Raw genomic sequence first — 57,671 nt, 5'->3', positions numbered from 1 at the left:
CAGCAAGCCAACAATTTTATTTTCCGTTTGACACACGATAATGCGTGTTGCGGCTGTCGCTTCAACCGCCCCGAGCTGCAACCTGCTCCGCAAATCGTAGACCGGGACAATCTTGCCACGCAGAGAAATCAGGCCAAGAACGAACGACGGAGCATTGGGGACTTCTGTTACTTCGCGTGGCTTGCATATTTCGTCGATCGTCTCAATGTTTAATGCATACTCTTCATCAGCCAACGAGAAGGTCAACCACTGCCGAACATTCTCGTCGACACTGTGCACATCGGTCAAGGCACGAAGATAGCTGTCTTCGGTTGCCAGCTGAATATCAGGGGTTTGACGAAACAATTCGTCGAGCGGATTGACCCTCGACAACGGCAACGCTTTACCGCCCCCGGCATCATGCACTGCCCCGGTCTCCACCCCGTTTACAGTGGCAACCTGGCTTTTGGGTGACACGTCCGGCTCAACGCATAGTTGCGGCGCTTCCACCCGCAGCTCTGCTCCGTTGGGAGTCGCCTGCACTGAAGCTGATTCACGCGCACTCTTGCGTACCGGGGACGCAGGATCCTGAGCACCTGTTTTGGGCTGACTTTTTGCTTTTTTTCTGATTTTAGCCAGATCCATTCGTTGCCCCCGCTCAGTTCCAGATACCGGATAAATCGAGCTCGCGCATCACAGCTTCCATAATCTCCACATCGATCATTGTCGCCTCGCAGCCGAAGCCTTCGAGCAATGCCAGGGATGCCGCATGATTAATCTTGCGCGGCACACCCTGAGCGTAAGTATAAATGACTTCGACCGCAGGCAAGGTGAAGAAACCGGCAGATCCACCGACCACAGACAAACGAAAGTCGATATATTCAGAGGTTTCTGCCAATGTCAACGGTTTGAGATCATATTGCATGCCAATACGCTGTCTTAACGGTTCGTAAGCTCGATGCATAAGCCGTTTCCGCAATTCCGGTTGTCCCATCAGGACAACGCTCATCAGGTTTTGATCATCCAGTTGAAAATTGGTCAGCAACCTGATTTCATCAAACGTCTCCTTGTGCGGAATAAGTTGCGCTTCATCAATGATGAGTACCGGACAAATCCCTCGTTGATAAAGGCTGAACAGCTCACCACCGATCTGCTCAAGCAGATCCGTTTTGAACTGTGAGGGCTCTGCGATGTCAAGCCGGATCGCCAGCGTCCGTAAAAATTCCATCGGCGTCAGGCGTGGATTAATAAAAAGCATGACCCGGTAGCTGTCATCCAGCTCGTCCATCAATGCCCGTGACAGGGTTGTTTTGCCACAACCGATTTCTCCGGTCAACAGAATCAGGTCGCGTTCTTCGACAGCATAGAGCAACCGTGCCAGAGCCTCTTGATGTTTGCTCCCATGATAGAGAAAGCGTGGATCGGGCGTTTTGCTGAACGGCTTTTCGGTAAATCCGTAAAAATCTTCATACATGGATCGAACCATCACCACGCAATGTATCAGACAGCAAACCACCGACATCGAGGACCAGAATCGTTTTTTGATTCCCCATATCCGCGGCCCCGGCAACCCCGCGAACAAACGACAGTACGGAACCGAGTGACTTGATGACCACATCTTGCTGCCCGATCAGCTCATCGACAACGATCCCCATCCGCTTTTCTGCCAGACCGACCACAGCAATAAACAGCCGATCACTGCTGTTCTTCTTTTCTTCCAGGTTAAAAACATGCCCCAGGCGCAGCAGCGGCAAAGTAATCTTGCGTAACTCAACCACCTCTCGCCGTTCAATCGTCCGGATATCACGGCGTTCGATCATGAGTGTTTCAAGGACTGAATTAATCGGGATCGCGTAGGTGCGGCCACACACCTTGACAATCAGCGCTTTGATAATGGCCAGGGTAATCGGCAACGTTAACAACATGGTCGTACCTGCATCTACGGTACTGTCAATCTCGATCATTCCCGACATATTGCCAATATTTGTTTTCACGACATCCATGCCGACACCGCGCCCGGACAAGTCACTGACCTCATCCCGGGTGGAGAATCCGGGAGTGAACAACAAGTCAAAGATCGCATCGCGCGACATAACAGTATCTTTGCCGATCAACCCCTTCTCGATCGCCTTGCTGTGGATCAGGTCGGGATCTATGCCACGCCCGTCATCACTGATTAAAATAACAACATGATTGCCACGCTGCATCGCCTGAAGCTTGATCATCCCCTTTTCCGGTTTACCCTTGGCGACGCGCTCTTCCGGTTTTTCAATACCGTGATCGATTGAGTTGCGAATGATATGCATCAACGGGTCGGAAAGGTCCTCGACAATCATTTTGTCGAGTTCAGTATCGCCACCAAGGGTTTCCAGCACCACTTTTTTACCATGTTCGTTTGCAACCCGCCGAACGATACGCGCCATTTTTTCAAATAACTGACCGACCGGAACCATCCTGACGTCCATAACGCCGTCGCGGAGTTCATCAAGTCGGCGTTCCAGCGACCGGGTTGCCTTCTGCAACTCGCCACCAAGAGAATCATCTTGAGCGCGTAATTGATCAGCAATCGTCGCAATCGCTCCTTTGGCAAGGACCAAGTCGCCAACGATATTCATCAGGTAATCGAGCTTGTCGATATCGACGCGTACGGTACGACTGATCGAACGCGCAGAGGCGTCACTGCCCGCCTCCGCACTGTCAACGGTGCTTGGTGAAGAAGCGGGCGAAACGGCAACAGCTTGCGCAGTATCCGCGAACGCTTGTGACGGCTGTTCATCTCCCACCGGGATCACTTCAATTTCATCGTGTCCAAGGAGAGCCACCACTTCATCACGGTTGATGCGGGTGCCATAAAGAAGCTGAAATGCAATTTTATCACTGAAATCACCGGAGCTCGGCAACGTGCTGATAATTTCACCCTGCTGTTTCAGTAATTCTGAAATTTCTGATAAATCCTGATCGAAACTACTCAGATTGAACACGGCATTAACACGAAAAAGATGTCGCTTCTGCTTCAGGTTTTCGAGGAGACGATGCTCTTCATATTCGGTCAGAACATCGAGAATCTTTGCATCGACACCGCATGTCGTCAGCAGTGCCTCGTCGGGATTCGCAGGTGCCTTGCCGAGCGCCGCAATACGCGACAGCACGGTGGTCAAATCTACGGTAAATGATTCGTTTTTTCCTTTACCATGGACAATTTTTAATAAAACTTCGAGGGAGATGAACAGGGTATCAATCAGTTCAACGGTCAGCTGCACTTTGCCCAGCCGTAAACCGTCGAGTAAATTTTCCATATGATGCGACAACTCGCCGATATCATCGAAACCGACCATACCGGCCAGCCCCTTCAGCGAGTGTGCTCCACGGAAAATTTCATTCAGCAACTCGGGGCTGAAGTCAGCGCTCTCCGCGCGATCAGCCAAAGCGATAAGATCAAGATTCAGTTTCTCAATAATCTCTTCAGCTTCCGCGAGGAAATCATGAACTGCACGGGATGACTTAATTTCTGACACCGTCAGCTCCTAGCCCAGATATTTGTTGATTAATGATTGCAACTCAACCGGCGAAAACGGTTTAACCAGGTAGGCATCAGCACCGAGCGCCATCCCCTTTTCGCGATCTCGGTCGCTCCCTTCAGTACTGACAATAAAAAGCGGGGTTGTTTGATAGTTCGGGTTTTTTTTGATAAAACTGACCAGCTCAAGCCCGTTAATATCCGGCATATTGATGTCGGTAATAACCAGGTCGACTTTTTCCTGTGGCAAAATGCGCAACGCCTCGAAACCGTTGGCGGCCTCAATCGTCTCATAATTGCCCATGGCACTGATCGTCGAAACAATCAACGATCGCATTGTGGCAGAATCTTCTGCAATCAGTATTTTTTTAGCCACCAGCGACATACTCCTGTTGCAAATTAATAATCATTAGACAGCGTTTCTGTTCTGCATGCGTCGTTCCATCACAGCTTTTTCCATCGCCAGTCCCGCCTGGGAAAGAAAGACTTCCAGCGCTTCGGTGTCACCGATTTTTTTCTGCCCAGGGAGGTTATCACCGTACAACAACGCAACGACCCGCCCTTCGCTGACCAATGGTCCCAGAAACACTTCCTGCGGGTCGTCACCGCCCAGCTCATTGATCAGATACTGATCCCATCGACAGGGAGTGAGACGGGTCTTGACCGGTGTCATACTGGAAACAATCTGGTTGAAAACTGATTCCTCGCCGCGGACAATGCGCATTTTACGCACGCGAACGTCGGCACTTTCACCGTTCAACTCAATACCGAACTGCCCAAGACCGACAATCTCCTGTTCCTTGACCAAAAAAATCACTGCCCGGTTCATCAGCTCACTGGCAAAACGCAGAACGAGCAAAATAATGCCGCCACCCAGGGCCGGATTGTTTAATTCCTGCAACATTCCCTTGAGCAGGTGCAGGCCCGGCGATTCGGGTCCACGCTGCGGCAGTGACGATGGTTCGTCGTCACCAAATTCGAGCATTAATTCGGCACCGATATTGATCATCCCGGCAGGCAGTGTCGATGCCGCAGCGGTTGTTCTTAAATTAACATAAGCGGTCGCCAGGGCTGCAATCTGGCGCTGTCCCTGTATTTGTTGCAACTGGTCCTTACTGGGTTTTTCAAGAATTGCCCGGGCCCCCAGTTCACGCAAGCGGGCCGCCGCTTCAGGATTCTCGTAATCGGTCATGACCACGAGATCCAAACCATGATGACGGGCACAGACAACTTCCAGCAATTCAAGGCCACCGAGCAATCCACCACCGTCAACCCGGGGCATGATCATATCAACCAACAGCCGCGGCTTACCCCCTTTGGCGATCAGTGCATCCAGTCGTGTCTCAAATTCAGCGGCGGTCCGACAACCGATAACCTCAAAACCGTGGACCCTCAACTGTTCGGCAAGCATCTCAATCGTTAGGTCATCATCGTCGACAATCAACATGGTTTTACTGGAAGCACTTTTTGCATCGGACGAGGGTGCTGTCGAAGCGGAAAGATCTTCATCAGCCGTTGCTGGCGGCAGTTCCTGCTCCGGTGAAGAATCCACGGCTGCCGACGCGTCGTTATCACCCTCACCCAGCAATGTGCCAAGATCGATTTTTGATTCAACAACCTCATCCTCAAGAGCCCCCCCCTGATGACGTTTCTCATCAAGGATGCGGCTCCCCTCCATCGCCAGCCATTGGGGGTTCAACCCTTTGTCGAGGATAAATTGCAGCGGGTTAAACCGCGTCGCTTCCTGCTCTTGCAAATCGCCCAGTTCAAAGGAAAATGTACCTTCCATCCACCCGAAAAAACTGTAAACAATACGCTCTATCTGCTCGCGAACCGCTTCATTAATGGCATCGGCGGGCACTCCGAAACGCTCGGCCAGAATGCCACCAAGACGAACATCCGGCGTTTCTTCGTGTTGCACCTGAATGGCCTGCTTGAGCGTATCAAGATCGACAAGTTCTTTACGCAGCAGCAAATCCCCAAGATTCTCACGAATGACACTTGATGTCGCGCGCACCACTTCGCCATTGTTAAACACGACGGTGCCTTCGCGTTCACGGCTCTGTAACGCCAAAATACCCGACTTGCGACTCAGACTGACAATCTGCAGAATGTCACCCAAACCGAGGTCTTCAAGATTTCCAACCAGACTCATGCAAAACTCATTCAGGGTTGTCGATCACAGGGTCTGGCACGTGTCGCCTCGACCCAGGTTGATGCCAGTAAAATACAGGTAAATATAGCGGACGGCTTGGGGAAAGTAAAGCATTATTGCCTATTTATTGCGTTCCCGGTCACGGAAGATCAGTCGAATCGGCACGCCGTCAAAACCGAAAGCTTCGCGAAATTTATTTACCAGATAGCGTTCATATGAAAAATGGACCCCTTTCGCACGGTTAGCAAAAATGATAAACGTGGGCGGTCGAACTGCCGACTGGGTCGCATAGTAGAATTTCACGCGTTGTCCCTGGAAAAATGCCGGCGGATGAGCATCCTCGGCTTCCTTGAGAATCCGGTTCAGCTCGGGCGTGGAAATTTTCCGGTTAAACTCCTCGGCGACCGATTCAACCAGATCCATAATCTTCGCCACGCGCTGACCAGTGACGGCAGAGATAAAAAGGATCGGAACGTGAGCCAGAAACTTGAATTTAATGCGTAAATCTTCTGTATATTTCTTCATCGACGAATTGTCTTTGGCGACCAGATCCCACTTATTGACGAGCAGAATAATGGCTCGTCCCTTCTCATGGGCATACCCCGCAACGGTCACATCCTGGTCGGTAACGCCCTCACTTGCATCGATCAGAACGAGTGTGATATGAGCCCGTTCCATCCCTTTTAATGCCTGGATAACACTGAACTTTTCAAGTTTTTGACTGACCTTGCCCTTGCGCCTGATACCCGCCGTATCGATCAACACATAGCGTTTTGAATGATACTGAAAGGGGGTATCAATAGTGTCACGGGTGGTCCCGGCGATCGGGTTAGCCACCACGCGCTCATAGCCAAGCATGCGGTTGACAAGTGACGATTTACCGACATTCGGGCGACCGATGACGGCGATTCGCGTTTCACGTTCATCTTCCTCGATCACCTCCGGAGCTGGCAGCAACTTCATCAATTCATCAATCAGATCATTGATCCCGTAGCCATGCTCGGCCGAAGCGGGCAAAACTTCTGCAACACCGAGCGAGTAGAACTCACCCAGCGCGGGTTCAAGCCCACCGCCGTCGATTTTATTGGCCACGTAGAGCACCGGTTTTTTGACTTGACGCAAGATGGCCACGACATCTGTATCGGAGGCATTCAATCCCTCGCGTCCATCCATCAAAAAGATGATGACGTCAGCTTCCTCGATCGCCAACTGCGATTGCTCACGCATCTGCGTCAGGAGACGATCGCGTGAGGCCGGCTCAAATCCGCCGGTATCAATCAGCATAAAAGGTTTTTCGTGTTTGGTCACTTCGGCATAATGACGATCACGGGTAACCCCAGGAAAATCTTCAACGATGGCACGGCGACTGCCACAAAGACGATTAAAAAGGGTCGATTTGCCGACATTCGGACGCCCAACAATAGCTACAACTGGCAACATGTACTTTTCTTTCTCGCCAAACACTTGGCAATATCTGTTATTTGTAGCCAAATTCCTGACGTAATCGTGCGGATTCGGTCCAGTTCTTTTGAACCTTGACGAACAATTCCAGATAGACCTTCGAACCGATAAAACGTTCGATGTCATGCCGCGCCGCTGTCCCGATGGCACGAATTTTCTCGCCACCTTTACCCAGCACAATCCCTTTGTGCGAAGCCCGCTCAACAATAATCTTAACCTTGATTTCGATCAGCGCGCGATCAGTTCGTTCAGTAAAACTCTCTACGACGATCGCAACCCCATACGGAATCTCTTCATGCGTTTGTTTCAACAACTGTTCACGAACCATCTCGGCAACGATAAAACGTTCCGGCAAATCGGTCAGAATATCCTCGGGGTAATAGCGCGGACCGTCTGGCAAGCGCGAACGAATCGCCGCGAGTAGCGTGTCGACCCCCTCACCGGTATGTGCTGAAAACGGAATAATTTCCGCAAATGAAAACTGTTCTGATAATTGCGCAATCATCGGCAGCAACTGCTGGCGTGGGATACGGTCAATCTTGTTGATTCCAAGCAATACCGCAGCCCGCCTTCCATCCAGAATCTTGAACAACTGGTCGAGACGATCCAGACCGGGGCGCTCGGCATCGATGGTCAGCAGGATCATGTCGACATCGGCACAGGCATCAACCGCTTCTTCGACCATGAAGCGGTTCAGGTCATCTCGCGCCGGATGAATGCCGGGGGTGTCAAGAAAAAGCGTCTGACTTGCTGCGTCAGTCAATATCCCCAGGATACGATTTCGGGTCGTCTGCGGCTTGTTCGATGTAATGGCAATTTTCTGCCCGAGAAGGCGATTCAGCAACGTCGATTTACCGACATTGGGACGACCGATAATCGCCACAAAACCTGATTTAAATTGATGATCTGTCATGGTTCACTCCACAGCCGTCGGGCTTTGTGTGTCGAAAAATATTTATGCGTCGCGCAATTTCTGCACAGTGAGCAACGCCTCCCGGGCAGCAACCTGCTGCGCCAATTTTTTTGAACGACCACTTCCAAAACCGGCGCGTTGACCGTCGATCAATACCTCGATACCATACCTTCGGTCATGATCGGGGCCTTCGATTTCAATCAGTCTATACTCCGGCGGTTTTTCCCCTTGCGCCTGCAAAAGCTCCTGTAACCGGCTTTTACTGTCAACACTGTCGGCTGATTGTGCAACACTATCGATAATCAACGGTAAAAACAGGCGCGCGGCAACCGTTGTCAATGCCTGCCACCCGCCATCGCGAAAGATCGCGCCGATCACCGCTTCAAGTGTATTCGCCTGAAGACTGTCTTTGTCTGGTCCGCCACTTTTGCGTTCACCACGTCCCAACAACAGGGATTCCCCCAGCTGCAACGTGCGTGAAACCCGGGCCAGACCGACTTCACTGACAAGTTCGGCGCGTACCCTGGTCATTTCGCCCTCGCTCAAAGAGGGCTCAATTTCGTAGAGGCGTTCACCGATAAACAGATCAAGAACCGCATCCCCCAGAAACTCCAGACGCTCATTGTCGTCAGGAGCCATGTCCGCTGGCTGTTCATTACGAAACGATTTGTGCGTCAGCGCCGTTTTCAGGAGCATTGAATCGTTAAAACGGTAGTCCAGTCGTTCCTGTAAAGCAGCGATTGCCGAAGTTATATCCATCCTCTATCCCACCTGTCTGTCATCGACTGCAAACGATTTGAGAGTATAACTGAATCTCTATTTATTATCAATATTTAGCGACACGCTTACAGGATTTTCCTTGATCTTTGCCACAGCGCTTTTCTATAATGTGAAGATTGATTTTTTGACAAAATCCGGTGACGCACAAATTTTCAACAGACCTCGTTTTTTCACAAAATCCAGGGTCAACTCCTGATGAAAAGTACTCTTTCACAGTCAGCCAACTATGTCTTTTTTTATTACATTTGAAGGGAGCGAAGGTTGCGGCAAGACCACACAATCGCAACGCCTCGCCGAACATCTGCGCGCCAGCGGTTATCCCGTCCTGACCACCCGTGAACCGGGGGGATGTGTTATTTCCGACGCCATTCGTTCAATCCTGCTCGATGCCGCCAATACCGCCCTGACCCAGCGTTCGGAGCTCCTCCTCTACGCCGCAGCGCGGGCCCAGCATGTCGACGAGATCATTCGTCCGGCGCTTACCACAGGTACGATTGTCATCTGTGATCGCTACATCGATGCAACAGTCGCTTATCAGGGGCACGGACGGGGGCTTGATCTGGATTTGATCGGCGACCTCAACCGCCTTGCAACCAACAGCGTTGTTCCCGATCTGACCCTGCTTCTTGATTTTCCGGTCGCAGCAGGACTCCAGCGAGCTCGCGCCCGCAACGCACAGGCCGAGGGCGACAATGAAGATCGCTTTGAACGTGAATCCCTCGCTTTTCATCATCGTGTCCGCCAGGGGTACCTCGCGCTGGCGGCGCAGCACAAACGTTTTCAGATCATTGATGCCGAAGGTTCTCCGGCACGCATCGCCGAGCATATTCGACAGGTTGTCGACAACGTCATCTCAACCCGAGGGACACCATGACATTCGCCCAGATCCTTGGCCACGAACGGCAAAAAGACCTGTTACGTCGTGCCCTGAAAAGTGATCGGCTGGCCAATGCCTACCTCTTTACCGGCCCCGACGGAATTGGCAAGCGACTGGTGGCATTAGCCTTGGCGCGTGCGGTATTCTGCCCGGCTCAAGGGTGCGGTGACTGCCCGGCCTGTCGCAAAATTGATCACGGCAATCATCCCGACCTCCATGTCCTTGAAGCTGATGGAGCCAATTTCAAGATCGAGCAAATCCGGCTTTTGCAAAAAGAGCTGGCCTATCGTGCACTAGAGGCTTCACGCAAGATCTGCCTGATTGAAGCCGCCGACAAACTGAACCGGTCATCCGGCAATGCCTTGCTCAAAACGCTCGAAGAGCCGCCCGGAAACGCCATTTTTATTCTGTTAACCGCCTACCCTCAACGGGTGCTGCAAACGATTCGTTCCCGCTGTCAGCCACTCCCATTCAATCGCCTTGCCGCTGTCCAACTGGAAGATGAGCTCCGTGTCCAGCTTGACTTGAACGACGAGGAAAGCCACATTCTTGCCGCACTTTCGGAGGGCAGCTTCAAAAAAGCACTGGGCAAGGATCGTGATCTTTATCTTAATGAGCGGCGTGAGCTGATTCAGTCGCTGGTGATGTTGTCGTCCGGCAGTATCCTGCCAATTTTCGCGTTGGCGGAACGACTGGCGGCGGACAAAGATCGCCTGCCTGAAGTTCTGGAGATTTATCAGGCATTTTATCGTGATGCGCTGTTGCGCCGACATAATGGAGCCGCACAGTTTATCAATATTGATTTACGTGCTAACATAGAGACCGTAGCGGGAAAACACAGCACTCTGGAGCTACTCAACAAACTCGTTGCAATTAAAGAAACCCGTCACCGTCTCGAACGCAATGTCAACCGCCAGCTGGCGATGGAAACCCTGCTCTTGCAGCTGGTGGCCTGACGGGACGATCAACAAAGGATTGCCATGATACGCCTGGTTACTGTCAAGTTCCGCGACGCGGGACGACAATATGATTTTAATGCGCAAAATTTTCGCTTTGGTCGCGGGGATAAAATCATCGTTGAAACTGATCGCGGTCGCGCCCTCGCCACGGTTGTTGTTCCCCCTCGCGAAATCGCCGATGAAGAAGCGCCAGAAAACTTGAAAGCCGTCCTGCGCCCCGCGACTGCGGATGATCTGACGATGGCTTCCGGAAATACGGCTCGCGAAGAAGAAGCTCAGCGCTACACCCATAAACGCATTCAGGAACGTAACCTGGACATGAAACTGGTGCGCGCCGAATATCTGTTCGATGGATCAAAAATCATCTTTTATTTCACTGCTGATGGCCGCATCGACTTTCGCGAACTGGTCAAGGATCTTGCCCACCATTTTCACACCCGCATTGAAATGCGCCAGATCGGCGTACGCGATGAAGCGAAGATGATTGGTGGACTTGGTGTATGTGGGCGAGAGTTGTGTTGCTGTTCCTTCCTGACTGAATTTACCCCGGTCTCTGTCAAGATGGCGAAAGAGCAAGGGTTGGCGCTTAATCCGGGCAAGATTTCCGGCCAGTGTGGGCGTCTTCTCTGCTGTCTCAGCTACGAGTACGAAACCTATTGTGATCTCAAAAAGGGGCTGCCAAAGAGCGGTCGCAAGTTTGTCTGGGATGGGCAGGATGCCATCGTGTGCGACACCCATATCCTGCAACGCACAATTACCCTCTTGCTCGCTGATGGTACCCGTGTCGAGGTTAGCGCAGAGCAGTTCTCTGCCGGAAATGCCCCTCCCTGTGCGGACAAACACCGCTCCGGCAAAGAGTCCGCTCACACCTGTCCACGACATCAGAAGCACACTGAATCACCAGCGGGGACAACTTCCGTCCCCCCCTCCGCAGAAAGCAATCAGACGCTCGAAGGTGATGAACCTCGCCATCAAAAGGACCCGCTTAACGGCGACACGGACGGTGATAAACCACAACGGCGCAATCGCAGCCGTAATCGTCGCAGCCGTCGCTCAAGCAGCGCCGAGGGAGGGACCAAGGAACAAGAGATAAAACGCCAGCAACCTCCCCCAAACAACACCCCGCCCGCCGCAAAAGCCGGTGAATCACAGGGGCAGACAGACAGGAAAAAACGTATTCGTCGCCGCGGGCGTCGCCGCGGGCGGAGCGACAAACCGGATTCTGGAGATAAATAATGGACAAGCATTTTTACGTCACCACCCCGATCTATTATGTGAATGACGTCCCTCACATTGGCCACGCCTATACCACTTTGGCCTGCGACGCAATTGCCCGTTACAAACGTGCTCGCGGTTACAAAGTATTTTTTCTCACCGGCACCGACGAGCATGGCCAGAAAGTCGAAAAAGCCGCCCACGCTCAGGGTGAGACGCCTCTCGAATTGGCCGACCGGGTGATGAAACGCTACCAGTCGCTGTGGGAAAAGCTCAATATCACTCACGACGACTTTATTCGCACCTCTCAGGAACGACACAAAAAAGGGGTTCATCACCTGTTTAAGCTCATTCAGGGCAAGGGCGATATTTATCTCGGCGAATACGAAGACTGGTACTGCACTCCCTGTGAAACCTTCTGGACTGAAAAACAATTGATGGATGGCAGTTGTCCTGATTGCGGTCGGCCGACGGACAAACTCAAGGAAGAGTCTTATTTCTTTCGGATGAGCAAATATCAGGACCAGTTACTCAAGCACATCGAGGAGAATCCGGATTTCATTCAACCGCGTTCCCGCCGCAACGAAATCCTTAGTTTTATCAAAGAAGGTTTACGTGACCTGTCTATCTCCCGCACCTCTTTCTCCTGGGGGATTCCGGTTCCGGGGGATGAAAAACACGTCATCTACGTCTGGTTCGATGCGCTGAGCAACTACATTACCGCTCTCGGCTATCCTGACCAGGAAGGTCATTACGGTACATTCTGGCCCGTCGACGCACATGTTATCGGCAAGGATATTCTGCGCTTCCACGCGGTTTACTGGCCGACCTTCCTGCTCGCCGCAGGGATTCCATTGCCGAAAAAAATCTTTGCTCACGGTTGGTGGACGGTCGAAGGTCAAAAGATGAGCAAGAGCCTGCGTAACGTTGTCGAGCCACATATGCTGGTCGACAAATACGGGGTCGATGCGATCCGCTACTTCCTGCTGCGTGAGGTTCCGTTCGGTCTCGACGGCGACTTCTCTCATGCGGCGCTGATACATCGCATTAATTCTGACCTGGCCAACGATCTGGGAAATCTGCTCAGCCGTACGACCGCCATGCTCAACAAATACTTTGACGGGGAATTGCCGGCGCCAGGCGAACTTGCAGAGATTGACCGCCTCTTGCAGGAAAAATTTCCGGCGGCAATTACTTTAATCGACCAGCAAATGACCGAGATGGCCTTCAACAAAACGTTGCAGACGATTTGGGAACTGGTCAGCGCAGCGAACAAATATATCGATGAATCCGCCCCCTGGACGCTGGCGAAAGATGCATCACAACGCACACGACTGGGGACAGTGATGTATAACCTTCTCGAAGGGGTACGCCTGATCGCGATGCTGATCGCACCGTTCATGCCGGGGAGTGCCGCCTCAATCCTCACCACCCTGGGGTGTGACGGAAACGATGTTACGCTTGACGGGAATGATCACTGGGGTGGGTTGCAGCCAGGCACCAGAATTGCCAAAGCTGAGCCGCTTTTTCCGCGTATTGAGCACGAGTAGCCGTCACTTCGCAGGTGACAGCAGCTTGCATGTGAACCGACCACAGGGGACGTTTCAGCGTCCCCTGTTTAACCCCGCTATGGAACGCTAACGATGAATCGACCTGTTCAATTGACAGACACCCATGCACACCTTGATGGAGCTGGCTACGACGCGGACCGCGCGGCCGTGATCACGCGCGCCACCGCTGCCGGGGTCACGCACATCCTTACCGTCGGCTGCGACTTGAAGAGTTCACAGGCTGCTGTGGAATTGGCAAGGAGCACCCCGCACATCTATGCCGCAGTTGGCATTCACCCCCACGATGCAGCAACGGCCAACGCAGAAACTCGCGCCGCATTGCAACAGTTGATCGTATCATCTGACAAGGTTGTCGCGGTCGGCGAGATAGGGCTGGATTATTATCGTGACCGCGCACCGCGCGCCATTCAGCGCAACTGTTTTCGTCACCAGATCGCGCTGGCCAAAGAGGTCAATCTTCCGCTCATTGTTCATGATCGTGACGCGCACGACGATGTGTTGACCATGTTGCGCGAAGAAGACGCGGCAGCGGTCGGCGGTGTACTGCACTGTTTCTCTGGTGACATCGCCATGGCTCACGCCTGCATTGAGATCGGGTTTTACATCTCTTTCCCCGCAACCATCACCTATCCGAATAACGACGCACTGCGCGCCGTGGCGCGGTCGATTTCCACGGATCATCTGTTGATCGAAACCGACTGCCCCTATCTGTCACCGCAAAAATTTCGCGGTAAACGCAATGAACCCGCCTACCTACGTTACACTGCGGAAAAACTGGCTGAGATCAAAGGGCTGTCGCTCGCCGACATCAGCCGCATCACCAGCCTTAACGCCTATCGCCTGTTTGGTATTGGTGACATCGATCAATCGGCGCGGATAGCTTACGCCATCCGCGATTCCCTTTATCTGAACATCACCAATCGATGCACCAACAGCTGTGCTTTTTGCGCCAAATTCAAGGATTGGACTGTTAAGGGGCATCAGCTCAAGCTGGAGCGTGAGCCGTCGGTTGCCGAGGTACGCGCCGCCATCGGCGATCCGTCCCGTTTTCGCGAAGTAGTTTTCTGCGGCTACGGTGAACCACTGTTGCGGATTGATCTGGTCAAGAAAATTGCCGCCTGGCTCAAGGAGCAAGGGTGTAAAGTGCGGGTCAACACTGACGGCCAGGCGAACCTGGTTCATCAGCGCAATATTCTGCCGGAATTGCACGGGCTGATCGACACTGTTTCGGTGTCTCTCAACGCTGCCGATGCCGCGACGTATCAGCACTGGTGCCGTTCGCGTTTCGGTGAACAGGGTTACGTCGCGGTTAGGGAGTTTCTGACTCTGGCGAAGGCGCATATCCCCGAGGTGGTTGCAACCGCGGTAGCCCTGCCCGGCCTCGATATGACGGCATGTCGTGCCGCGGCAGACGAGATAGGGGTGGAGTTTCGCGCCCGCGAGTATAACGAACTCGGATAAAAATTGCGCGCGGTCGGATCCGCAATAGTGGCCACGGTATAAGCCGCCACTGCTCTCCGCTCTCCGCTCTCCGCTCTCCGCTCCCAGCTCCCCGCTCCCCGCTCTCCGCTCTCCGCTCTCCGCTCTCCGCTCTCCGCTCTCCGCTCTCCGCTCTCCGCTCTCCGCTCTCCGCTCTCCGCTATATCACGACTCGTCTTTTTCCATTTGCAGGCGACGCCGGTATAGCCAGTGAAACCAGACGCAGGTTAAGAGCATTGCGGCACATCGTCCCGGCACGTGATCCGTTAAGCGATCCCCGTAACGATCCCAGCGTTCAAGCCAGTTCAACTGATATTGAGCAAAGGATATGTGCCGTCGAAAATTACTCCGGAGATCGGCATACAGCGCGATCTGCCACGCCTGCTGTCGCACGTACCCCCCGGTACGGTACCAGAGCGACCAGCGCCTTCGCCAGCTCATCCGGGCGGTCAGCTCACCAATCAATCCAATGACCGGAAGCAGCCGCAAGCGTTCGGTTTGATCCTGACAACGATAAATATCGGCGGCAGCAATGAAAAAATCGTTCCAGCCAATCGCTGCAAAGTTCATGATCAGGGCGTTCAGTGTCTGCCGCTCATACAGCCCTTCCGTCTCGAAACGTCGTGCCGAGGTAGAAATTTCAGCATCAAACAACATCCACTGTCCCACCCCGCGAATTTTATCCGCCAGGCGTGTATCTTCGAGCACCGGCAGCGTTTCGTCAAACGCACCCAGCTCTGTGAAAAAACTTGCTCGCAACATCAGCCCCTGATCACCGTGGGTGCACCCGCGACGATCAAGCCGCGCCTTGCAGGCATAATAGCTGTAGGGCAAGGAAGGTGCAGCGGTGCGGCGTCTGAACAGCAGCGGGAAGTGCCCGGCAATACGTTCAGTTTTGGCAGCAGCAATCGCTTCGTTGAGGGCAAGCTCCGCCCGGTACAACGCATTTTCGTCCGCAAAACGAGAGTCGACATGCAAAAACAGCAGGGTTGCTGCCTGCGCGGCACGCGCCCCGGCATTCAGTTGCCGCGCCCTGCCCCGCTCACAGGCGAGCAACCGGCAGGGGAACGGCAGCGTGGCACCGAGTTCGAGTACACGCTCCCGTCCGGCGTCGGTCGAACCACCATCACAGATCAGCAGTTCAAGGGAGCTTCCACGTTGCCCCGCCAGAGAGGCAAAGAAGCCTGGCAACTCAGCAACATCATTGAGCAGGGGGACGATGACAGAAAGGACAGGGGGTGGTACCATGGCGGCTACTCTCCGATGATCTTGACCAGCACCCGTTTGCGCCGTTGACCATCGAACTCACCGTAAAAAATCTGCTCCCACGGTCCGAAATCGAGCTTGCCGGCGGTTACCGCGACCACAACCTCGCGCCCCATAACGGTGCGTTTAAGATGAGCGTCACCATTATCCTCGCCGGTCAGATTATGTTGATAGCGCGATAATGGCTGATGCGGAGCCAGCTCTTCGAGCCAGCGTTCAAAATCAGCATGCAGACCGTTTTCGTCATCGTTAATGAAGACCGAGGCGGTAATATGCATGGCATTGACCAGACACAGCCCCTCGTGAATGCCGCTGTCGTGCAAACATTTGGCGATCTCTGTGGTAATATTAAGAAAACCGCGACGCTGCGGTATGTTGAACCAAAGTTCTTTACGAAATGATTTCATCGATAAACTCCGGCTTGCGGTCGTATCTCGATTCAGCTATTTTACGACGACTTAAAACAGGCTGAACAGCGCACGTAAAAAAGGCCCCAAAAGGACTTAAATGAGTTTAAAAACCAGTCTGCTATTTTTTGTACTGTTGTGGTCAGGGTTATTGCTGATCGCTACTCCCTGTAATTGTCGTGCCGAACTTAAAGACCACGACCAGCCATTGCCACAGATCGAATATGACAATCATCTCGAACTGGACGATTACCTGCAAGAAAAAAACTACGACTGGGATACCCTCAACCGGGGTGTACCACGTTTCATCCTGACCAACCTGCCGGACGATATGGAGAAGGTTCCACACGTTACAGACAAAAAACGTATTTTCTTTCTGTCCCTGTTACCGATGGTGCTGATGGCCAATAACGAAATTCTCGCTGATCGGAAACGCCTGATCGAACTGAAAGCACCCAACGCCTCGCGTCATAATGAAATCAAAGCGCGCGATGTCCTCTGGGTACAACAATTGGCCCGCGATTACGGAATCAAAAAAGACCCGCTAACCGACCCGCAAACGATGGAAAAATTGCTGCGCAGGGTGGATCAGGTACCGGCGTCACTGGTGCTGGCCCAGGCTGCAAACGAGTCGGGATGGGGAACCTCGCGTTTCGCCCGACTGGCCAATAATCTCTTTGGTGAGTGGACCTTCAAACCAGGGACGGGAATCACACCACACGACCGCCCGGAGGGTGAAACCTACGAAATCAAGCGCTTTAAAAATCTGCTCGCGTCAATTCGCTCATACCTGCACAACATCAATACGCACTGGGCTTATCGAGAGCTACGTAACAAACGTGCTGAGTTGAGATCGTCCGGTCAACCGTTACGGGGGCTTGATCTGGCACAACATCTGGAGTTTTATTCAACCCGGCGGCAGGCGTATGTGGAAGAACTCCGTCGACTTATCCGCAGCAACAATTTGATGCGGCTGACCGATGTTTATCTACGCCGACCGGAAGCAGCGGTGCAACCTCCCACCTATGGTCTTTTTTCCGCCGCCAAATTCAGCGGTCGCCCTCAGCAACCACCGGAAAAATCCATAACTGACTGAACCAGTGCCACCGTCCGGTGCGGCGGTTCGGTGCCGTCAGCGTAAATTTTCCGCGACGACCGGATAAAGGGGTGGCGGCTGAAATCGTTAACCAGGTGTCAGCGCCGACATCCCCTTCCCACGTCATTGCACAGCGGGGACTCCCATCGATATAACAATTCAACCTCCCCAGATCAACCTCCGGATCAGTGATCTTAAGCCGCAGTGTCGGGGGATTTTCAGGGGCAAGCGGATTTACCGGGGACGACACCTCGACCTGAAGCGCCTCCATCGCCAACTTATCGCGAAAACCACGTAATGTCGCATACTGGCCGCCCATCGGAAAACGCGGCAGAGCGTAGCGGTCCGTTGCCGCATTCACCACCCCGGACTGTTGTGCAACAGCCGCAGAGAAACCAAGCTCGGCGACCAACTGTTGCAGCTGCAAGTCGTACTCGCCATAGGGATAGGAAAATACTTTCGGTTCAATACCAAGATTTTTGCGCAGCGTCTGTTGGGCGCGACTCAAATCAGCGCGAATCCGCGTCAATCGTTGCGCCTCGTCCTCACCTGAACGTTTTTCAACCAGATAATCGTGCGTAGCCGAATGATTGCCGATTTCAATCCCGGTCGCGGCAACCTCAGCTAATTGCGCCCAGCTCATGTAACTGGCACCGCCAATCCCGTCGATGTTGACAAACAGCGTCGCCGGGAAACCGAATTGTTTCAACAGCGGCAGGCCTGCCGTGTAAAACGAGCTGAACGCGTCGTCAATCGTCAACACCGCGCATCTCTTTGGGAGGCTCTGTCCGGAACGCAGGCGATCAACAACCGCACCCAAAGTCAGCACTTGATAGTTTTCAGTACGCAGCCATTCAAGTTGTTGGGAGAATATGTCGCCAGAAATATTTGTGGAAGGATAACGGACATCATCAAAACGGTGATAAACAAAGACGTTAACGCCCGCCGACACCGGCGCGACGAACAGTAACAAGAGCAGCATGGTCAACCACAATTTAAACGGTGGATTGTTCCTCATTTTTATCGCTCTCCTTGACCCGGGTCCGCAGGTAACGCCGGATAGCGTTACGTGCTTTCGGAGTGACCGTCCATTCGAGCCATTTCGGCAGCACTACCGGCTTATCGGCGCGTTCAATCCCGACCTGATCACCATCCATCAGGCGCGATCGCAGCTGGCGGGTTTGACCATTGACCCGCGCGCGTTGTGCGTGCAGGCCAAGCGCTTCGTGAATCTGGAAAGCAAAATCGAGAACGCTGCTCCCCTCCGGCAAGGTCACGATCTGACCGATCGGCGTATAGACCTGAATCGTACTCGATGCCAGTCGCAAGCGTTCGGAATCGAAGGCCGATTCGCCGTCGGAGAGTGAATGCATCAGTTCACGGAAATTATCTTTGCGGAATTCAAAACCTGGCGCCAAAACCCCTGCCGCATTGAAACGCGCCAGCTTGCGGGTGGTGATTTCGACGCGAATTCGCGTGGTTCGCGCCTGAACCGTCGTTTTCAGGGCCTGATAACCGAACTGCGACATGACACTGAGATGATCGCGTAATTTACCGGGGATCGGATAATATATACCGTGCAGTAAACCGAGCGCCACATAGGCATCCATCGTGCGATCAACCTGAATTTCCAGCGTATACAGCGAAGTGACTCCGCGCTTTCTCTGCTTGGCAGCATCGGTCGAAAATGAGCGCCAGCGGTCACGCAAGGTTGCATTGAGCTTATGCTGCTCAAAAGAGTTCTGGATCTTGGAACGAATTTTTCGCAACTTAGGCGTAAACTCATGACGCAGCTCTTCAATCAGCGCGTGATAGGTTGCCGCGAGACGCGGATATACCACCTGCAACGACAAAGCCTCAAGCTCGGAGGCAACATACCCCATGCCGAGATGACGCGCCAGCGGAACATAGACAGTACGGGTTTCCTCCGCAATCAATGATTGTTTTTCCGGTTTAAGGACACCGATCGTTTGTAAATTATCAATTCGATCCCAGAATTTGAGACACAGGACACGGACATCATCGACCGCTGACAGCACCGTTTTGCGGTACGTCTCCGCCTTCAGGGCATCGCGACTGAGATTATCATCCGTCACCTTGGTCAGGCCGTTAACCAGAAACGCCACTTCTTTCCCGAACTCTTCGCTGACATGCGCCAGTGTTACCGGAGTATCCTCGACAACATCATGCAAAATCGCAGCAATAATCGACGGAAAATCCATCCAGTGGCGCGCCGCAAAATGGGCAACCCGCAGCGGGTGAAAAATATAAGGTTCTCCCGATTTGCGCATTTGCGTGTCGTGCGAGGCCTGCGCCAGAGCGAACGACTTCTGCAACCGTTCAATCGAACGATCCAGTTCATCTTCGCTCAACCCGGCACCGAAGTGCGTCACCAGCAGCTCCATGATCTCGTTCATCAGCCGCTGTTGCTGGCGTTTGTGTATGTCTGTGTCAGTCGACTTCATATATCCCGGGGGGCTTCAGCCCGGCGGCCAGGTCAGGTTGCGCCCGGCGAGCAGATGAAAATGGATATGCCAGACAGTTTGTCCGGCGGCCTCGTTACAATTGTTCACCACCCGAAATCCTGCTTGAGCAAAGCCAAGCTGTCGAGCGATCTTCCCGGCCGCCAGATAGATCCGACCGATCAACGCTGCGTCGTCAGCAGTCAGATCAAGGGTGGTTGGAATGTGTCGACGTGGCACCAGCAGATAGTGATGCGGTGCCTGAGGATTAATATCTGCAAAAGCGATCAGATCCTCATCCTCGTAAATAAAATTCCCCGGAATTTCGCCGGAATTTATTTTGCAAAAAAGACAGTTCGTAGCCATCAGTCACCCCCTTGGTCGGCCTGCTGCTCCTCCAGGAATTCGGGATAATAACATACATTTCTGCAACATGGCGACCCGAAAGATACAGAATGAGCATCGCGTGCACGGCGCTGGAAAACCTTTGGGTCGGTTTCTTTCGCACTCAGCGCGATAAACTCTTTCACCAGCTTTACATTGCGGATTTTAACACGCGTCGCTGCACCACGCCCAACCAGCTTAACCCCGTGTACACCGATCCGCGACAGTGCGGGGAGCGCACAAAGTCCACAACCGTGACGGCGATTGCTGCGCGACCAGAGCGCCTGGCGTTCCATCGCCTGGTTGAGATTTGCGCTGGCGGGTGGATGACACGCTTCGATGACATAGGGTATTTCGCACGGCCAGATTTTATCGGGGCTGCTATGATGGAACGAACAAAGTCCTTCGGTATTGGCACATTTTCCGACCAGCATAAAAGCGTCAAAGTGGATTTCCGGCAGACCGGTTGCTATCGCCTCCATCTCGGCAATAGTCAGATGACGCGGCAAGACGGCTCGCGTGATCCCCTGTTGCACATAAAAACGCACGGCCGCCGAGTTGGTCAGATGGGCCAATGTGCTGGCGTGGTACTCAAAGACGGGAAAGCGTTGCCGGAGCTGGGCAAGCAACACCAGATCGGCGAGGATAATCCCGTCAACACCCAGCTCTGCCATCCGCTCGACGTAATCAAGCACCAGCGGCAACTGCCGGTCATCGTAAAAAGGGGCATTAAGGGTCAGGGAGAAGGTTTTCCCCTGCTCATGCAAGGCCGCGATTATCTCCGCTAATTCCGCCTCGCTCTCGATTTGCGCACCGGCAAACGTACGTTGATTGAGGGAGGCGAGCAAGCGATAACGTTCCTGCCAGGCGCGCGGCACATAGCCGCCATAGAGTTCGTCGGCACCGGCAGCAAGCAGCGGTACAACCTCGGCAGCGTTATCGATCGGCGCGATGATCCGCATCGGTTACTGCTCCCCCTCACGCTGTCGCCAGATATGTTCACGGCGATAATCCCACCAGGCACCGTCGGGGCGCGCGGCCAGTGTTTCACCAACGATCACCAGCGTCAATGCCGGTCGACCGGTCGGTTCTCCCAGATTAAACAGAACGGTCTCACGGTCACCAACCAACGGGACAATATCATCGAGCGTCCCGCTGATCACCGCCTCACCGGGCAATCCCACCCGGTGCAGAATGGCAATCGGGACGTTTTGACCATAACCGGCCCTCAACTCAGCGGTCAGTGCGGACAACGGGCGATTGTTCATGTAGATCAGCAGGGTGACTCCCGGTGCCGCCAGCTCAGACAGCGACGGTGCCTGGTGATGATCACCAAGGGTCCGTGGCGAAGTGACGATGACACGATTACAAATGCCGGGCAGATCGAGGGTCTTGCGCAGCAGCGCTGAAGCGGCATTGGCAATCCCGACCCCCGGCACCACCACGGCGCGCTCACCGAGACGTTCGATCAGGGCCTGAAACGGCGCATAAAAAGTCAAGTCGCCAGGGATCAGAAAAACCACCGATCCGGTGACCAGCCGCTCTTCAACCACACCGATCAGCTCATCAAAATAATAGGCAAAAGGACTCAGTATCTCTTTGCCAGCCACCAGTTCCGCAAACGTCACCGCGAACGGTTCGGCAGCAAAGACCGTGTCACATTCGCGTAACAACCGCTCCCCCCTGCGGGTCAGCAGGTCAGGGTCCCCCGGACCGGCACCGACAAACCAGGCATGATTCATGGCGTCGCCTTTTTAAACAGATGGATCAGAAATTCACGATTGCCCTTCGGCCCGAGCAACGGGCTTGCGATGACATTATCGACTCGGCAACCGAGTTCAACTGCAACAGCTTCAATCGCCGCCACTGTCTCACGGTGCTGTTCCGGATCACGCACCACCCCGCCCTTGCCGACCTTCCCTTTGCCGACCTCAAATTGAGGTTTGATCAGGGCAATGATTTCAGCGTCAGGCGTCAGTAGCTTAAGCGTTGGCGGCAGAACCAGTTTGAGGGAAATAAACGAGGCGTCGATGACCGCCAGTGAAGGCGGTTCGGCCAATTGAGATCTGCTCAGGTCACGGATATTGGTACGTTCCAGATTCACTACCCGTGAATCTTCGCGGAGCTTCCAGGCCAGCTGCCCGTAGCCGACATCCACGGCAAAAACCCTGGCCGCACCATGTTGCAACAGGCAATCGGTAAACCCCCCGGTCGATGCCCCGACATCAATGGCGACCCGTCCCTGAACCGCCACCGCAAAGGCATCGAGCCCCTTCTCCAGCTTCAGTCCCCCCCGTGAGACAAAGGGGATATCCGCACCTTTGAGACGAATGTCAGCCAGCGGTGACACCCTGGTTCCGGCCTTGTCGATCCGGTGATCATCAACCACCACTTGCCCGGCCAGAATTAACGCCCGGGCACGCTCCCGCGAGGGGGTCAAGCCACGATCAACGAGTATTTTATCAAGACGTTCTTTGGTCAAATCAGCATTCCCTGGCGGCGGCTTCAGTATTGCATCGCACGGTAGCACAGCCGATCATCAGGAGCAATATCCTGTATTCAGGTATATCTGGTTAAAATCCTGTCCAGCTGGTTGGCAAAATTCTGGCGGTCAGATTTGTTTAACGGCGGTGGTCCTCCGGTGTCAATCCCGCTCCCCCGAAGGTTGTCCATAAAATCACGCATGATCAGGATGGAACGAATATCGTCAGGGGAATAGAGCTCACCACGCGGACTCAGGGCAATCCCCCCCGTTTCTATCACTTCGGCGGCCAGTGGAATATCACTGGTGACCACCAGATCACCCCGACTGAGGCGGGCAACGATTTCGTTGTCGGCCACATCGCACCCGGCGGCGACCAGCAAAAAATCGATCTGTGGTGAAGCGGGAATCCTCATAAAATGATTCGCAACCAGCGTCAACTGCACGCGAACACGGTTGGCGGCCTTGAATAATATTTCCTTGATCACCGCCGGGCATGCGTCCGCGTCAACCCATACTTTCATCGCTGAACCTTGTCGAGGTAAATTAAATCGAACATATTCTTTTAAAGTTGCTGCGTGTACATCCGAAACAGTAAAAAAGGTCAGCAGAAAACTGCCAACCCGTTGAATTGATAGAACATTAAACGAACACCAAAATGGCTTCAGGTAAAATTCACTCTATTGGCATCGATTTCAGATTATTCTGGGCTTTCTGGTTGCCAAGTTCAGCACTGCGTTCCCACCATAACTTGGCCCTTGACAAAGATCTGATGCAGCCTTTCCCGTGAAAATACATTTCTCCCAACCGATTCATCGATTTGGCATTGCCCCTTTTGGCGGCTTTCTTAAAAAAATCGAAAGCCAGCTTCTCGCTTTTTATATTATAAAATTTGACACCGACCTCAAATTGAATACCGGACGGGCCATTATGGGCCTTGTCGTATAACGTTGAAGCTTTAATTATGGCCTCTTTTTGTTCCTTGATTTCTGACTTTGTTGCTTCAGAAAGTTCTGCATTCCTTGTTTCTGACATCATTTTTCTCCTTTTAAATCGACTATTTTCGCTCAGTGTAACACAGATATGATCATAATGCTATATATTACGAGTGGTTTACGCGCCCGAAGAATAACGCTGCATAAGTGGCTGCGGTTTGTGCAGCAGAACCACATCCTGCCCCACAAATTCAACATCACAACCAATCTGCTCCGCCCACCACCTGAATGTCGCAGGGGAAAAATAACAAACGTGTGTAGGATCCTGCTTATAGTGCCACCCAGCAAATGCCTCAGCAGTTGAAACCAGTTTGGTCATCAGCCCCAGCCAGCCTCCCGGAAACAGCAGTGCATAAAGTTTTGCCAGTACCACGCCCGGTTGATAAAGATGTTCGACAACCTCGCTGGCAGTGATGAAATCGTAGCGGTTGAGCAACGCAGCGCCGTCCGGCGCATAATAGGGATCATAGATTGCCATGTCATACCCCGTCTCGGCGAACATCAGTGACAAGGTGGGTCCCGGACCACTGCCGAAATCCAGCCCCCGGGCCGGCACTGAAACCCGCTCGCACAGCGGCTCGAACAACCGTGACAGAAAACGTCGATACCTCATATCGGCTGGATCGTTGTTGTGCAGGTCATAGTGGGCCTTTTCAGCGGCAGGAAATAGACGGTACTCAGGCGGGACAAAGACCAGGGAGCAACGGACACATTGCCAGTAGGAACGTTTTTTATCCTGACAATACAAAACGGTTTCAGCGTGGACGCATAGTGGGCAGCTTAGAGAGGTCGGCATCATTCGATCACACATTGGTACAACTTTGTCCTTTGCGTTTGTGTCGGCAGCGTTTCGCCGGGTTATGTGCGTTAAATCAATATCTGCATTCTGTGAAATGTGAAACGCGGCGCTTATGTCTTACTGCCCCGCCCATTTGCCGCTCATGGCAGTGATAAAGTCGGAATACAGATCATCCGCCACAGCCCGCAAGCGATAGTAGTAGCTCTGCCCTTGGACAGCGCTAACGTCGATGAACGATTGCTCGCCTTTATCGACAGTGGCAATGGTGGTATAGATGCCGTGCGCTGGTAGCGCGTTCGATTTCGTAGTTATCGACGCAACAAGGTCTTGGGGGGAGAAATTCCAGGTGACAAAGAGGACAAAGAGGGGACAAAGAGGGACAAAGAGGGACGCTGCTTTCTATTTTTCTATTTCAGCCATTACCTGCCTCAACATGGCTGTCTCAACCCTCAATATCTTCTCCCCCCGCTTTGCCGCAAGACTAACACCCGAGGAGCCAAGGTGCAGAAACCTACCGACTTCGTTTCCCCGATAACCTAATTCAAATATCGCCAGATGACAGATGATTCCCCGCGCTGCCGCCAGGGCTCTGATTTTGCTCGGCCTTCTCACGGCCTCTGGATCGAGGTCCCACATCCCCGAAACGACTTCCAGCAAACGGGGCAAGGTGACGACGCCTTGCATCTTTGTCTGCAGTTCGACATGCTGTTTCAGCTCGTCCACGAAATCGCCGCCTCCCAGTATCCTTTCATCAAAACTTTCGTATGCGTTATCCTTACTCTCGCCCTGACTTCGCCTCAATCCCCCACCGACCAGATCATCACGCTGACCTTTCTTGATCCCATCCGCAACAAATTGACGATAGTTTTGTTGTGCGGTGTCGAGCGTATTGCCGAAGCGTTCCAAAATCGAGTTGGTTTCCTGCCCGGAGAGACTACGGTTACCCATCAGGACCGCGTGGCCGGACCAACGGTAATGATCCAGCTCATCAAGACTCGCCACCATCCCTGCCCGCAGTGGATTGAGGTGAATGTATCTGATCAGTTCCAGCAGATAAGGCTCCTCTTCGCAGACGATGGACTTATAGCGGTTCTGAAACAGGTGTCCGCAGCGTTTGTGGCGGCGATTGAACGACACCGCGTATCCGGTCAGCAAGCGGCGCATGAAAGATGCCAACGGTGTCGCGGTCGGGATTAATAACATGTGAAAATGGTTAGATAAAATCGCCCAGGCGTAACAATGAACGCCGGTTTCTGGGAGCAGAGTGGTGACGCGATCCACAAAATTCTGCCGGTCGATATCGTCAACAAAAATATCGCGACGCTCAATTCCCCGCACGATTACGTGTTGGAGAAGCCCGGCAATGTCAAGTCTGGCTAATCGTGGCATGGATGGACTGTATCAGTTCGAGAAAATTTGTCAATAGAAAAATAGCAAGCAGCGTCCCCATAAATAAGCGCGGGCACCAAATAAAAAAGGTCTGAAATCAAAAGATTTCAGACCTTTTTTATTTGGTGCCGAAGGGGAGACTCGAACTCCCACGCCCAAACGAGCACTAGACCCTGAACCTAGCGTGTCTACCAATTCCACCACTTCGGCGAAAGCGTCGTTTTTATAACAAAAGCACCTGCCCTTTGCAACAAAAAAACGTGTCCGATAACCAAAGCGTAAACATCTTTTTGTCGCCACGCTATTTGCAGGGGTGTTTCGCAAGCGATTTTCGATTATAATGGACAACAGCAATGACCGGTAGATTTATCAGTAAAAATATGGTATAAACTTTGATTATTCTTGACGGTACTTGTGTTATATGATTTTTAATATTAAACATTTCTTGATAATTTTAGTGCGCTTAATGTATTCAAACACCACAGCCAAAGGAGTATTCTTATGAGTGAAACACCGTTTAAGGGTCTTGGCACCAAAGCTTTGCACGCCGGACAAATCCCCGATCCAACTACCGGTTCACGTGCGCTACCGATTTATCAGACATCTTCTTATGTCTTCAACTCTTCGGAGCATGCCGCCAACCTCTTTGCCCTCAAGGAAATGGGGAATATCTACACCCGATTAATGAACCCGACCACTGATGTTCTTGAAAAACGCCTGGCAGAACTCGATGGCGGTGTCGGCGCGCTGGCGCTCGCCTCCGGGTCAGCGGCAATTACCCTGGCGATCCTCAACATTGCCCGCGCCGGGGATAATATCGTTTCGACCAATTCACTCTACGGCGGCACCTACAATCTGTTTCACCACACCTTCAAGCGGATGGGAATCGACGTCCATTTTATCGACAGCTCGGACCCGGCGAATATAGCCGCAGCGATCGACGCTCAGACCAAGGCGGTGTTCACCGAAACGATCGGCAACCCCAAGAACAATATTGATGATTTTGAGGCCATCGCCAAGATTGCCCACGCGCACAAACTCCCTTTTATCGTCGATAACACTGTCGCCACCCCGGTGCTTTTCAAACCGCTGGAGCATGGCGCGGATATTGTCTGTTATTCCCTGACCAAATTTATCGGCGGCCACGGCACCAGCATCGGTGGTGCCGTCGTTGACGGGGGTACTTTCGACTGGTCGAGCGGACGGTTCCCTGAGTACACCACCCCTGACCCGAGCTATCACGGGCTGGTCTATCACGAAGCCCTCGGCAATCTTGCCTACATCCTCAAAATGCGTTTGACCCTGCTGCGTGACATGGGACCGTGTATCTCGCCGTTCAACTCTTTCCAGATCGTGCAGGGGCTGGAGACGCTGCATGTGCGGATGCCGCGTCATTGTGAAAACGCCCAGAAAGTCGCCGAGTTTCTGAATAACCATCCGCAAGTATCGTGGGTCAACTATCCCGGGCTCCCCAATCATCCCGATTTTAAACGGGCGCAAAAATATCTCCCCAAAGGTCCGGGAGCGATTCTCGGTTTCGGCATTAAAGGGGGCGCAACAGCGGGTGCGAAGTTTATCGACAGTGTCAAGCTTTGCAGTCACCTGGCCAACATCGGTGACGCCAAAACCCTCGTCATCCACCCGGCTACCACCACCCATTCGCAGTTGAGTGAAGCGGAGCAGTTGTCCGCCGGGGTCAGCCCCGACTTCGTGCGGGTATCGGTCGGCATCGAGGATATCGAAGATATTCTTGCTGATCTTGATCAGGCGCTGACGGCGGCGAGCTGAATATTGCTGAAAAAAGTAAAAAAGCCCCGCATCCGGATGCGGGGCTTTTTTACGTCATAGCTACTCTTTCAACAGGGAGTGCAACTTTTCCAGCTTGCGTTCAATCGCCCGCTCAACTTTATCCGCACCGAGCATCCAGGTCAACTGACCGACCATCAGTGCGACATCGGCCAGCTCGTCAATGACGACCTCTTCGCTGATGCGTTTCCTTTTTAGATGTTTGATCCCGACAATCAGCTCGGCGCACTCCTCGATCGCCTGATCGTACTGGGCTTCCTCACCCCACTTGGCGAGCGTCGCCTGATAAATCTTCACATACTGTGACAGCATAACTTATGATCTCCAACGAACAGCGGATACAGAATGTAAAATACGCCTGCCGCAGTCTGCTGTCAAACGATCAGGCGCCTGTCAGCGACTGTTGCGAGATCAGACAGAAAAAGGGCCCGTCTGCATATCTTGCAACCGGGCTCTTTTTCTATCTTGAGCACGTAACGGTCAGTTCTTGATTTCACCCTGAATGCCGATCCGGATGGTGTTCAGTTCGACCTCTTTGCCACTGGCGACGACCGCCTGACGGGCGATGTGAATCAAACCGGTGCAACAGGGAACTTCCATGTGCACAACGGTCAGACTGTTGATGTTGCTGTGCAGAATCATCGCGGTCAGCTTGTCAACGTAGGGGGCGGTGTTGTCAAGCTTCGGGCAGGCGATCAGCAACGCCCTGTCCTTGAGCAGATCCTTGTGAAAATCGGCGTAGGCAAAGGGCACGCAATCGGCGGTGAGCAGCACATCGGCGCCCTGCAAAAAGGGTGCGGTCGGTGGCACCAGGTGCAGCTGCACCGGCCACTGGCGCAGTTCGGAGGGACGCTGGCCACTGCTCTCCGCACCGTTCGAGGAAGGCTTGGCAAAATTCATCAGCCGCGAGCCGGGGCACCCGCCGGCCGCCGCCGGAGACGCTTTCGGCAGACTCTGAACCTGGGCCGAGGGGCAGCCACCACCATGAGGAGCTTGCGGAGCATGGGCATGATTGTGCGCCGGAGCCGGTTTAACCTCAGCTTTGAGATGCTCTTCAACCGCGACCTCGTCGAATTCGTCGGCTTCCCGCCGCTCGACGGTAATCGCATTTTGAGGGCAATGACCGAGACACGCACCGAGACCGTCACAGAGGTTGTCGGCGACTAATTTGGCTTTGCCATTGATGATCTTGATGGCACCTTCGGCACAGGAGGGCACACAGAGACCGCAGCCGTCACATTTTTCTTCGTCGATTGTTACCACTTCTCTGATCATGAGTTGCTCCTTGAATATCGTTGTCAGAATTTTAGTTTATTGTTTCATTTGCGCGATTGTTAAGTTTACTTTAACGCGTTACCGGGTAAGTTAGTTTGACCAGCGTCAAGTCTCGCAATGATTTAGAAAAAATAGTGCCAGAGCAGATCCAGACGCCCGCGTTTGATCAGATACATACCGGAAAAGCGCATGATTTCGCGCACCCTCTCCCGGTGTCCGGGACGCTAGCAATGCAGCGTACACTCTTTACACGTCGGTTTGGGGTCGAGTGGACAGCGCATCCGCCGGTCACAGGCATAGGCGAGAAAATCAGTACATTCCTGACACACTGGAAAGGTCCCCCCCCTGATCCCGAACCGTTCACGTTCCGCGAAATCTCTGCGGCTGATGTCACCGTGTCGGGCTCGACAGTAGACTGAGGTAAACTGAACCAGGATACCGAGATCCTTGCTCTCCCTGGCGGTTAATGGCGCGCCATTTTTGTCGTGGCAAGTTGTCATGGTCTGAAGATAACATTTTCTGGCATTTAAACCTTGATGAGCATCAAATTCAAAGAAATTTCGGCGCCGCCAGCTGCAACCTGACTGTCACTGAAGGGGATGTTCACTCCTGACGACCGTTTCTCTTGACCATCCTGATTGCGACGTTTAAACTGCGCCCTACATCACTTAACGGAGAATATGCATGCCGATAGCCACCAAAATCAAAGCGTCGATTGAACGTTCCTCATGGATCAGAAAAATGTTTGAAGAAGGTGACCGCCTTCGCGCTCAATACGGCGCGGAAAACGTCTTCGATTTCACTATCGGCAATCCTTCCGTCGAACCCCCCGCCGAGTTCCATGAGATGCTGCTGGAACTGGCCCGCAAACCGATCCCCGGTATGCATCGCTATATGAGCAATGCCGGTTACGAAGAAACCCGCGCGGCGGTGGCCGAGGTGCTTGCCGAGCAGTCCGGCCTGGCGGTGAACGCACAACATATTGTCATGACCTGTGGTGCCGGTGGCGCGCTCAATGTCGTGCTGAAAACCCTCCTTAACCCCGGTGAAGAAGTCATTATTCTTACGCCGTTTTTTGTCGAGTACAAGTTTTATATTGATAATCACGGCGGGGTGCCGGTCGAGGTCTGGACCGACCGGAATACCTTTCAGCTCGATCTGGCGGCCATCGACGCTGCAATTACGATGAAGACCCGAGCCATTATCGTCAATACTCCGAACAACCCGACCGGAGTGATCTATCCTGCCGACAGCCTGCGCGCGCTTGGCAAGCTGTTGCGCGCCAAAGAAGCTGAATTCGGTGGATCAATTACTGTCATCTCTGACGAACCGTACGCACGCATTGCCTACGATGGACAACGTGTCCCGAGCATCTTCACCTGTATCGACAATGCGGTGGTGGTCACCTCCCACTCGAAAGACCTGGCTCTTCCCGGTGAGCGGATCGGCTATCTGGCAGCGAATCCGAAGATGACCGATGTCGGTGAATTTATCGAGGGTGCGATTTTCTGCAATCGCACTCTCGGCTTCGTCAATGCCCCGGCACTGGCCCAGCGACTGGTCACCAAACTTCAGCGTGCCAGCGTTGATATCGACGAATATCGCGCCAAACGCGATTTACTGTATAACCGTTTGACGGAACTCGGCTTTGAAATGGTCAAACCGGGGGGTGGATTTTATCTCTTTCCGAAGTCCCCCCTTGCCGATGATATTGAATTTGTGACCATGGCCCAGCAGGCTAATATTCTGCTGGTACCAGGAACCGGGTTCGGTGCCCCCGGTTTCTTCCGCATTGCTTATTGTAGCGAGATGAAGATGATTGAACGCAGCCTGTCCGCCTGGGAGAAACTTGCGCACGAGCTTGGATTTTAAGATGGAGAAGCGGTTCCTCAGCCCCGCCGAGACCACGGAACAGATCGTTGCGAACGGTTTACGCGTCAACAGTCAACCGTTAGCGCGAACAATTGTGCTCAGCCTGCTGGCTGGTTTCTATATCGCTTTCGGTGCACAGCTCACCACCGTCGTTACCCAGGACGCGGCTTCGTTTGTCGGCTACGGTATTGCCCGACTGCTCGGCGGCAGTGTTTTTTCGCTTGGTCTGATGCTGGTGGTTATTTGCGGCGCGGAACTTTTTACCGGCAACAGCCTGCTTACCAAAACGGTCCTTGATCACCAGTTAAGTTTGGGCAAGATGGGCAAAAACTGGGGCGTCGTTCTGCTCGGTAATTTTGTTGGTTCCCTCTTTTTTGCCTGGCTGATGTATCGCTCAGATCTCTGGCGTTCGGGAACAATTACAGATCATGCGGTATCAATCGCCAGCGCTAAATGCCAACTCAGCTTTGACGTTGCACTGATCCGCGGCATCCTCTGCAACTGGCTGGTCTGCCTGGCGATTTTTATGGCCGTGGCAGCCCGAGACATCGGTGGCAAAATTCTCGCCTGTTATGTGCCGATCATGGCCTTTGTGGCCAGTGGCTTTGAACATTCGGTGGCGAATATGTACCTTATCCCCACCGGTCTGTTCCTGAAAAAGCATAGCGGGGTAATCGCCCCGGAGCTCACCTGGAACAACTTTTTTTTCGGCAACCTGCTGCCGGTAACTCTCGGCAACATCGTCGGCGGGGTCGTCTTCGTCTCCTGTGCCTACTGGTTTATCCACTTGCGCAACCAGCGAACAACGCGATAATTCACCTCACGAAAAGGACAACAGACAATGAACATGACAGATTTGGCTCACTATGATGGTCGGGAAGGACGCAAGGCATACGTTGCCGTCGCGCAGGTGATCTACGACGTGAGTGCTAGTGCGCGCTGGGTTGATGGCAAACACCTTGACACGCATCAGGCGGGGGCTGATTTGACCGAAGAACTCAAAGGGGCCCCCCATGTCCGCTCATTGATTGAACGCTTTCCCGTCGTCGGACGACTGGAAGAGACACCGTCACAAAAAAAGAGCATAAAGGCGCTGTGGTTGATGCCACTTGTGGTGATTATTATTCTGGGCGCGTTTTTCTGGTTACGCTGAATCAGTCGGCCACCTGATTACGCCCACCTGATTTGGCTCGATACAAGGCCTCATCAGCGGTCTTGATCACCTCTTCAGGGGAGCTGTGCTCACCACCGCGTTGCGCCACCCCGATGCTGACGGTGATCCTCAGTTGCTGCTCCTTGCCCGCGGCTGGACGAGGTTTTTCAGGCTTTTTCTGCGGACGGTCTGCCCCGCGCAGAATGAAAACACTTGCGGCGAGCTCCACGCGTAACGCTTCCAGGTGCGGCAAGGTCTCCGGCATCTCCCTGCCGCGAAAGATGATCGCAAACTCTTCACCACCGTAGCGAAATGCCCGCCCTCCCCCGCGAACCACACGCAGCGACTCAGCCACCCTCCGTAACACCTGATCGCCGACATCGTGGCCATAGGTATCGTTGAACTTTTTAAAATGGTCAATATCAACCATTGCAATCGCATAACGACTGCCGAGTTTCAATAATGCTTCGTTCAGTGAGCGCCGCCCCGGGAGTCCGGTCAACTCGTCTTGAAACGCCTGCGAGTAGGATGATTCGACCACGCCGACGAGGAGAATCAGTAAGGAACATACAATATATGGAGTCGCTGGTGCAGCGACAAAAGATTGCCCAATGGCGAACAAAGCGGCAATTGTCGCCCAGATAAAACACCCTTCAAAGACTTTGGGATAACGACCATAGCGGAACAGGAGCAAAACAAAGGCAAGGAAAAATGCGCTTTGAACACTGTGCGGCAGAGGGCAAAGGTCAACAACCGGCCAGGGAATAAACTTGCGCTCCAGCAAATCAATCGTGATATTCGAAAAACGATGATACAACCAGCCCAAAAGTGCGACCTGGAGAGCAAAGAATAACCAACGACGGATCCCGCGTCCGGTCAACATTCCCCGTTCTCCGAACCAGCCGATAACCGCCAGATTCAGCGGCAAAGCGATTCCGGCGACAAGACGAATGAATTCATGGGCGGCGTCGTTCCAGCCAAGGAGACGGTCTGTCAACACCAGCAGCGCCAGTGCATAGAGCAGACGACAGCGATTGAAGCGCCAGCCGAAAAAAAAGGCGGCGGCAACGATCACCAGGAACAGAACGTCGATAAACGGCTCTATCATCAGCGCCAGAGGCGAGTTGTGCAACACCCAAATGATCATACCGAAGAGCAGTCCGCCCGGAAATAAAAGCGGAACGATAGCGCTTGGCTGGAAACTCACGTAACCACCTGCAACGCTTTCACTCTGAGCTGAATCTCGACACGATCACGCCACCGGTTGATATACGGGGTAAAAAGGATGTCCAGCGCACCGGCACCGGCGACAAATCCTTCCGCCAGACCAAAGGCGATTGCAGAAAAACTGTACCCCCCCTGCCGCACCGTGAATTTTAAATGTTTCTCTTTGACCACCTGTATCTGTTGCAGATTGACCGCGCGAGCAACAAAAAGCGGTTCCGGGTTGCCAACACCATAGGGAGCCAATGTCGCCAGCTCGTGAATGAGTGGCAGGGATATCTCTTCGAAGGTAATTTCGCCATCGTGGAACAACTTTGGCACATAGTCGTCCTCATCCACATCTGCCCTCGCTACGGCTTCAAAAGCATCCGCAAATGCCGCCAGATTTTCACGGGTAATCGCTATTCCCGCAGCATATGCGTGACCGCCGAATGCACTCAGATATTCGGCACATGCGCCAAGAGCGCGGTAAAGATTGAAGCCGGGGATTGAACGCGCCGAGCCTTTCCCCTGATCACCCTCAAGCGCCACCAGGATGGTCGGACGGTGGTAACGTTCAACCAGGCGACTGGCCACAATCCCGATCACACCGGGATGCCACTCTGCTCGTGCGAGGACCAGTGAGCGGTGCGATTCATCACACTTTGCAGCCAGTTCAATCGCTTCTTCGCAGGTTTGCCGCTCAATTTCGCGTCGTTCCTGATTACACGCATCCAACTGCTCTGCATAATCCTTGGCACGCACCGGATCGTCGCTTAACAGCAACTCCACCCCTAATGCAGCATCTTCCAGACGGCCCGCTGCATTGAGACGCGGAGCCAGCTGGAAACCGACCGTTCCGGGGGTAACAACGTTAACCCCGGCAACCGATTTTAGTGCTGTAATTCCTGGCCGACGGCTGTGTTCCAATAGGGACAGCCCCGGTTTAATCAAGGTACGATTCAGTCCCGTCAATGGCGCAACATCCGCAATCGTGCCCAGGGCAACCAGATCAAGGCTATGGCGCAGGTCGGGTTCCGGACACGACCCAAACCAGCCCTGCTCACGCAGCCGCTGCCGCAACGCCACTAACAACATGAACGCGACCCCGACCCCGGCAAGCTCCTTGGCCGGGAACAGGTCATCAGTACGGTGCGGGTCAATGATTGCCCATGCCTGGGGGAGCGTTTTCGGGGGTTGATGATGATCGGTAATGATCAGATCAAGGCCCAGTTCGGCAGCGAGATGGGCCTCAGAAACAGCACTGATCCCGCAATCAACCGAAATCAGCAAAGCAACACCCGCCGTCGCCATTCTGCGGATAGCAGCTGCCGACAGGCCATAACCGTCCTCAAGACGCAGCGGGATAAAATAATCGCAATCTGCACCGCACGCGCGGAGGTTTTCGACCAACAGTGCCGTAGCGGTGATGCCATCGACGTCGTAATCCCCGTGAACAGTTATCTTCTCGCCGCGCTCCAGCGCTGAGGATAACCGGGAAACCGCAACATCCATATCGGTGAGCAAATAAGGGTCAGGAAGATCAGCAAGACGGGCAGTGAGAAAATTTTGTCCGGCATCAGGCTGCACGATGCCACGTAAAGCGAGGACCCGGGCGGTCAAAGGCATGACATTGAGCGCTGTTCCCAACGCAACAACACACTCGACATCCGGTTCAGTGGAGCGCAACACCCAGCGTCTGGCAATTATCTGTTCCATGAAGGCCCGGTTGAGGGATCGGCCTGTGGCAGCAGCGGCAGCAGCTGCACAGTGCCCAGATATGAACTGCGATTTTTGTCAAAGAATAGCGCGGCAGGGAGATCTGGTGAATCCCAGTAATTGAGGGTCAGGTCAACATCCTCGGGAACTTCTTCACCAAGGACCACGTGTGTATTGTTTCGTGCAAAGTGATTGTTTCTTATCAGGTATTCACGCGGATGCGCGGTAATAAAGATCCCTTTTTCATTATCGACAATCAGATTCCGGTTGATAACCGGAGCATCGAAATGGAAGCGAATCCCCGCTCCATTGTGTTGAATAAGGTTGTTTTCAATGATGATCGGCGTCGAGTGAAAACGAATTGCAACCAGATTATCTTCGAATACCGACTCGCGGATATAAACCTCGCGCGACTGCTGACTGTGAATGGCACTGTCAGCCTGCTTAAAACGGCAGAAGCGAAAACTGGCGTAAGGACTCTCCGTAAGGTTCACGCTCCCCCAGGCACCGGGGGGTGCATTGCTTTCAATGGAGCGAAATACAATTGGCTCACTTGCCGTGCCTTCAGCGATCAAACGTCCGCGCACGATCAGCTCACTGCCATGAAAAAAAGGATGTGCAGAGCGCTGTCCCGCTCGGGGGGGGAGAAAAACAACTTCTGTACCCGGCAGGATACGCAGTGATGACCCGGCTGAAAGCTCGACATCACCATCAACATAGACGGTCCCCCGCCAAATGTGCTGACCATCGATGTCACCCGAAATGTTGCGCGCCAAAAGACAGGAGGTGAGGATGGGCACAACCAGCAGAGACAGGATAACTAAAAGATGCCGATAAAAAAATTTACGCATTGGAGTAAATTCAGACGGGCCGATTTCTCGGCCCGTCTCAAAAAAACTGCCTATTTGTTTTGTGATACGGGCGGGTGAGTCGTTAGAAATTGCATTTGTTCCCGCACCTGATCAGCACCGGGACCGGTCGGATTCATCGACAGGTATTTTTCCCAGGCCATTTTGGCGGCATCGAAGTTTTGCAGATCATAGCGATAGACAATGCCGAGATTGTAATAAGCCTGTAGATGGTTGGGTTGAATCGCAACCGCCTTCGTGAAGTTTTCGACAGCCTTGTCGAACCAGCCAAGTCGACGAAACATCACGCCTTGGTCGGTTAACACGTTGGGATCGCGATTATCAATCGCCAAAGCCTTGTCATAGGACTCGACCGATTTAATTGGTTGATCAGAATCGAAATAGAGGTTGCCTAATTGAATCCAGGCGTTACGGTTTTCCGGCTCGCGGGCAACAACTTGTTCGAGCATGGCGATGTCACGTTGATAATCAACGAGCGGTGCTGCTTGTGGCGAGGATTGAGCAACTGTTGCAGGAGATGATTTCCCTCCTTTACTCAACAATATCCCCAACAAAATACCAATCATCAAAGCACCACCGACCAGAATCCAGGTTTCTTTTTTCATGCGGCACTCCTTGCATCTGTTTCTGATTTGCGTCCTTTACGATATTCATCCCAGTAAACCAGAACCGGGCTGGCAACAAAGATTGACGAATAGGTTCCGATGATAATACCGACCAGCAAGGCGAAGGCAAAGTTGTGAATGACCCCGCCGCCAAAAACAAAGAGCGCCAGCACCACCAGCAACGTTGTCCCCGACGTCAAAACGGTCCGTGAAAGTGTTTCGTTGATACTCCGATTAATAATGAAGACAAGGTCCTTGCGTGAATATTTGCCGCTGTTTTCACGAATGCGATCATAAACGATGATGGTGTCGTTCAGTGAATAACCAACAATAGCCAGAAATGCGGCAATGATCGGCAGATCGATTTCCTTGCCAAACAACGAAAAAACACCAAGAGTAATCAGCACATCATGTAACAGTGCGACAATCGCACCGACCGCAAAACGAAATTCGAACCGCCAGGTGACATAAGCCAGCACACCAATCATGGCGTAAAGGATTGCCATCAACCCCTGCGAGCGCAGTTCCTTGCCAACTTGCGGTCCGACCATCTCGGTACGACGAACTTCGAACGTGTTTACGCCGTAGGCGTTTTCCAAAGCGGCACCAATCTGCTGGGCAAGTCCTTTCAGCGCAGTAGTCGATTCCTGTGCCCGGAGTAAAAACTCACGCGGATCATCACCGAACTGCTGAACAACAAGACCGTTAAGTTCAACCTGCGCCAAAGCATCTTTAATCGCCTTCGGGCCGGTCTGTTCAGTAAATGAGATCTGCACTAACGTTCCGCCAGTAAAATCGATGCCGTAATCGGGGCCCCCTTTGATAATCAACGAGATCAGTCCGATGGTAATCAACGCTAATGAAAAGAAAAGTGCCAGCTTGCGCTTACCGACAAAATCAATATTAATGTCCGCTTTAATAAATTCCACGGTGATCCTCCTTAAATGCTCAGCTGCTTGATTTGCTGACGATTAAGGAAATAATCAAAAATCGTCCGCGAAACAAAGATCGCCGTAAACAGCGATGCAACAATTCCGATCGAAAGCGTAACCGCAAACCCTTTGACCGGGCCGGTACCGAATTGAAACAGAACCAGAGCCGCAATCAGGGTGGTAACGTTTGCGTCAATAATCGTCAGAAAAGCTTTACTGAACCCCGCATCAAGTGCCGCTCGCGCTGTCTTGCCGACGCGAACCTCCTCACGAATCCGTTCAAAAATAAGAACGTTGGCATCGACGGCCATACCGACGGTGAGAACGATCCCGGCAATCCCCGGAAGGGTCAGCGTCGCGCCTAAAATACTCAGCAAGGCAAGGATAAAGAACAGATTGAGAATCAGCGCGACATTGGCCACCAGCCCGGAAAGCTTGTAATATATCAACATCGCCACGATAACCAGCACGCCGCCGATCATGACAGAGATTATCCCTTGTCTGATCGAATCACGCCCCAGGGACGGTCCTACAGTCCGGTCTTCAAGGATCTTGACCGGCGCGGGGAGCGATCCGGCACGCAGAACAATCGCCAGATCAGTCGCCTCCTGTTCGGTAAACGAACCGCTGATCTGCGCACTGCCGCCGGAAATCCGTTCACGAATTACCGGGGCCGAGTACACCGTATCGTCGAGAACGATAGCCATCCGTCGGCCAACCGAAGCGGCGGTCAACTGATCAAACCGTTTGGCCCCGACCGGATTGAAATCAATCGAAACATAAGGGTCGTTGAAGCGCGTATCGATCCGCACCTGTGCATCGCTGAGCAGATCACCGGTCAATGCTGTCTTCTGCTCGACCAGCAGTGGTGTTTCACTCGTTGCGCCGGTCCGTGCATCAACATTTTTTTCGTAGAGCAACAGAACTCCGGGAGGCAAATTCCCCTTCAGAGCCTCGGCAATATTGCCGTCTTCGACAACCATTTTGAACTCCAGGCGGGCGGTCTTTCCCAATAACGCAATGGCCCGCTCGGGATCCTTGACGCCCGGCAGCTGAATCAGGATGCGGTTGCCAGACTGACGTTGCAGGGTCGGTTCACTGACGCCGAATTCATCAACCCGGTTGCGCAGCGTTTCAAGCGCCTGTCGTACTGCATAATCACGAACCTCTTCAATCTCTTGATCACCAAGTCGATACTGCTTTTCGATATACCCCCCGGAAACCGGGACGGTCAACGCTTCCAGGTTGGGAAAGTTTTCGTTCATCAGGGCATCGACTTCAGCACCCGCTGCATCATCATAAACAGTAATTGCCAATCGATCTCCGGATTGGCGCTCAATGCGTTTAAAGATAATATCCTTCTCACGCAACTGACTTTCGGCCTGGTCGATAAGCCCGTCAACACGACTTTCTACCGCCTTGTCAACGTCGACACCAAGCACCAGGTGCATCCCCCCCTGAAGGTCGAGACCAAGACGAATCGGGTCAAATAACTTTGTCCAGAAACCTGGCAGTGAAGCACCGACAAATGTTGGGGCCAACGACACGAGTGAAAGGAGCAGGCAGAAAAAAATCAGCAGTCCGCGCCATTTAGTGTTGGTAGACATGACAAAAATAACTCCTTACCGAGACCTTGAGTCAATTGCGTAGCGGTTCTACGTAAACCGCATACATTAATTCGAACATAACCGTCGGAGCACAGTTCGCAGACGGATTGGCGCAACCAAACTAGTGGCTGACCGTCATGACCGAGGCGCGATTAACTTTAATTTTGACACCTGCTGCAATTTCTACACTGATGATGTCATCCTGAACCGCCGCAATTCGTCCATGAATCCCCCCGGCAGTAACAATCTGATCGCCGATTTTCAAAGCCTCAACCATTTCCTTGTGCTGTTTTGCCCGTTTTTGTTGTGGACGAATCAGCAGGAAATAGAAGATCGCAAACATGACGACCAGCATGATGATACCCTCATACCCGCCACCACTTTTCTGCGCTGCGTTGTTCGCCATAGCATAAGCGTTGTTAACCATTGGGTTTCCTCCTTGTTGACGCAATAAGTGAAATATTTGTTCTTAATTAGGCCGGCAACGACAGTCCGCGCAGGCGGTAAAAATCATAACGATATTTTTGAAAGCAGCCGTTATCAATCGCGTCACGGGCGCCTTTCATCAGATTGAGATAATAATACAGATTATGTTGCGTATTCAACATTGAAGCAAGAATTTCATTCCCCTGATAGAGGTGCCGCAAATAAGCCCGGCTATAGTTACGACAAACATAACAATCACAAGCGGGATCGATCGGCGCGGGATCATCGTGATAACGCGCCTGCTTGATGCTGATCTTGCCGAAGGTGGTGAACAGCACACCGTTCCGCGCGTTGCGGGTCGGCATGACACAATCGAACATATCAACCCCCCGCGCAACCGCTTCGATCAGGTTTTCCGGCGTGCCGACCCCCATCAGGTATCGCGGCCTGTCGACCGGCAGATGAGGCAAGGTCGACTCAAGCACTTCATACATCAACTCCGCTTTCTCGCCAACCGATAACCCCCCGATGGCATACCCGTCAAAACCGATGTCGAGGAGATCCAACACGCTGCGTTGCCGCAGATCACGGTACATTCCCCCCTGGACAATACCAAAAAGTGCTGCCCCGTCATCACGAAAATGAGCATCTTTACTGCGTCGTGCCCAGCGCGACGACAAAGCGGTTGATGCCTCAACATACGCGCGTTCCGAGGGATAAGGAATACACTCATCGAAGGCCATGACAATATCAGCATCAAGCGCGCGCTGAACCGCCATCGATAGTTCGGGCGTCAAAAGATGCGGCGAACCGTCGATATGCGATTGAAAGCGCACCCCTTCCTCATCAATCTTGCGCAACTGCCCAAGACTGAAAACCTGAAAACCACCACTGTCGGTGAGGATCGGGCGGTCCCAATGCATAAATTTATGCAGTCCGCCCAACGACTCAATCAGCTTGTGCCCAGGGCGCATATACAGATGATAGGTGTTGGCCAGAATAATTTCGGCATCAAGTTCAACCAGGGTTTCAGGAAAAACAGCCTTCACTGTTGCCTGGGTCCCGACCGGCATAAAGACAGGCGTCTCGATTGTCCCGCGTCGCGTCTGAAGACACCCGCGTCGCGCACCGCCGGAAACGTCGCGGCGCAATGTAAAGCTGAAAGAACTCAAAAAATCCTGACCTTAAACGATCAACATGCAGTCACCATAGCTGAAAAATCTGAACTTTTCGGCGATAGCCTGCTGATATGCAGCCATGATGCGCTCATGACCGACAAAGGCGGCGACCATCATAAGCAGGGTCGAACCGGGCAAATGAAAATTTGTGATCAGCGCATCGATCACCTGAAAATGAAAACCGGGTCGAATAAACAGGCGACTTTCGCCGGGTCCTGGAATCACCTGTCCCGCATCGTCAGCCGCTGTTTCAAGTGTGCGCGTTGTCGTTGTTCCCAGGGCGACAACGCGGCGTCCCTCCTGACGGGCACGGTTGACTTCTGCAGCTGTCGCCGCCGGGACGTGATACTCCTCGGCATGCATCCGATGCTGGTCAATATGCTCGACCCGCACCGGCAGAAACGTGCCTAATCCAACATGCAAAGTTACTGGACACACCACCACCCCCTTGTCCCGTAACTGGTCGAGAAGAGCGGGAGTAACATGCAACCCGGCAGTCGGTGCGGCCACGGCACCCGGTTGCGCAGCAAAAACAGTTTGATATCGTTCGCGATCAAGTGGCTCGTCTTCACGCAGGATGTATGGTGGCAACGGGATCCGGCCAAGCCGTTCAAGCTGCTCGCGAAAATCGCCATGACTATTGAAACGCAAATAACGATACGGTTCCTCACCCTGGTCAAGAACCGTCGCTGTCAACTGCTCACCAAAATCGATCTGCATCCCCGGACGCGGTGCTTTGGAAGATTTTGTCAGGCAAGACCAAATTTCGTCATCGCCGACACGCCGACGCACCAGCAACACCTCGATCTTGCCCCCCGACTCTTTACGCCCTAACAGCCGTGCGGGGATAACCTGGGTATCGTTATAAACCAGAACATCCCCAGATTGGAAATGATCAATGATTTCGGTAAATAATGTGCAGCGCGGCAAGCCGCCGGTGCGCGCCAGAACCATTAACCGTGCGTCCTCACGACTTGGCGGAGGGTACTGGGCAATTAACGATTCAGGCAGTTCAAAACTATATTTATCCAGGCGCATCTACCTAAAATTCTCCACCTTCAAATCGCCCGAAAAACGGCCTAACTCAAACACAGATAAGGGATATTGTCAAATCATTTAAGCCCTTTACAAGGTTGCAAAACGAACCAGTAAAAGGCCAGCCAACATCGTCAGCAATCCCCAAATGCGCAGCGCGCGCGACGAACTGAGCAACAACTGTCGTTGCATTTTTTGCATCGCGGCGGGAGACAAGAACCACGGAGCACCTTCAATGATCAGCACCACCCCCGCGACACATAATATAAACTTCATTAAAGTTGCCTGAAAACAATAAGTTACATGAAAAATATAATAAAGTTGTTGGCAAACTTATTGCAGAACTCAATCAACTGTTCCACACAAAACAAAAGCTCCTGCGACGGAGTGCGACATATTAATTGGTCATGGATCGACTGTCAAGCACCGACACTTGTATAGCGGGCATTTACCTCGACACATTGCTCTTTTTTTAAATTAAAAAACGCGCTGCTGTCAAAAGGGACCTTGCAGTATAGCGGCAAATGACCATTTAACAACGCGATTCCACAGCGGATCACGACTCCGCCTGACAGCGGGACAACACTTAAGAGCACTTACCACTCACAATGAATTCATTAAAATTTAAATTTATCGGTCTGACCACGATTATTGTCATCTTCGCGGTCAGCCTGACAGTCTGGCAGAACCTGCGCACGCAAGATGCGATGCTCAGCAAGGTTGCCGCACAGAACTGTAAAATCCTCGGCGAAACCATCCGCAGCAGCATCATCAATAGCATGGCGGCGGGTAAAAATGACGAAGTATCCAAGATTTTCGACAATATCAAAAGCGAAGAAACGATTCTAAATGTCAGAATCTTTGATGAATCGGGAAAAATCCTGATCTCCGCTGTCCGTTCCGAGATCGGCGATCTGGTTCCGGCAAGTGATCTGTTTGCGTTTCGATCCAACCGCTTTTCATTCTATACCGATCACCAGGATAGTGGTCTCTATCGATCTGTCTTGCCCATCAACAATGCCCCGGCCTGTTATAGTTGTCATAATGCTGCCCAAAAGGTTCTTGGAATTCTGAATGTTCACTACTCCGTGGACGACATTAAAATTCTCCAGAATAACAGTCGTCGCGCCACAATCATGTCATCAATCGGTATGATCGTGGTGTTGGTCCTGTCCATTACCTTGTTTATCCTTTTTTATGTGGACTATCCTGTCCGCAAACTGATCAGCGCCATGACCCACCTCGAACAGGGTGATTTTGAAAACGCTACCGCCGAAATTGACAATTCCAAGGAAATGTCGCTGCTCAGCAGCAAGTTTAACCAGATGGTGAAACACTTAAAAAATCAGCTCGACACGGTTGTCAATCACGAACGTGAACTGGCCGCCAGCAAAGAGAAACTCATGTACCACGATGAAATTCACAACATGAACAACACCCTGGAGGAACGGCTTAAAGAGATTGAATATCTGAACATTACGCTGGAAGAGCGCATTGAAGAAATTGAAGAGGCGAACTTCAAGATCGCCGATTTGGCCAGTGAACTTGAAGACAAAAACACCTTTCTCGAAAACGCGGTTGCGCGCCTGTCAGCGCTACACAGAATGGGGCTGGCGGTTAACTCCACGATGAATCTGGAGGAACTTTTTTCGCTCCTTATTCATAATGCCTGTACAACACTGAAAGGGCGCTTTGCCCACATTCTGATCCTCTCCGAAGATAAAAAGACTCTTATTCCGAAAGGATCCGTCGGTTTTCCTGATCACCTTGATTTATCCAAAGAGATTCCGTTTAGAGCCGGTGGCGTCGTTCATTGGGTCGTTGCCCACAAAAAACCGATACTGATCAAAAATATCGATGAAGCACAAGAATTCAACAAACTCAGTCTGCTTGGTTTTGTGCGTAAGACGGTGATCAGCGCACCGCTGGTAATCAATGATGAAGTCATCGGTGCAATTTCAATCTCGAATCGACATGACGACAATTGCTTCAACGAAAGCGACCTGGAGTTGCTGGTCACGATTGCCACACAAGCCAGTGTCGCAATCAAGAATGCTCGACTTTATGAACAGCAGCAGGCGTCCTATCTCAGTACTATGCAGGCGTTGGTTTCAGCGGTGGAAGCCAGCGATGAATATACCCGTGGTCATTCTGAACGTGTCACCCGCTACAGCCTGGCACTGGGACAAAAGATTGGGCTCTCCAATGAAAGCCTGCACCGCCTCGAACAAGCGGCGGTGCTTCACGATATTGGAAAAATCGGTATTGATGCCGCATTATTACACAAAAAGGGCACGCTTACGGATGACGATATTTACGTTTTGCGTCAGCATCCGTCGATCGGTGTCAAAATCCTTAAACCTATCGATTTTCTCACCGACATTCGTGAAATCATTGCACAGCATCATGAACAATACGATGGTAACGGCTACCCAAATCGGCTCGAAGGAGAAGAAATTCTCATTGAAGCACGTATTCTTGCTGTCGCTGATACCTACGATGCAATGACTTCTGACCGCCCCTATCGTGATGCGTTATCCCACGAGGTTACCATTGAGGAGATAGAAGCCAATGCCGGACGACAATTCGATCCGCAGATTGCCCGGGCCTTTATCGAAATGTGTCAGCAGGACGCCATTTTCTTATAAACCATGAACATCCTTCCCGTCAGCCAGCTACGTCGCCGCAATCGACTGCGTAACAAAATGCTTCTGCCATTTTTTTTCTCAATCATCCTTTTTGGCGCCGCTGCGACAATCGGTTCTATTGGTTTTATTCGCGCGGTGATCGAAAAATCAATTGATGAACGACTGTATGCAACCCATGAAATCCTTTACCGGGAAATCAAGTCGCTTGAAATAAAACTGAGTGAATATGCAAAACAACTTCTCTTCATTACCAACGCTGTTTCATCCCCATTGAACGACAACGAAAACACCACCTCGCTGCTCCTTGAGAGTTTTTTTGCAACGCTGGGAAATGACCATATATTCGTTGCCTCTTTTCCGGGAAACGCCGGTGATTATCTCTATTATGAGCCAATTCAGGAACTTTTTGCACAAACGCTACAAGTCGGTCAGCCAAAATTTCGCTACCTCAGTCAACCCGGGACTGTTCCTACGCTCGCAATCGCCTCCCCCTTCCCTGAACGTGACAACAATCGTATCGGTATCTATTTTCTCCAAACGCCAATGGATAAAAGTTTTTTGACACGGCTGAGCCCAAATTCGACTTATCATATTACGTTGCTGTCAGCCACCGGGGTGCCGATCATCAGCAACAGTGACGACATCTCGCTCCCGCTGCTGAATGCCGCACAGTTGTCCGCTATCCAGCGAGGGGAGCACTTGTATCTAAGCTCTGGATCGCTGTTTTTAAGCCGCCACTTGTTTCATGCCGTGCCGCTGGGGACAAATGACAAGCTGATCCTGGCAACATCGGCCAAACTCAATGAGCTTGGCGTCATTATCGAGACGATTGCACTGCGTTCCATCTTGACCCTTCTGGCGGCCTTGATTGTCGGAGGATATGTCTTTATCCGCATGCTCAACAAATTGATGCAACCGATAAACAGTCTGTTGATTGCAACCGATGAAGTTCGCAGAGGGAATCTGGATTATCGCATTGACAATATTTCGGTTAACGAATTCGGGTTATTGGCGACCTCCTTCAATGACATGACGATAGACCTCAAGCATCTTTATGAAGAAAGAATGCAGCGTCAAAATGAACTTGCTGTTGCCAATGAAAAATTGAACCATCAGAAAACTATTGCTCAAAAAAATTATGAAATTGAAAAAGCCAATCACTTACTGCAGGAACATATCACTGAGCTAACAGCACTCTTTCAATTAAACCAGGCGATGATTACAACCATCGACACCAAGGAACTTTTTGAAAGAATCGTCGAGACCCTGCACGCGACCCTCAATTGTGACATGGTTGTTATTTTCTCCTACCGTGACGAAGACAATTGCCTGAAAATTGTCAGCAGCAGCGGCATTGATCGTGAACTTCTTGACGGCGTCACAATGAAACTTGACGAAGGAATTACCGGGCTCACGGCTCGCAAACAAAAGCTTGTTTACATCAAGGATATGAACGTGGAGAAGAAAAATCTTAACTATAAAGGCAAGTTGAAAGCACACGGTTCCTTGGTATCGGTGCCACTGTGTGTAAAAATGCGCACCTATGGTGTAATTAATTTACATAAAAACAGAACTGATGGTTTTCTTGACAATGAATTTAAATTGATTCAGGCTGCAGCCAACCAGGCTGCAATGGCGCTGGAAAATGCACTGCTTTATGAACAAACGAAAAATTTATCCTATACCGACGAACTGACACAACTCGCCAACCGGCGCTATTTTTTCGAAGTGAGTAAACGAGAAATGGCCCAGTCAATTCGTTTTAATTCTCCACTCTCACTGGCCATGATTGACATTGATCATTTCAAGAGGCTGAACGACACACATGGTCACTTGATGGGCGACCGCGTATTGAAAAAAGTGGCGCAACTGCTTAATGAGCATACACGGGAAGCTGATATCGTCGGTCGTTATGGTGGCGAGGAATTTATCGTTCTGATGCCTCACACGGATCTTGACGGGGCGACAAATCTGGCGGAAAAGATCAGGAAGCTTATCAGTTGCGAGTCTTTTGAATCACTAGAACAGGACCAACCTGAAAAGAGTCTCACCCTGTCCATTGGAGTGACCATCTTTGCACCAGGCGATGATGATAATATACAACAATTCATCGATCGCGCCGACCGAGCACTGTACCTGGCAAAATGTAACGGCAGAAATCGTTGCGAAACGCTTACGATCGACACAGATCACAACACCCCGAACCGATCAAACGTCAAAACTTAACCAGAAACAGCAGTGGCGAAACAAATCGTTGTTTCGCCACTGCTGTCTGAGCCTGGATACGATTTCATGTTATGGATAAATCGCTACAGCCTCAAGTCCGGTTGACTCACTGAAGCCTGCCATCAAATTCAAATTCTGTACGGCCTGACCGGCAGCCCCTTTCACCAGGTTATCGATTACAGAAACAACGATCACCCGCCCCGTCCGTTGATCCGCGACGACCCCAATGTCACAGAAATTACTCCCGCGCACCTGATGAATATTGGGGGTCACATCAACCGCGCAAATGCGGACAAATTTTTCGTCAGCGTAATAGTGAAGAAAAATATCTCTCAGTTCAGCAGTCAGCAGTTTGCGGTCAAGCGAAGCATAAGCCGTTGTCAAAATCCCCCGGTTCAGCGGCAACAAGTGGGGCGTAAAACTGATTTTTACATCTTGACCAGCGAGACCGGACAGCGTTTGTTCAATTTCCGGTGTATGGCGATGAGCGGCAATACCGTACGCCTTGAACCCCTCGTTGACTTCACAGTAAAGACTTTCGGTTTTCGCGCCCCGCCCTGCCCCGCTGGCTCCCGATTTACTGTCGATAATAATTGAATTGAGGTCGATCAGTCCATTGGCAATCAGTGGCGCGAGCGCCAAAGCGGCACTGGTAGGATAACAACCGGGATTGGCTACCAGTCGAGCTGGCGAAATATCCTTGCGAAAAAGTTCCGGCAAGCCATAAACGGCTTCTTCGAGAAGGCCAGGACTGGTATGCTTTTGATACCACTGTTCGTACACCGTCTGATCGCGTAGCCGGTAATCAGCGGAAAGATCAATTACCTTCATCCCCTTATCCAGCAGCTCGGGAACGACTTGCATGGCGTTTTTGTGTGGCAAGGCAACAAACGCCACGTCTGCAACCGCGGCTATCATCTCCGTGTCGATTGGTTTGCAAACCAGTGAAAAACAGCCTCCCAGCGATGGAAATACTTCTGCGATTGGTGCCCCGACGTATTGACGCGATGTAACGCAGGTCACCTCAACCAGCGGATGAGAATACAGCAACCTCAACAACTCAACGCCGGTATATCCACTTGCGCCAACAACGGCAACCTTCAGCACAATATGACTCCTGCATGAATAATGAAATTAAACGTACAAAGGGAAGCCCGCAAGCTTCCCTTGGTACAACAACAGTGTGTTTTCGAATTGAACGATTAACGCTTCGAGAACTGGAAACTGCGGCGTGCTGCGGCCAAACCGTATTTCTTACGTTCCTTGATACGGCTGTCACGGGTAATAAACCCGGCTTTTTTGAGAACTGCACGCAATTCAGGGTCAGCCTCAAGCAACGCCTTGGTTATTCCGTGTTTGATCGCGCCGGCCTGACCGGAAGGGCCACCTCCCTTGACATTGACAGAAATATCGAATTTGCCGACATTGTCAGTCAATTCAAGTGGCTGGCGAATGACCATCTTCGACGTTTCACGCCCGAAAAAGTCATCGATAGAAAGTTTATTTACAGTAATGCTACCGGTACCAGGCTGCATCCAGACACGCGCCACGGACGTCTTTCTTTTACCGGTCGCATAGTATCTTTGTTCTGCCATCGAAGTCTCCTAGAACTAATCTTGCAGTTTGAAAGGTTGCGGTTGCTGGGCAGCATGAGGGTGATCTGTCCCGACATAAACCTTCAGTTTTTTAAACATTTGCCGACCCAGTTTGTTTTTTGGCAGCATACCCTTTACCGCCTTTTTAATCAACTCTTCCGGCTTTTTCGCCAAAAGTTTTCCGGCATTGATCGACTTGATTCCACCGGGGAAACCGCTGTGATGATAATACATCTTGTCATTCAGTTTGTTGCCAGTCAGTTTGACCTTGTCGGCATTCAAAACGATGACAAAATCACCGGTGTCAACGTGCGGAGTATAGATCGGCTTATGCTTACCACGCAAAACCGTCGCGATCTGTGACGCGGCGCGCCCCAGTACAATCTCCTCGGCATCGATAACATACCAGCTTCTGACAACGTCTGTTTTCTTCGCTGATTGTGTACTCATGAAATCCTCTTTCTATCGTGAATTCTGTAAGTTTAACGGGGCTCACAGAAGCTCATATGAATATACAAAAGTCGTTGGGATGTCAAGCTTTATTGTGTATATTATTCAACCATTGATGTACTCGCAAAAAAGAATTAGATGGCTAAGCAAAAAGTTTGTCCTCCAAGGCTTGGTGGGTTTTCAGGGGCGAAGGCCTACATCAGGTAGGTCGAGGTCCTGAAAAAGCAGCGTAACGCCGGAGGGCGGACTTTTTTGCGACGCCATCAACCATGACATCTTTACTGATATTCTATCGCCATGAGACATAAACCATGAGCTGGAGCGGTAAAAGCGGTGCGTTCACTTCTATCGGCAAAGAGCTCTGTCACTGCTGTAACCGGACGTTTGCCTGCTCCGATTTCTGCCAAAGTTCCGACCATCATGCGCACCATATTTCTTAAGAAACCCGACCCGCGAACATCAATAAAAATAAATTCATTATGCGCGGAGATGGCTACGGAATAGACGGTTCTTCGTGTCGTCCGGGCAGTACAACCACTGGTGCGAAATGCACTGAAATCGTGTTCTCCGACAAAATCTTCCGCGGCCTGGCGCATGTTGTACAAATCCAGCTGGGAACGCATAAACCACGCCTGACGATGATTTAACGGTGAACGCACGGTACGGGTCATGATTGTGTAGCGATACCATTTACCGCAGGCATCATAACGGGCGTGAAAATCGTTGGCAACTGAACGTGCCGCAGTAATCGCTATAGTCGACGGCAGCAGGGTATTAACCCCTTCACGGTACGCTGCGATGGGGAGGTTAGTGGATGTTTCAAAGTGGGCAACCATCCCCCGAGCATGAACTCCGGCATCAGTACGACTGGCAGAGATTAAACGAACCGGTTCACCGAGTCGTTCAGCAAGTGCGGTTTCGACTGACTCCTGGACAGATAAACCATTTGGTTGATATTGCCAGCCGACAAAATCGGTGCCATCATACTCGATAGTCAGACATATCTTTCTCATGACAATGCCCAATAAACCAGGCAGAGCACACCCCCTGCTGTACTTGTCAATAAAACCTGGCCACCCTTTAGCGGCGGGATTGCAGGCAACTGGACAAGCGCTTCGATTGACGGGTCATGCGTTGCCAAACCGATGGCCAAGCGGTCGGCCTGTTCAATCAGACGAAATACCAACGGCGGAATCAGCTGGCGCAGCAGCTCAATACACGCCACTAATGATCCATATCGGAAAGATGTGTCACTGGTCCGGAGCTCATTAATCGCCAGACGGGTTTCGCTACACAACAAGGGGAAAAAATGAAACATCATCATCAACAGCGCGGCAGTCTCATCGACCGGGAAGCGTAAACGCTCCAACGGCCGGAGCAAGCGTGAAAATGCCGCCGCCAGCTGACGTGGCAGCGTCGTTAATGTCACCAGCAATGAACAAAGCACAACCAGCATCACCTGCGTATCAACCAGCAGTCCATGCAGCAAGCCATCGTAAGATAGCCAACTGGTGCCAAAGAGAGTTCGTCCGGGGGAAAATAACAGATGCAGTGCCAGGGAAAACAGCAATAGCCAGCGTAACACCCATATACCACGCCACCAAAAACGCAATTCAACCCCTGAAATGGCAACCAGCAACAAGATCACTCCCGCCGGTGCTACAAGAAGAAGAAAAGAGGTTGATGAAAAGACCAGGACGATAAGCAGTGGCAAACAGAGTAACTTCAACCGGGGATCACACCGGTGCAGCCAGGAATTTCCCGCTCGATACTGCCCTAAGGTTAAATCTTCAAATAATGCCATCGTTCTCTAATGTTGAAGGGGACCGCAAGCGGTCCCCTTCAATGCAATACCAGACGGAACGCTGATCAGCATCAACATTCAGCCCGACAACCAGGAAACATTCAGATCCGCTCAATAATCGCGTCCCCCATGCCGACCGTATTCACCTTGATCTCCCCGGCACCATTGCGAAAAATATCAGCGGTGCGAATTCCATCGTTGAGGGTCTTCTCGACAGCGGCATCAATTGCAGTGGCCGCATCAATCATGTCGAAGGAGTAGCGTAACATCATTGATGCGGACAGAATCTGCGCAATCGGATTCGCAATCCCCTGACCAGCGATGTCAGGAGCACTGCCGCCAGACGGTTCGTACATCCCGAAGCGACTCCCGGCAATAGAAGCTGACGGCAACATGCCGAGCGAACCGGTCAACATCGCCGCTTCGTCGGAAATGATGTCACCAAACATGTTGCCACACAACATGACATCAAACTGTTTCGGCCAGCGGCATAACTGCATCGCAGCATTATCAACATACATGTGACTGAGCGCCACATCGGGATATTCCCTGGCAACGCGCTCGACTACTTCGCGCCAGAGAACTGAAGTGGAAAGTACATTTGCCTTATCGATTGAGCACACCTTATGACTGCGTTTGCGCGCCGCCTGAAAAGCAACGTGACTGATCCGTTCGACCTCAGCGTCTGAGTACCTCATGGTATCAAAACCGCTCCTTGCCGCGCCTTCGCCTTCAATCCCCTTGGGCGTGGCAAAGTAAATCCCCCCTGTCAACTCGCGAACAACCAGGATATCGAATCCACCGTCGATGACCTCTTCCTTGAGACTCGAATTAGCTGTCAGCGCGGGAAAGATGACTGCCGGGCGTAAATTGCAAAAAAGACCAAAAATCTTGCGCAACGGCAAGAGCGCTCCACGCTCAGGTTGTTCTTCAGGGGGTAAGCTCTCCCACCGCGGACCACCGACAGAACCAAACAGGATGGCATCAGAAGCCTTGCAGATATCGACGGTTGAAGCAGGCAGAGCCTTTCCTTCAAGATCAATCCCCGCTCCGCCGACATTTGCATGGGTAAAGTCAAACTTGACTGCAAACTTCTTTTCAACAGCAACGAGAACCTTCAGCGCCTCAGCCATCACCTCAGGTCCAATTCCATCCCCTGGAAGAACTGCTATTTTAAATGATTGGGACATAACCATCTCCTGTGAAAATAGAATTATATGAAAACCGGTACAGAAACAGCAGGCACTATAAGAAGGAACAGGTAGATTTGTCAAATCTTTTCAATGGGAGATAAAAAGAGGTATTGAACTTGAGATAAATATGGGCGTTCAGAATCAAACCGGGTAAAGTCGATAGCTACTTCCGGCGCGTTCGCGGCGTAGCAGCCCATCATGTGCCATACCACGCAATATCTTCTGCAAATTATCGCGATCAATCTCAGAAAAATGGGCGTAAACTTCTTTTTGCGAACAACCGGGCAGTGACGCCACAAACATCATAATACGCCTCTTTTGCGAATCCTCGTCATTCACAACATCCCTGTTTGGCACAGAGGGGGTAACGGGCTTTTCACTGCGCCGAATCTCTTTGTCTTGTGCAATCTCGGCGAAGATCTCACCTTCGATGCGGCGTAATTGCCGATACAACCCAAAACACCCCGCAACCACTAACCATAAGAGTATCCAACCCATCAGCGTAAACCTCCGGCCTAATCTTCTGAACGATTCTCGTCCACGGCTTTAAACCACAGATCGAACCAGGTACGATGATCCTTTGCCGCCAGGAGCTGCAAGTCCTTCGGACCAAGCCACACTCCGCCACAAGAAACACATTTGTCCAGCGGTACACCACGAAAGGTCATTGCTTTAATCACATCCCCACACTTGGGACAGCGGTTTTTACAAAAGTCGGCAATGACTGCATTGCGTTTCTCGCTACGCATGCGTTCAATAAGTTCTTTTTCATGTTTGTAAAAATACTCGTTTTCCAAAGCTTTTTTACGTTCATCCCAAGCATCGTTCATAACGGAACCTCCTTAAATCATTGCATTTTGTAGATTATAGCGAAAATTTTACAACTGACAAGTTAACCTGAAAAATTAAGTTTAAAACGACCTGCCCCCCAGGCAGCATTCTTGCCAACATTAAATAATTCCCCCAGGCGCAATACCCACAATAAATCATTCAAGGGAGAACCACTACAGGTCAAGCTGCCCATAAACCCGCCGAGGTCGCGGTTTTTCTCGCGTGCGGCAAATAATTTCCAGTCTTTCCAGAGCAAACGATTATCCTCCACCCGCACTTGCGCAGCAACATCGAGAAGGCTATTAATATCATGTATTTCAATAAAGCAGTAAGCAGACAACTGACTGCCTACACGGCGCAGTATAAAGGGGAAAAGGGTCTTGAATGTCGGGCGAAAGAGTGGCTTCCCTCCTGAAACCAGACGTGCCGGGGTGATAAATTCAAACGTTAAGGCGTCTAACCTTTGCGCTTCAAACCACCAGCTGAAAGGGTCGACCAGAAACTCCAGCTTGTCCCACGGCTGACCTTCAGCCCATACCGGTGAGGCCGTCCCGTCAGGGCGCAATGAATCAACCGCGATCAGCTCATAACGCCCTCCCCCTTTGTGTAATCCAATCTCGCCAAGACGCGCAAGTACGCGTAGCAACGATTGCGCCTCCGTTATCGCGTTGCCCAGCAACAAAAAACCAAGTTGCAATTGATCACCGGCAACATAATCCCCGACCATCTCAGGATCAATTTCAAGGACCAGCGGGGGGGATGGTTTCTGAAAACGCCGGATGGCTGCGGGGTCAGTTCCAAGATGAGGAGTCAGCAAGTGCGTAAAGTCACCTCCAAACTGCTTGTCGAGGGAGCGAGCGGCGTCAAGAAGTTCGCGACGCAGTGACAACAGGTCAGCAAGGGTCAGCTCGATATCCTCCTCGAATTCGAGAGTGATGTGCAGACGCATGAATTCGACGGAATTGAGGTAATCAGGGAGTTGTGAAGGCATAGGGGGATTTTGACTTATCTGAACGGGGATGACAAGCGATTCTTAATAGCTCAGAAGTCACCTCCCCGTAGCATCTAAATGAATGCAAAAAGGGTGGCCCGGACGGGCCACCCTTTAATGCTGCGATGGAACTTAATATTACTTGACCAGCGCCTTGATATATTCACGATTGAGCTTCGCGATGAACTTGACATCGATCCCTTTCGGACAGGATGCCTGACACTCATAGTGATTGGTGCAATTGCCGAATCCCTGCGCTTTGAGTTCAGCCGTCATCGACTTAACACGTTGCACAGCCTCAACCTTGCCTTGCGGCTGAACCGCCAGTTGAGCAACCTTTGCACTGGTGAAAAGCATAGCAGAGCTATTGGGACAACCAGCCACACAGGCACCACAACCGATACATTCAGCAGCATCCATGGCATAGTCGGCAATCGGCTTACCAATCGGGTGGGTGTTTGCGTCTGGAGTTCCACCGGTACGGCAAGAGACGTAACCGCCAGCTTGTATAATAGAGTCCAGAGCAGAACGGTCAACGATCAAGTCCTTGACCAATGGGAAGGCACGGGCACGCCAAGGTTCGATGAAGATTTCATCACCATCTTTGAAGCGACGCATATGCAATTGACAAACGGTGGTCTCTTCATGGGGTCCATGAGGACGACCATTAATAACCTGTGAACACATCCCACAGATACCCTCGCGGCAATCATGATCGAAAGCAACTGGTTCCTTACCATCCTTAATCAGATTTTCATTCAAGACGTCAAGCATCTCGAGGAAAGATTGGTCGGTGTCAATCCCAGTCACATTATAGATTTCAAGCTTGCCATTATCTTTAGGCCCTTTTTGGCGCCATATGTGTAATGTAAGATCCATTATTTGTAGCTCCTCTGGGCAAGATGAATATTTTCAAACTGCAAAGGCTCTTTATGAAGTTCAGGGGCCTTGTCGTTGCCTTTGTATTCCCAGGCACCAACATACGTAAAGTTCTCATCATCGCGCATCGCTTCGCCCTCAGCAGTCTGGCTCTCAAGACGGAAGTGACCGCCACAGGACTCCTCACGGTGTAGGGCATCAGCCGCAAGGATTTCACCGAATTCGAGAAAATCGGCAACACGACCAGCATTTTCAAGCTGCTGATTGAGTTCATTGGCGGAGCCCGTAACTTTAACATTCTGCCAGAACTCTTCACGCAATTTGGGAATTTCGGAGAGCGCCTTGTTAAGGCTTTCTTTAGAACGACCCATCCCAACGTTGTCCCACATGATTTTACCGAGGTCACGGTGAAACTCAAGGACAGTCTTCTTGCCGTTGATGTTCAAGAGCTTCTGAGTCTGAGCATTAACCTGATCGATCGACTCTTTGAATGCCGCGTGGTCCGACGTGATTTCACCAGGCTTAACAGTCGCCATATAACCGGCAATGGTGTAAGGAATAACGAAATAGCCATCAGACAAACCCTGCATCAGTGCCGAAGCGCCGAGACGGTTGGCACCGTGGACAGAGAAATTGGCTTCACCAAGGACGAAGAGACCAGGGATATTGCTCTGCAGATTGTAATCAACCCACAAGCCGCCCATCGCGTAGTGCGGCGCCGGATAGATCCGCATCGGTTGTTTGTAGGCATTTTCGTCAGTAATTTTTTCATACATATCAAAGAGATTGCCATAACGCTCTTTGATTGTCTTCTCACCAACGCGCTGGATAGCATCACGGTAATCAAGGAAGACCGCCAGACCAGTTGTCCCTACGCCACGATTCGCATCGGTCATCAGTTTGGCGTTACGTGAGGCAACGTCCCGCGGCACCAGGTTGCCGAATGCCGGATATTTATTTTCCAGATAATAGTCGCGCTCATTTTCCGGGATTTCATTGCCCGGGCGTTTATCTCCAGCCTTTTTCGGAACCCAGATACGACCGTCATTCCGGAGAGATTCTGACATCAGAGTCAGCTTGGACTGATGCTCACCTGCGACAGGAATACAAGTCGGGTGGATTTGGGTATAGCAGGGGTTGGCGAAGTAAGCACCCTTTTTGGCAGCTTTCCAGCTCGCGGTAACCGAACTCCCCATGGCGTTGGTTGACAGATAGAAGACATTCATATAGCCACCAGTTGCCAGACAGACAGCATCAGCCCAATGAGATTCCATCTCACCAGTAACCAGGTTGCGTACGGTAATCCCCCTAGCAACGCCATCAACCACAACGAGATCAAGCATTTCACGACGGGTATACATCTTCACCGTACCAGCTTTGATCTGGCGGGATAGAGCAGAATAAGCGCCAAGCAGAAGCTGTTGACCGGTTTGACCGCGAGCATAAAAGGTTCGCGAAACCTGAGCACCGCCGAAGGAGCGGGTATCAAGATAACCGGCATAATCGCGGGCAAAAGGAACACCCTGCGCAACACACTGGTCAATAATGTTGTTGGACACCTGAGACAGACGCCAAACGTCCGCTTCACGGGCGCGGAAGTCGCCGCCCTTTATGGTGTCATAAAAGAGCCGACGCACACTGTCGGCATCATTCGGGTAGTTTTTAGCCGCGTTGATACCGCCCTGAGCAGCAATCGAGTGGGCACGACGCGGACTATCCTGATAACAGAAGCAGTCAACGTTATAGCCAAGCTCACCCAGCGTCGCAGCGCCAGCGCCACCGGCTAAGCCGGAACCGACCATAATGATTTTGTACTTGCGTTTATTCGCCGGGTTAACAAGTTTGGTATCAAAACGATAACGGTCCCAGGAAGTTTCAATTGGACCAGTAGGTGCTTTTCCATCGAGTATCACTGTTATACCCCCTAAATCTTTACGATGCCAGCAATGATGAGAATCGGAATCGAAATATAGCCCAGCAGCAAAACGAAAGCCAGGCCCTTGCCTGCGAGCGTAACCACCGGAAGACTCTTGTTATTATTCAGACCCACAGTTTGCAGAATGCTCTGGACACCGTGGCTCAGGTGCAGAAAAAGCACAATCATCGCAACGACGTACAAAACCATGGTAAACGTCTGTTTAAAGCCGTTAACCACCATGCCGAACACGTCAGGACGATTAATTGCGTCCATATTCTGCCGCGCAGCAAATTCCACATCAGTAATCTGCACGGTAAAGTGCAACAAGTGATAAATGATGAATGCCAACAGCGCAACACCGGTATAAATCATCGTCCGACTGCTGAAGGTCGCGCGACGATACTCTTGAGACGCGTACCCGACCGGTGTAGCAGCGCTGTTTTCCAGCGTCAATGAAACACCAAACCAGATGTGCACCACGATAAGGCCCAACATGACCAGGCGAAATACCCAGACAATCGGACCGAGGCTGCGGAGATGCTCAGCATATGAGTTGATCCCGTCGGGACCAAGAAACACTGAGCTGTTCCCCAGTAAATGGACGATGACGAAACCAAGCAACAATGCCCCGGTTACCGCCATCAACAGCTTTCTGCCTACCGAATTTTCTGTCAGTTGCATGTTTTTTCCCTCATCAAGAATTAGAGAACCGCATCATACGGAAACTCCGACTGTACCCTGACGTCCAACAGACCATGTGTCGTTGTGCCTACGGGAAACGACACGCTCTCTCTGGTGGCCCGCACCACTCTCCATTAAATTTTATTCGTTTGTGATTTCTTATTGACGAAAACGGAAGCCGAAAACAGCCACATAATCCAACGAGAAAACGATAAGGATTATCTACCACCTGAAAACCGCAACTGTCAACTTAAATTTGTACACAGTATACGCTTTTCAAACATCGTTAAAAACACACTGAAAGCGTTGAAAAATGAATAGTTGACAGGTCATAAATGGTTTCAAAAAAGACCTTGCTCGCATTAAAACAAAACGGCACAGCAGGCAGAATCCATGCTCTGCAAAGGATAGCTTTACTAGTAGCGCTTAATTTTAATCTGCAATTTTGATGATCAAAACGTATGGCTCTCTTTCAGATCGTGTGGGTAGCAGTAGTTCATTTTCACGATTCAAGTATCCACCTCAACCACAACATCTTGTGATGAAGGGTGGTGCTGGAAGATGAGTCAGTTTGCCAGCGACCAAGTAA

The 57,671-nt window shown here is 51.8% G+C and carries 56 protein-coding genes, 1 tRNA gene and 1 pseudogene (1 of these 58 running past the window's edge); 12 read left to right on the top strand and 46 right to left on the bottom strand.

Annotated elements, in window-relative coordinates:
* The 8 genes from K0A93_07465 to rnc form a co-directional block, all read right to left on the bottom strand.
* Positions 1-624, bottom strand: the 5' portion of a protein-coding gene (locus K0A93_07465; GenBank protein MBW6511939.1) for a chemotaxis protein CheW. 168 nt of this gene lie to the left of the window's left edge; 624 of the gene's 792 nt are visible here — the first part of the coding sequence; its start codon is at positions 622-624; its stop codon lies beyond the left edge, outside the window.
* A gap of 13 nt (positions 625-637) precedes the next feature.
* Positions 638-1,453, bottom strand: coding sequence for an AAA family ATPase (locus tag K0A93_07460; GenBank protein ID MBW6511938.1), 816 nt, complete (start codon positions 1,451-1,453; stop codon positions 638-640).
* Positions 1,446-3,494 (bottom strand): chemotaxis protein CheA, encoded by a 2,049-nt coding sequence (locus K0A93_07455; protein MBW6511937.1) that lies wholly within the window; start codon positions 3,492-3,494, stop codon positions 1,446-1,448. Before K0A93_07455 ends, K0A93_07460 begins: the two co-directional genes overlap by 8 nt.
* 9 nt (positions 3,495-3,503) lie before the next feature.
* The gene (locus K0A93_07450; protein MBW6511936.1) at positions 3,504-3,881 is read right to left on the bottom strand and encodes a response regulator; all 378 of its coding nucleotides are present in this window, start codon (positions 3,879-3,881) and stop codon (positions 3,504-3,506) included.
* Between the two features lie 24 nt (positions 3,882-3,905).
* Complete coding sequence (locus K0A93_07445; GenBank protein MBW6511935.1) at positions 3,906-5,651, bottom strand: response regulator; 1,746 nt, start codon at positions 5,649-5,651, stop codon at positions 3,906-3,908.
* Between the two features lie 120 nt (positions 5,652-5,771).
* Positions 5,772-7,091: a ribosome biogenesis GTPase Der gene (gene der / locus K0A93_07440; protein ID MBW6511934.1), complete on the bottom strand. Its 1,320-nt coding sequence runs from the start codon at positions 7,089-7,091 to the stop codon at positions 5,772-5,774.
* 37 nt (positions 7,092-7,128) lie between these two features.
* A complete protein-coding gene (gene era, locus K0A93_07435; protein MBW6511933.1) occupies positions 7,129-8,025 on the bottom strand; it encodes a GTPase Era in 897 nt (298 codons plus the stop codon).
* Positions 8,026-8,067: 42 nt separating this feature from the next.
* Positions 8,068-8,784, bottom strand: a complete 717-nt coding sequence (gene rnc, locus K0A93_07430) for a ribonuclease III (GenBank protein ID MBW6511932.1) — start codon at positions 8,782-8,784, stop codon at positions 8,068-8,070.
* Positions 8,785-9,031: 247 nt separating this feature from the next.
* Between rnc and tmk the strand changes: the two genes are divergently transcribed.
* The 5 genes from tmk to K0A93_07405 all read left to right on the top strand — a co-directional run bounded on the left by tmk (position 9,032) and on the right by K0A93_07405 (position 14,888).
* Positions 9,032-9,679, top strand: coding sequence for a dTMP kinase (gene tmk, locus K0A93_07425; protein ID MBW6511931.1), 648 nt, complete (start codon positions 9,032-9,034; stop codon positions 9,677-9,679).
* Positions 9,676-10,638 (top strand): DNA polymerase III subunit delta', encoded by a 963-nt coding sequence (holB, locus tag K0A93_07420; GenBank protein MBW6511930.1) that lies wholly within the window; start codon positions 9,676-9,678, stop codon positions 10,636-10,638. The genes tmk and holB overlap by 4 nt, the downstream gene beginning before the upstream one ends.
* A gap of 24 nt (positions 10,639-10,662) precedes the next feature.
* Positions 10,663-11,877, top strand: a complete 1,215-nt coding sequence (locus tag K0A93_07415) for a stage 0 sporulation family protein (GenBank protein MBW6511929.1) — start codon at positions 10,663-10,665, stop codon at positions 11,875-11,877.
* Positions 11,877-13,406, top strand: a complete 1,530-nt coding sequence (gene metG, locus K0A93_07410; GenBank protein ID MBW6511928.1) for a methionine--tRNA ligase — start codon at positions 11,877-11,879, stop codon at positions 13,404-13,406. The genes K0A93_07415 and metG overlap by 1 nt, the downstream gene beginning before the upstream one ends.
* A 93-nt stretch (positions 13,407-13,499) precedes the next feature.
* Entirely contained in the window at positions 13,500-14,888 is a 1,389-nt protein-coding gene (locus K0A93_07405; protein ID MBW6511927.1) for a YchF/TatD family DNA exonuclease, read from the top strand.
* 183 nt (positions 14,889-15,071) lie between these two features.
* On the opposite strand, the gene K0A93_07400 is transcribed toward K0A93_07405, so the two are convergent.
* Both K0A93_07400 and K0A93_07395 read right to left on the bottom strand, forming a co-directional pair.
* A complete protein-coding gene (locus K0A93_07400) occupies positions 15,072-16,154 on the bottom strand; it encodes a TIGR04283 family arsenosugar biosynthesis glycosyltransferase (protein MBW6511926.1) in 1,083 nt (360 codons plus the stop codon).
* 5 nt (positions 16,155-16,159) lie between these two features.
* Positions 16,160-16,579, bottom strand: a complete 420-nt coding sequence (locus K0A93_07395) for a secondary thiamine-phosphate synthase enzyme YjbQ (protein ID MBW6511925.1) — start codon at positions 16,577-16,579, stop codon at positions 16,160-16,162.
* Positions 16,580-16,679: 100 nt separating this feature from the next.
* Here K0A93_07395 and K0A93_07390 point away from each other — a divergent pair, with 100 nt between their 5' ends.
* A complete protein-coding gene (locus K0A93_07390; protein ID MBW6511924.1) occupies positions 16,680-17,675 on the top strand; it encodes a glucosaminidase domain-containing protein in 996 nt (331 codons plus the stop codon).
* Here K0A93_07390 and K0A93_07385 read toward each other — a convergent pair.
* From K0A93_07385 to K0A93_07335, 11 genes are all read right to left on the bottom strand, one after another.
* Positions 17,629-18,693 carry a polysaccharide deacetylase family protein gene (locus tag K0A93_07385; GenBank protein ID MBW6511923.1) on the bottom strand — a complete coding sequence of 355 codons (1,065 nt, stop codon included), beginning with the start codon at positions 18,691-18,693 and terminating at the stop codon, positions 17,629-17,631. The genes K0A93_07390 and K0A93_07385 overlap by 47 nt on opposite strands.
* Positions 18,671-20,140, bottom strand: a complete 1,470-nt coding sequence (locus K0A93_07380; protein ID MBW6511922.1) for an HD domain-containing protein — start codon at positions 20,138-20,140, stop codon at positions 18,671-18,673. The genes K0A93_07385 and K0A93_07380 overlap by 23 nt, the downstream gene beginning before the upstream one ends.
* Before the next feature lie 15 nt (positions 20,141-20,155).
* Positions 20,156-20,503 carry a histidine triad nucleotide-binding protein gene (locus tag K0A93_07375; GenBank protein ID MBW6511921.1) on the bottom strand — a complete coding sequence of 116 codons (348 nt, stop codon included), beginning with the start codon at positions 20,501-20,503 and terminating at the stop codon, positions 20,156-20,158.
* On the bottom strand, positions 20,503-21,483 hold the full coding sequence (locus K0A93_07370) for a U32 family peptidase (GenBank protein MBW6511920.1): 981 nt from the start codon (positions 21,481-21,483) through the stop codon (positions 20,503-20,505). The genes K0A93_07375 and K0A93_07370 overlap by 1 nt, the downstream gene beginning before the upstream one ends.
* A 3-nt stretch (positions 21,484-21,486) precedes the next feature.
* Positions 21,487-22,263: a hypothetical protein gene (locus K0A93_07365; protein MBW6511919.1), complete on the bottom strand. Its 777-nt coding sequence runs from the start codon at positions 22,261-22,263 to the stop codon at positions 21,487-21,489.
* The gene (locus tag K0A93_07360; GenBank protein MBW6511918.1) at positions 22,260-23,003 is read right to left on the bottom strand and encodes a TlyA family RNA methyltransferase; all 744 of its coding nucleotides are present in this window, start codon (positions 23,001-23,003) and stop codon (positions 22,260-22,262) included. The genes K0A93_07365 and K0A93_07360 overlap by 4 nt, the downstream gene beginning before the upstream one ends.
* A 77-nt stretch (positions 23,004-23,080) precedes the next feature.
* Positions 23,081-23,527 (bottom strand): YaiI/YqxD family protein, encoded by a 447-nt coding sequence (locus tag K0A93_07355; GenBank protein MBW6511917.1) that lies wholly within the window; start codon positions 23,525-23,527, stop codon positions 23,081-23,083.
* Positions 23,528-23,678: 151 nt separating this feature from the next.
* The gene (locus K0A93_07350; protein MBW6511916.1) at positions 23,679-24,041 is read right to left on the bottom strand and encodes a sel1 repeat family protein; all 363 of its coding nucleotides are present in this window, start codon (positions 24,039-24,041) and stop codon (positions 23,679-23,681) included.
* A 75-nt stretch (positions 24,042-24,116) separates the two neighbouring features.
* Positions 24,117-24,794, bottom strand: a complete 678-nt coding sequence (locus K0A93_07345) for a class I SAM-dependent methyltransferase (GenBank protein MBW6511915.1) — start codon at positions 24,792-24,794, stop codon at positions 24,117-24,119.
* A 402-nt stretch (positions 24,795-25,196) separates the two neighbouring features.
* Positions 25,197-26,186: a transposase gene (locus K0A93_07340; protein ID MBW6511914.1), complete on the bottom strand. Its 990-nt coding sequence runs from the start codon at positions 26,184-26,186 to the stop codon at positions 25,197-25,199.
* Positions 26,187-26,309: 123 nt separating this feature from the next.
* Positions 26,310-26,396, bottom strand: a tRNA-Leu gene (locus tag K0A93_07335).
* Positions 26,397-26,687: 291 nt separating this feature from the next.
* Here K0A93_07335 and K0A93_07330 point away from each other — a divergent pair.
* A complete protein-coding gene (locus K0A93_07330; GenBank protein ID MBW6511913.1) occupies positions 26,688-27,974 on the top strand; it encodes an O-acetylhomoserine aminocarboxypropyltransferase/cysteine synthase in 1,287 nt (428 codons plus the stop codon).
* Between the two features lie 60 nt (positions 27,975-28,034).
* On the opposite strand, the gene K0A93_07325 is transcribed toward K0A93_07330, so the two are convergent.
* The 3 genes and pseudogenes from K0A93_07325 to K0A93_07315 all read right to left on the bottom strand — a co-directional run bounded on the left by K0A93_07325 (position 28,035) and on the right by K0A93_07315 (position 29,767).
* Entirely contained in the window at positions 28,035-28,304 is a 270-nt protein-coding gene (locus K0A93_07325) for an antitoxin (protein ID MBW6511912.1), read from the bottom strand.
* 168 nt (positions 28,305-28,472) lie between these two features.
* A complete protein-coding gene (locus K0A93_07320) occupies positions 28,473-29,267 on the bottom strand; it encodes a 4Fe-4S binding protein (protein MBW6511911.1) in 795 nt (264 codons plus the stop codon).
* A 122-nt stretch (positions 29,268-29,389) separates the two neighbouring features.
* Positions 29,390-29,767, bottom strand: a pseudogene (locus K0A93_07315) (nitrous oxide-stimulated promoter family protein).
* Between the two features lie 184 nt (positions 29,768-29,951).
* Here K0A93_07315 and K0A93_07310 point away from each other — a divergent pair.
* The 3 genes from K0A93_07310 to K0A93_07300 are packed head-to-tail and all read left to right on the top strand — an operon-like array spanning position 29,952 to position 32,292.
* Positions 29,952-31,139, top strand: coding sequence for a pyridoxal phosphate-dependent aminotransferase (locus K0A93_07310; protein ID MBW6511910.1), 1,188 nt, complete (start codon positions 29,952-29,954; stop codon positions 31,137-31,139).
* Position 31,140: 1 nt separating this feature from the next.
* The gene (locus K0A93_07305) at positions 31,141-31,953 is read left to right on the top strand and encodes a formate/nitrite transporter family protein (protein ID MBW6511909.1); all 813 of its coding nucleotides are present in this window, start codon (positions 31,141-31,143) and stop codon (positions 31,951-31,953) included.
* Between the two features lie 27 nt (positions 31,954-31,980).
* On the top strand, positions 31,981-32,292 hold the full coding sequence (locus tag K0A93_07300) for a hypothetical protein (GenBank protein ID MBW6511908.1): 312 nt from the start codon (positions 31,981-31,983) through the stop codon (positions 32,290-32,292).
* A 1-nt stretch (position 32,293) separates the two neighbouring features.
* Here K0A93_07300 and K0A93_07295 read toward each other — a convergent pair whose 3' ends face one another.
* From K0A93_07295 to K0A93_07250, 10 genes are all read right to left on the bottom strand, one after another.
* Complete coding sequence (locus tag K0A93_07295) at positions 32,294-33,499, bottom strand: GGDEF domain-containing protein (GenBank protein ID MBW6511907.1); 1,206 nt, start codon at positions 33,497-33,499, stop codon at positions 32,294-32,296.
* On the bottom strand, positions 33,496-35,214 hold the full coding sequence (gene recJ / locus K0A93_07290; protein MBW6511906.1) for a single-stranded-DNA-specific exonuclease RecJ: 1,719 nt from the start codon (positions 35,212-35,214) through the stop codon (positions 33,496-33,498). Before recJ ends, K0A93_07295 begins: the two co-directional genes overlap by 4 nt.
* A complete protein-coding gene (locus tag K0A93_07285) occupies positions 35,202-36,065 on the bottom strand; it encodes a right-handed parallel beta-helix repeat-containing protein (protein MBW6511905.1) in 864 nt (287 codons plus the stop codon). Before K0A93_07285 ends, recJ begins: the two co-directional genes overlap by 13 nt.
* Positions 36,066-36,115: 50 nt before the next feature.
* Positions 36,116-36,688, bottom strand: coding sequence for a tetratricopeptide repeat protein (locus K0A93_07280; protein ID MBW6511904.1), 573 nt, complete (start codon positions 36,686-36,688; stop codon positions 36,116-36,118).
* Complete coding sequence (gene secF / locus K0A93_07275; protein MBW6511903.1) at positions 36,685-37,617, bottom strand: protein translocase subunit SecF; 933 nt, start codon at positions 37,615-37,617, stop codon at positions 36,685-36,687. The genes K0A93_07280 and secF overlap by 4 nt, the downstream gene beginning before the upstream one ends.
* Positions 37,618-37,628: 11 nt before the next feature.
* Positions 37,629-39,227, bottom strand: coding sequence for a protein translocase subunit SecD (gene secD / locus K0A93_07270; GenBank protein ID MBW6511902.1), 1,599 nt, complete (start codon positions 39,225-39,227; stop codon positions 37,629-37,631).
* A gap of 121 nt (positions 39,228-39,348) precedes the next feature.
* Positions 39,349-39,654 carry a preprotein translocase subunit YajC gene (gene yajC, locus K0A93_07265; protein MBW6511901.1) on the bottom strand — a complete coding sequence of 102 codons (306 nt, stop codon included), beginning with the start codon at positions 39,652-39,654 and terminating at the stop codon, positions 39,349-39,351.
* Between the two features lie 46 nt (positions 39,655-39,700).
* Entirely contained in the window at positions 39,701-40,825 is a 1,125-nt protein-coding gene (gene tgt, locus K0A93_07260; GenBank protein MBW6511900.1) for a tRNA guanosine(34) transglycosylase Tgt, read from the bottom strand.
* Between the two features lie 12 nt (positions 40,826-40,837).
* Positions 40,838-41,869 (bottom strand): tRNA preQ1(34) S-adenosylmethionine ribosyltransferase-isomerase QueA, encoded by a 1,032-nt coding sequence (queA, locus tag K0A93_07255; protein ID MBW6511899.1) that lies wholly within the window; start codon positions 41,867-41,869, stop codon positions 40,838-40,840.
* Between the two features lie 87 nt (positions 41,870-41,956).
* On the bottom strand, positions 41,957-42,142 hold the full coding sequence (locus tag K0A93_07250) for a DUF2065 domain-containing protein (GenBank protein ID MBW6511898.1): 186 nt from the start codon (positions 42,140-42,142) through the stop codon (positions 41,957-41,959).
* A gap of 332 nt (positions 42,143-42,474) precedes the next feature.
* On the opposite strand from K0A93_07250, the gene K0A93_07245 reads away from it, so the two are divergent.
* Both K0A93_07245 and K0A93_07240 read left to right on the top strand, forming a co-directional pair.
* A complete protein-coding gene (locus K0A93_07245) occupies positions 42,475-44,514 on the top strand; it encodes an HD domain-containing protein (protein MBW6511897.1) in 2,040 nt (679 codons plus the stop codon).
* Between the two features lie 57 nt (positions 44,515-44,571).
* Positions 44,572-46,740 (top strand): diguanylate cyclase, encoded by a 2,169-nt coding sequence (locus K0A93_07240; GenBank protein MBW6511896.1) that lies wholly within the window; start codon positions 44,572-44,574, stop codon positions 46,738-46,740.
* A gap of 69 nt (positions 46,741-46,809) precedes the next feature.
* Here the strand turns inward: K0A93_07240 and argC are convergent, their stop codons facing one another.
* From argC to K0A93_07180, 12 genes are all read right to left on the bottom strand, one after another.
* Positions 46,810-47,847: an N-acetyl-gamma-glutamyl-phosphate reductase gene (argC, locus tag K0A93_07235; GenBank protein ID MBW6511895.1), complete on the bottom strand. Its 1,038-nt coding sequence runs from the start codon at positions 47,845-47,847 to the stop codon at positions 46,810-46,812.
* A gap of 95 nt (positions 47,848-47,942) precedes the next feature.
* Positions 47,943-48,335, bottom strand: coding sequence for a 30S ribosomal protein S9 (gene rpsI, locus K0A93_07230; GenBank protein ID MBW6511894.1), 393 nt, complete (start codon positions 48,333-48,335; stop codon positions 47,943-47,945).
* Between the two features lie 15 nt (positions 48,336-48,350).
* Entirely contained in the window at positions 48,351-48,785 is a 435-nt protein-coding gene (rplM, locus tag K0A93_07225; GenBank protein MBW6511893.1) for a 50S ribosomal protein L13, read from the bottom strand.
* A gap of 278 nt (positions 48,786-49,063) precedes the next feature.
* The gene (gene truA, locus K0A93_07220; GenBank protein MBW6511892.1) at positions 49,064-49,798 is read right to left on the bottom strand and encodes a tRNA pseudouridine(38-40) synthase TruA; all 735 of its coding nucleotides are present in this window, start codon (positions 49,796-49,798) and stop codon (positions 49,064-49,066) included.
* A complete protein-coding gene (locus K0A93_07215; GenBank protein ID MBW6511891.1) occupies positions 49,795-50,514 on the bottom strand; it encodes a hypothetical protein in 720 nt (239 codons plus the stop codon). The genes truA and K0A93_07215 overlap by 4 nt, the downstream gene beginning before the upstream one ends.
* A 176-nt stretch (positions 50,515-50,690) precedes the next feature.
* Positions 50,691-51,779 carry a 3-isopropylmalate dehydrogenase gene (gene leuB, locus K0A93_07210; GenBank protein ID MBW6511890.1) on the bottom strand — a complete coding sequence of 363 codons (1,089 nt, stop codon included), beginning with the start codon at positions 51,777-51,779 and terminating at the stop codon, positions 50,691-50,693.
* A 144-nt stretch (positions 51,780-51,923) separates the two neighbouring features.
* Positions 51,924-52,280 (bottom strand): hypothetical protein, encoded by a 357-nt coding sequence (locus K0A93_07205; GenBank protein ID MBW6511889.1) that lies wholly within the window; start codon positions 52,278-52,280, stop codon positions 51,924-51,926.
* 17 nt (positions 52,281-52,297) lie between these two features.
* Entirely contained in the window at positions 52,298-52,612 is a 315-nt protein-coding gene (locus K0A93_07200) for a zf-TFIIB domain-containing protein (protein MBW6511888.1), read from the bottom strand.
* A gap of 62 nt (positions 52,613-52,674) precedes the next feature.
* The gene (cas6, locus tag K0A93_07195; protein ID MBW6511887.1) at positions 52,675-53,604 is read right to left on the bottom strand and encodes a CRISPR system precrRNA processing endoribonuclease RAMP protein Cas6; all 930 of its coding nucleotides are present in this window, start codon (positions 53,602-53,604) and stop codon (positions 52,675-52,677) included.
* Positions 53,605-53,742: 138 nt separating this feature from the next.
* Complete coding sequence (locus tag K0A93_07190; GenBank protein ID MBW6511886.1) at positions 53,743-54,483, bottom strand: succinate dehydrogenase/fumarate reductase iron-sulfur subunit; 741 nt, start codon at positions 54,481-54,483, stop codon at positions 53,743-53,745.
* On the bottom strand, positions 54,483-56,396 hold the full coding sequence (locus K0A93_07185; protein ID MBW6511885.1) for a fumarate reductase/succinate dehydrogenase flavoprotein subunit: 1,914 nt from the start codon (positions 56,394-56,396) through the stop codon (positions 54,483-54,485). The genes K0A93_07190 and K0A93_07185 overlap by 1 nt, the downstream gene beginning before the upstream one ends.
* An 11-nt stretch (positions 56,397-56,407) precedes the next feature.
* Entirely contained in the window at positions 56,408-57,082 is a 675-nt protein-coding gene (locus K0A93_07180) for a succinate dehydrogenase cytochrome b subunit (protein MBW6511884.1), read from the bottom strand.
* Positions 57,083-57,671: the final 589 nt, after the last annotated feature.

Source organism: Desulfuromonadaceae bacterium (assembly GCA_019429445.1).
Taxonomy (GTDB): domain Bacteria; phylum Desulfobacterota; class Desulfuromonadia; order Desulfuromonadales; family JAHYIW01; genus JAHYIW01.
Note: the sequence above shows the minus strand (reverse complement) of the source record. Positions and strands in the feature narration are given on the sequence as shown.

Excerpts from the sequence above, each read along its gene's own strand:
- era (MBW6511933.1), bottom strand. The coding sequence starts at position 8,025 with ATGACAGATCATCAATTTAAATCAGGTTTTGTGGCGATTATCGGTCGT.
- K0A93_07280 (MBW6511904.1), bottom strand. The coding sequence starts at position 36,688 with ATGAAAAAAGAAACCTGGATTCTGGTCGGTGGTGCTTTGATGATTGGT.
- K0A93_07190 (MBW6511886.1), bottom strand. The coding sequence starts at position 54,483 with ATGGATCTTACATTACACATATGGCGCCAAAAAGGGCCTAAAGATAAT.
- K0A93_07415 (MBW6511929.1), top strand. The coding sequence starts at position 10,663 with ATGATACGCCTGGTTACTGTCAAGTTCCGCGACGCGGGACGACAATAT.
- K0A93_07305 (MBW6511909.1), top strand. The coding sequence starts at position 31,141 with ATGGAGAAGCGGTTCCTCAGCCCCGCCGAGACCACGGAACAGATCGTT.
- cas6 (MBW6511887.1), bottom strand. The coding sequence starts at position 53,604 with ATGCCTTCACAACTCCCTGATTACCTCAATTCCGTCGAATTCATGCGT.
- K0A93_07350 (MBW6511916.1), bottom strand. The coding sequence starts at position 24,041 with ATGATGTCAGAAACAAGGAATGCAGAACTTTCTGAAGCAACAAAGTCA.
- yajC (MBW6511901.1), bottom strand. The coding sequence starts at position 39,654 with ATGGTTAACAACGCTTATGCTATGGCGAACAACGCAGCGCAGAAAAGT.
- K0A93_07380 (MBW6511922.1), bottom strand. The coding sequence starts at position 20,140 with ATGAAGTCGACTGACACAGACATACACAAACGCCAGCAACAGCGGCTG.
- K0A93_07355 (MBW6511917.1), bottom strand. The coding sequence starts at position 23,527 with ATGAAAGTATGGGTTGACGCGGACGCATGCCCGGCGGTGATCAAGGAA.
- K0A93_07330 (MBW6511913.1), top strand. The coding sequence starts at position 26,688 with ATGAGTGAAACACCGTTTAAGGGTCTTGGCACCAAAGCTTTGCACGCC.
- K0A93_07300 (MBW6511908.1), top strand. The coding sequence starts at position 31,981 with ATGAACATGACAGATTTGGCTCACTATGATGGTCGGGAAGGACGCAAG.
- K0A93_07320 (MBW6511911.1), bottom strand. The coding sequence starts at position 29,267 with ATGATCAGAGAAGTGGTAACAATCGACGAAGAAAAATGTGACGGCTGC.
- rpsI (MBW6511894.1), bottom strand. The coding sequence starts at position 48,335 with ATGGCAGAACAAAGATACTATGCGACCGGTAAAAGAAAGACGTCCGTG.
- K0A93_07285 (MBW6511905.1), bottom strand. The coding sequence starts at position 36,065 with ATGCGTAAATTTTTTTATCGGCATCTTTTAGTTATCCTGTCTCTGCTG.
- der (MBW6511934.1), bottom strand. The coding sequence starts at position 7,091 with ATGTTGCCAGTTGTAGCTATTGTTGGGCGTCCGAATGTCGGCAAATCG.
- K0A93_07400 (MBW6511926.1), bottom strand. The coding sequence starts at position 16,154 with ATGGTACCACCCCCTGTCCTTTCTGTCATCGTCCCCCTGCTCAATGAT.
- recJ (MBW6511906.1), bottom strand. The coding sequence starts at position 35,214 with ATGGAACAGATAATTGCCAGACGCTGGGTGTTGCGCTCCACTGAACCG.
- K0A93_07345 (MBW6511915.1), bottom strand. The coding sequence starts at position 24,794 with ATGCCGACCTCTCTAAGCTGCCCACTATGCGTCCACGCTGAAACCGTT.
- K0A93_07310 (MBW6511910.1), top strand. The coding sequence starts at position 29,952 with ATGCCGATAGCCACCAAAATCAAAGCGTCGATTGAACGTTCCTCATGG.
- holB (MBW6511930.1), top strand. The coding sequence starts at position 9,676 with ATGACATTCGCCCAGATCCTTGGCCACGAACGGCAAAAAGACCTGTTA.
- rplM (MBW6511893.1), bottom strand. The coding sequence starts at position 48,785 with ATGAGTACACAATCAGCGAAGAAAACAGACGTTGTCAGAAGCTGGTAT.
- K0A93_07370 (MBW6511920.1), bottom strand. The coding sequence starts at position 21,483 with ATGCGGATCATCGCGCCGATCGATAACGCTGCCGAGGTTGTACCGCTG.
- truA (MBW6511892.1), bottom strand. The coding sequence starts at position 49,798 with ATGAGAAAGATATGTCTGACTATCGAGTATGATGGCACCGATTTTGTC.
- K0A93_07395 (MBW6511925.1), bottom strand. The coding sequence starts at position 16,579 with ATGAAATCATTTCGTAAAGAACTTTGGTTCAACATACCGCAGCGTCGC.
- K0A93_07180 (MBW6511884.1), bottom strand. The coding sequence starts at position 57,082 with ATGCAACTGACAGAAAATTCGGTAGGCAGAAAGCTGTTGATGGCGGTA.
- K0A93_07245 (MBW6511897.1), top strand. The coding sequence starts at position 42,475 with ATGAATTCATTAAAATTTAAATTTATCGGTCTGACCACGATTATTGTC.
- K0A93_07450 (MBW6511936.1), bottom strand. The coding sequence starts at position 3,881 with ATGTCGCTGGTGGCTAAAAAAATACTGATTGCAGAAGATTCTGCCACA.
- secD (MBW6511902.1), bottom strand. The coding sequence starts at position 39,227 with ATGTCTACCAACACTAAATGGCGCGGACTGCTGATTTTTTTCTGCCTG.
- K0A93_07375 (MBW6511921.1), bottom strand. The coding sequence starts at position 20,503 with ATGGCTACGAACTGTCTTTTTTGCAAAATAAATTCCGGCGAAATTCCG.
- metG (MBW6511928.1), top strand. The coding sequence starts at position 11,877 with ATGGACAAGCATTTTTACGTCACCACCCCGATCTATTATGTGAATGAC.
- K0A93_07385 (MBW6511923.1), bottom strand. The coding sequence starts at position 18,693 with ATGAGGAACAATCCACCGTTTAAATTGTGGTTGACCATGCTGCTCTTG.
- K0A93_07250 (MBW6511898.1), bottom strand. The coding sequence starts at position 42,142 with ATGAAGTTTATATTATGTGTCGCGGGGGTGGTGCTGATCATTGAAGGT.
- leuB (MBW6511890.1), bottom strand. The coding sequence starts at position 51,779 with ATGTCCCAATCATTTAAAATAGCAGTTCTTCCAGGGGATGGAATTGGA.
- tmk (MBW6511931.1), top strand. The coding sequence starts at position 9,032 with ATGTCTTTTTTTATTACATTTGAAGGGAGCGAAGGTTGCGGCAAGACC.
- K0A93_07460 (MBW6511938.1), bottom strand. The coding sequence starts at position 1,453 with ATGTATGAAGATTTTTACGGATTTACCGAAAAGCCGTTCAGCAAAACG.
- K0A93_07200 (MBW6511888.1), bottom strand. The coding sequence starts at position 52,612 with ATGAACGATGCTTGGGATGAACGTAAAAAAGCTTTGGAAAACGAGTAT.
- K0A93_07445 (MBW6511935.1), bottom strand. The coding sequence starts at position 5,651 with ATGAGTCTGGTTGGAAATCTTGAAGACCTCGGTTTGGGTGACATTCTG.
- K0A93_07365 (MBW6511919.1), bottom strand. The coding sequence starts at position 22,263 with ATGAATCATGCCTGGTTTGTCGGTGCCGGTCCGGGGGACCCTGACCTG.
- K0A93_07325 (MBW6511912.1), bottom strand. The coding sequence starts at position 28,304 with ATGCTGTCACAGTATGTGAAGATTTATCAGGCGACGCTCGCCAAGTGG.
- K0A93_07405 (MBW6511927.1), top strand. The coding sequence starts at position 13,500 with ATGAATCGACCTGTTCAATTGACAGACACCCATGCACACCTTGATGGA.
- K0A93_07340 (MBW6511914.1), bottom strand. The coding sequence starts at position 26,186 with ATGCCACGATTAGCCAGACTTGACATTGCCGGGCTTCTCCAACACGTA.
- K0A93_07390 (MBW6511924.1), top strand. The coding sequence starts at position 16,680 with ATGAGTTTAAAAACCAGTCTGCTATTTTTTGTACTGTTGTGGTCAGGG.
- queA (MBW6511899.1), bottom strand. The coding sequence starts at position 41,869 with ATGCGCCTGGATAAATATAGTTTTGAACTGCCTGAATCGTTAATTGCC.
- rnc (MBW6511932.1), bottom strand. The coding sequence starts at position 8,784 with ATGGATATAACTTCGGCAATCGCTGCTTTACAGGAACGACTGGACTAC.
- K0A93_07240 (MBW6511896.1), top strand. The coding sequence starts at position 44,572 with ATGCTTCTGCCATTTTTTTTCTCAATCATCCTTTTTGGCGCCGCTGCG.
- K0A93_07205 (MBW6511889.1), bottom strand. The coding sequence starts at position 52,280 with ATGGGTTGGATACTCTTATGGTTAGTGGTTGCGGGGTGTTTTGGGTTG.